Origin of the sequence: Bacillus salacetis, from assembly GCF_003581585.1 — a bacterium.
Lineage (GTDB): Bacteria > Bacillota > Bacilli > Bacillales > Bacillaceae_B > Rossellomorea > Rossellomorea salacetis.
Map to the genome: position 1 here is coordinate 1 of NZ_QXIR01000019.1, position 55,136 is coordinate 55,136.

The window sequence follows — 55,136 nt, forward strand, 5'->3', positions numbered from 1 at the left end:
CGATTTCGTGTTTTCCAGAATCGACCGCCCCACAGCGCTCCTATGACCACATCGATCTCCCTTTTCAGAAGTCGACCACGCTTCCCCAAAACCAACAATCTAAATGACTACCTGAATCTCCAGCCGGCTCCCACAAACCTACTACTTTCAGTAAAATAACAAGAAAAAGAGACAGTCACCTGTCCCTGATTCTCATAAATTAAAATTCCTGTTGCATTGTTCAATAATAAATTTCGATAACCTCAATGATTCTTCGATTTTCTGCTTATTGGATTCATAAGCACTTGTTCCCTTCCTGGTCCGTATATTGATGTCTTCCCTGATGATCCTATGATACTCAGTCGGGAGAACTGATACACCGTACTCACCAGATGCTGATTTAGAAATGACCCCTGATTCATTTAATGTATAATATTGCCGCAGCAAACCAAGTACAGTCCATTCTATTTCTTCATCGATTTCTCTGGCAGGCATTTGCACAAGCTCCTCGATTGAAGAAGCTGCATTATTGACCCTTACACCCCAGTACGAATTCATATTTTCCATGACATAGGACCGAAGATTATCTGCATCCGCGATAAACTGCTTTTCTTTAATATCCGGCCCGAGGATGGTGATCCCTTTCTCTTTCAAAAGCCACCAGGTTACCGGGTTGTAATGGGTCCCGAATCGTATTTCCCCTTCATTATAGTAAGGAAGGGGTTTTTCGCTGCTATCAGTGGATATTCCCAAATCGTCCCATACCAAATAAGGTCCATCCAACTTAGGTGTATATCTGCTTTCAATAATGGTATGTATCTCAGATAAAACATTGAGCTCATCCAAAGATAACCGTCTAGTCGTTAATGCGGCAAAATCGATATCACTGATGTTTGGATTATAAGCATCAAGCACAATCGAACCGTGTAGGTATAAACCTTCAAGACGATTGGGGAGCCTTTCCTTCCAGAGATGGATGTATGCTTGCAAAACCTCCTGTATGGAGCTGTGCAAATGGGTATCCTTCACTCCCGCCTTCATCTAATTCCTTCTTTCAAATTGACGGTATCCTCAATAGCTTCGTTTCTCACTTCAATAAAATATTTCTTGAAAACGGCTTCCTTTCCGCCATGTTTTTCATACCAGTTGTGGATCCGTTGGAGATGGGCTTCATCGCTTCGCACGTTCTTTTCAATTTTCTCGTAATCCTCATAGCTGTCATATTCCCATATCGCAAAAATTTCCGCCGTCCCGTCTTCCCTGTCCTTCATCCATCTGCCGACAAGGCGTGAGCCGTATTTTAATTGATTTGGAAGGTTGATCGTATTGAATAAATCATTAAATACCTCTATGAATTCACTTTTCACTATGTAAAACTTTCGTCTGTAAAACATCTGTTTCCCCCTTTGTACTATTCAAGCAGGTCAATTGCCTGCTAAACCTCTTTTTGTTTTACCACCAGGTGAGCGGGATGTCCGGGAATTTCTTGTAACGCCTTCCTCAGAAATTCAGGATACAGGGTGATTGCTTCAAGGTCATGAACAGGAGTCCATTTATAAATCAGCCTCTCTCCTTCCTTCCCGAAGAATGGCTCTTTATTCAATTCCATTGATTCATCCTCAGTCTTTACCAGGTAATATAAGCCAACCTCATGAATATCAATTCCGTTATATTGAAAGAAGTTTTCCACAAACCACACGAGTCGTTCTATCTCTACGCTGACATCCAGTTCCTCGATGAATTCCCTTTGAATGCTCAGGGCAGACTCTTCACCTATGGCGACCCTTCCTCCAGGAAGCGACCAGCTTTCATCGGATACAGCCCGGTGTAAAAGTACATGCCCGTCTTTTACCCAGATGCCTGCTACACGATAGTTAAAGGTAGCTTTTTCAGTCTTGTATACAACATCCATTTCGTTTCCCTCCCCTTATCGAACCACATACTTCCAATTATTCCAAAAAACGGACCTGGACTCAAGGGGGAATTTAATATTCAAAGTACTCAACTGTCTCTTTTCCTGTTGCCATATCCTTTACTTTGTATTGATTATTCCTGACCTCTTCTTCGCCAATGATTATAACGGTGGGAATGTTTTCCCTGTTGGCTTTATCCAGCAGCTTTCCAAGTTTTTTATTGCTCATTTCCACCTCAACTTTAAAGCCTTTATTCCTTAAGTCACTGGCAGCCAGGAGTGATTCCTTAAAAGTCCCGAGCGGTATAACGAAGTAATCTGCAAATGGCTCTCTACGGGCATCATTCTTCACGGAAGAACTGATTGCTGTATAAATGACATCAAGCCCGAAAGAAATCCCTGCTGTTGAGAAACTTTCGTTAGTTCCTAACAATCCCCCGATAGCATTATCATATCTCCCGCCGCTGCCGATGCTGGATTTGATAGACTGGTCTTCCAGGAAAATTTCATATATGGTCCCTGTATAAATCTCCAAGCCTCTCGCCAAAAATGGATTGAATGCACATTGCTTGCTGATTCCCAGGTAATCCAGATAGGAGCTCAACTCCTTCCATTCAGCCAGCCCTTCTTTGACCTGTTCATTTTTCTCAGAGTACGTTTCAAAATAATCGAAGCTCCTATTGTGTTCATTGCTGAGAAAGTCCTGGATCAACTTAATGGTGAAGCCGGAAATCCCCACATCGGCGAGTTCGGCGAGTACAGCGTTGAGTCCGGCTTTTTCAAGTTTATCCAATATCAGGACAGTCCTGTTCATCAGGCTTCTTTCAACTCCGAAGAATTCCAGCATCCCAGTCAAAAGTTTTCGGTTGTTATATTGTATGGTCACTTTCAAATTAAGCTTTTTGAAGGCATCTATGGCCATCATCATCAATTCTGCCTCAGCAATTTGGGATTCCACACCAACTATGTCGACATCACATTGTGTGAACTCCCTGAACCTTCCTTTCTTGATAGGACCGTCCCTGAACACCTTCCCGATTTCGTATCTTTTGAAAGGCATTCGGATTGAAGGGTTCATTGCAATCACTTTTGCAAAAGGAATCGTCAGGTCATACCGTAAAGCCAAGTCCCTTTCTCCCCTGTCGGTTAACGAGTACATCTCTTCCAGTATTTCGGCTCCTCCTCCATATTTAGAAGCCAGAAGTTCGGTATAGTTCAATATAGGCGTTTCCAGCGGCTTGCATCCATATTGAATGAATACATCCTCCAAAGTCCGTCTGATGTCCCGTCTGACAACTTCCGCATCAGGTAAATAATCCTGTGTCCCTTTAACATTTTGATAATCCATTTTTTTCATCTTTTCTCCTCCATATTCTTTTTAAAGTCCCTTTTCATTAACTTTGTTGCCATTCACTAAAATATCAAATGAAATCCTGGTATATCGCCGTAATACCCCGGTGAGCAGGAAAGAAAAGAGCTGCTCGTTCTTTTTCGAGAGTAAACCTAAGAATACAGGGGAAAAATCCGGCACCTGGGATTTTTCCGAAAGCAACAATATATGCGAAAACAGCCTCTTTAAAATACAAAAAACCGCACTTGATTTAAGTGGAATAACTTAATCAAATGCGGTTCATTAGAAATAACCTTCCTATTTACGATTTCTTTAAAATCGGATAGCAAGGTTACTCGATATGATGATGAAATTGTAAGAACGATGAAGGAACAATGCCTGTAACCATTTTTACTCACCTCAAATTTTCACTTAATTTACCACATGAAAGAGGATTTTGCAATATATTTACATTATTCCAGCTTATCCTTTTTAAGCTTCTCCAAACGCTTTCTGTGATTTAAGTCAATGACCACATCGCCAACACCCATCGCCATCATGCCGTTCAGCAATGCGAAGAAGGGTAACGTTGACCCTCCTCCACCCGTAAATAAACCAAAGATGATAGAGATAGCGCTGATCATCACAAAAGCCATCCCTACTAAATACAATGCTCTGCCAATAAACAATGGTATCTTCTCCCTTTACCTTCATGACTATATTTTTGTTTATGCAAAAAAATCAAATCCCGGATTTAAGCGTTATCGATGGAATTACTCAAACATTATTCACCAAGAACTTTCTAAAAAAATAGTGGACCATATATCTATTTGACACGGCAAAAATTTGAAGCATTCCTGCAAGTAAAACACCACATTTCCCAACGGAGTGACTCTTTTTGGTCCGTATTTGTAAAGAATGAGCCAATTTCTTTATCATCACGGCTCTTTTTGGTCCATTTTTGCAAGTAATAGACCAAGATTCCGAACTACCCTTCACAAATTGGTGTATTTCTGCAGATAATAGACCGATTTTTCAAGCTTTACTTCTGAATTTTGTGCATTTTTGCGAAAAACAGACCAATTTTTCCACCGCCACGACTCTTTTTGGTCTTTTCCCATAACCTGACTACTTTCTTAGGTTCTTCACGTAACAGATACAGTCATGAACCCTATCGAACCTGTTTCGCACTTTTTCTTTTTCAGGACCGGTATAATGGGCAAAGGTTTGGATAGGCTTGAACCCAGCCGTTTGTATCTCTAGAATGTCTTTATGTTCTTTGGATCCATCCATATATACATGCAGATAAGAATCCATGGAGTCAAATTGATTCTGTTCATACCAGTCCCTCACCCATTCGTCATCACGTGTCCATGCTTCTAAATAATCCAGGTCAGCCTCAGAAGCCAGCTTTTCCGCTTCACGCCGTAAGTTGGTCCCTATCCCCAGCCTCCGATAGTCTGGATGGACTGCAACATGCCAAATCATTCCTCCACGGCCGACACCTCTTGAGCAGACCTGTCTCTCCATTAGCTCATATTCGATATCCAACAGTCCTATGACTCTATTATCATGAACGGCAACTAATTCGATAGAGGGTTTTCATATGTATCTTTTTCTCGAATAACATCATCAAAATAAGCCGTATCAAGAAAAGATAACACCCTGCACCTTAGCCAGCCTTCCTCATCCGTTTGCTCGTATCTTCTGATTTCCATCCCCGCACCTCTTTTGCCTTTCTCTTAGAAATCGACTTCAATGAATAAAATACCTTTTACTACCAACAATATCATAAAAAATGAAGGAAGGTGCGATCTGTTTGAGTGAAGAAACGAAAGTGGCGAATAAGCTGCAGGAAATGATGACTTGGAATCTGGTTCCAGTATCCGCCCAGGAAGATATTAAAGAGATATGCAATGCTTTAAATCAAGGAAAGGTAAACCTTGCTGAATTGGAAGATCAAGATCCATTTGTGGTGGAAATCCTCCATCAGGCCAAGAACGAAGCATGAGAAAAGGGACAGGTTTGCGAGCCTGTCCCTTTCTTATATCAACTTACACCTTACCTTCTCATCAAGTATGTTCTTCGCCTTCTTTCAATTCATGGCCGACAAGCTTCTTCACGAGGAAATATCCCGCAAAGATTACAGCCATGATCCCGATGCTGATGAACAAGCCGATCCGTTCACCATCTTCAAAACCTGCCCCAGTGATAGCCACACCGATCAAGACGATTCCCAGGTAGGATGTGTAAGGAGAACCCGGCATTTTAAAAAAGGTTGTCTTACTTGGATTTTCCTCATAACTATCTCTGTTTTTGATTTGGGAAGCCAATATGATCACCCAGTTCATAATCAGGATGATCCCCGCCGCTGTAGTTAAATACTCGTACACCTTGCTTGGCAGCAGGAAGGATATCACGATGGTTGCTGCAAGAGCAGCCGCATTCAAACCCAAAGCCCGTGTCGCGACTCCCCTTTTATTGAAATGAGAAAACTGTTTCGGTGCGTCCCCGTCCCTTCCGAGAGATACAACAATTTTTGTGATGGAAAACAGGGCGCCAACCATTGTGGAAAAAGCAGCAGTGATCAATATCAAATTGAAAAGGGTCCCGATATACGGGATTTGAAAAGCCGTTAGTGCTGTGACAAATGGACTTTCATCCTCGCTGATAGCTGTCCACGATACCATGGAAACCACAAAGAACAGGGATAGGATATAAATCGCCATAAGCACGACCACGAGAGATAGACCAGCTTTAGGAGTATCCGCCTTTCTTTCCAGCTCAGTGGACATCAACCCAACGACTGCAATTCCGCCAAAAGAAAACAAGACAAATATCATGGCCGTCCATGTGCCCATGAACCCATTTGGAAACCAAGTCATCCCTTCCTCCATTGATTTGGCTGTGTCCACAGGCGAAACAGCCCCAAATAAAAAAAGAGCTCCGAAGACGATAAACCCGATCAATGTGGCAATTTTAACAACGGCAAACAAGGATTCAAGTGTACCGAAATTTTTCACTCCCAAGAGGATGATGCTGAAGCCTGCCGCTGCATATATAATCATCAATAACCATAGCGGTGCGCTTGGAAACCAGAATTGTGTGAACAAGGAAAGCGCAGTAATCTCACTTGCCATGATCAATATCCCCGAAACCCAATACATCCACCCGCTCATGAATCCCATTGAACGGCCAAAAGCTTCCTGGGCGTATTTCTTGAACGAGCCTGCCCCTTTGTCATGGACAGACATTTCAGCTAAAGCACTGAAGACCAAAAACGCAATGATACCGGCAATAAGATAATCCAGTAGAATGGATGGGCCCGCCCTTTCAATCGACAATCCGGTACCCAGGAAGAATCCCGCACCAATCACCGAGCCGATCCCGATCAATGAAAGCTGCCACCAATGAAGCTTATGGCCTTTCCCTTTCTTCGCTTTTTGCTTCTGCTGCTCCTGAACCGTTTGTTTAACAATATGTTCATTCCGCATGTGTTAACGCCTTCTTTCCATGAGATTCATGTTACATGGATTCTTTTCCCTATTTAATTGGAGTTATCCGAAATTTTGTTATCTGTGTTAGTATATCCCGCATAAAACCCTGTCACTCGGGATTTTTAAAAAGTCAAAAGAAGGATGCCTGGTCGATCAGGCATCCTTCTGAAGTGATTTTTACCAAGACGATATTCAATCGGCGGTCACTTTGATTCCAAATTCCGCCTTCGACAGAGCATCCTCTTAAATTTTTCGACCGGGGAAGAGTTTTACAAATACCAAAGGTTCATGCCTTGATGATGTTCTTGTAATAGTTCCCCCAATGAGGCTGTGTACCATCAATATCCTTGTAGCCGTAGACTTCTGAAAGCTCCCAGGTGCTGAAGATACTTCCGGTCTTATCTAAAATTTCCGGGTCTTCAGCCAAACAGCGCACAGCTTCTCCAATATAGTAAGGAGATTCGGAAGCAATAAAATGCGGATCTATTTCTGCAGCTTCTTTCCAGTTTTCCTCCGTGACTCCAAACAGCTCCAACATCGCCTCGGACCTCAAAAATCCTGGTGTGACAGCAATAGAAGCGACATCGTAGTCCTTTAAATCAGCAGCCAGCGATTGAGCTATATGAATGGCTGAAATCTTGGCAAGGCTGTAGTAAAAACTTCCTCTAGGCTCATAATCGATACCATCGGTTATTTTAATTACCAGGCCTCCCCTACTTTCTCTTAGTAGAGGTATGGCATAATGGGCGGTCATGATATGCAATCCGACCGCCTGCTTCTGCATTTGCATCCCTTTCCCTAAGTCATGCTCCCCAAAAGGCCTTCCCCATTCTGTCAAAGGATCTCCGCCCCATATATCATTGACAAGGATGTCAAGCCTGCCGGTTTCTTCTTTTATCCTTTCAAACAGTCCTTTAACTTCGGATTCCACCGTATGGTCCACTTTTACAGGGATTCCAATCCCGCCTGCTTCAGTAACCATTTCTGCCGTCTCTTCTATCGTTTCGCTGCGCCCCATCGGGGACTGCTGATTCCTGGTAGTCCGGCCAGTTACGTAAACCTTTGCACCAGCTTCCCCTAACTTTACCGAAATATCGCGTCCGGCTCCCCGCGTTCCACCTGCTACGAGAGCTATTTTTCCTTTTAATGACTGCATACTATGCCTCCCTTCGATTCTATATTTCTAATGAGATCTCGTTCCTTACATCCTTCTTTTTAAAGTCAAAGATCAATATCCCGATTCCAAACAGCAGCAAACCAATCCCCAGCCAGGACGTCCAAGCGAGCCGCTCGCCGATAAAGAACACACCAAGAAGTGCTGCAGTGAGCGGCTCTGCCAGGGCAAGTGTTACTCCCGTTGACGAAGGTACATTCAACAGCCCTTTGGCAAAGAGATAATATGAAACCCCAGTTGTGACCAGGCCGAGATGCAGGCTGACTGCCAATCCCCTGAAACCGCCAATCCAGGATAGATCATACAGGAACAATAATGGAGACAACATCACGGCTCTGAGCGTAAATACAACAGCTACTATGGAAATGGATGAATGTCTTTCCACCAGCTTCCCGCTCACAAAGGAATAGGCTGCAAAGGATAGTCCTGCCCCCAAAGCAAGGAGTATTCCAAAAGGATCAACCGTTACTGACTCTTTATTCATGAATAGAAGGATACATCCGATGATTGATAACACGGTAGAGGTCCACCATACCCTTGCAGGGCTTTTTTTCAAAAAGATCCACTCAAGTGCACCGGATAATACCGGAGCACTTCCTATGGCAATCACTGTCCCGACTGCCACTCCGGTCATGCTTACTGCCGAGAAGAATAATGGCTGATAACAGGCCATGCTGATGGATGCGGCAAACGTTTCCCTTATCGGCCAATTGCGGAAAGTGACTTTCCCCATAACAAGGATAAGGATCAAAAGAGGGATCCCGCCAAACGCCAGGCGGACAGCGCCGATGACGAGGGGATCCGCCCCGCGGGGAGCCAGGGCCTGTGCCCCTGTTGTCCCCCATAAAACAGCCGCTAGTAATATCAATAAAGGAGCATGCTTTCTTTGCATGGATTTCACCTCAATAAAAAGAACTTACACTCATTATAAAAGATCACAGCGTTCGTATCTTTACAGAGTTTAAGTTCTTTTTTACCCATTATTAAGCCTTCTGAACTGCTGCGGCGTGATGCCTGACTCCTTTACAAACCACCTTGTGAAAGAGGATGAGTTTTCAAATCCTGCTTCCCCGCTGATGGAAGAAATCGTCCTGGAGGTATTCATCAATAAGCATTCCGCTTTCTTCATTCGGAGATGGGATATATATTGTTTCGGACTTTTCCCGGTTTTCCGTTTAAACCAGTTTGAATAATAGTTGGGATGGTAATTCTCGATCCGAGCTAAATCTTGGAGGTTCAGAGGCTTAGTGAAATGTTGTTGGATGTATTGAATGGAAGCCGGCGAGGCCGTCTTTAGCTTATGCGTAACGAATCTGGTAAGATCCATAAGTGCAGATGATTGACCATCGTCTTCTTGTGCTTCCTCCAATAGCAAAAACCGGATCGAATTCCACTGCTGATCAAGCGGCATATACATGCTCTCCGTGTAATCAGGCAGGTAGTGCATCGGAATATCCAATACCATGAATTCATTGCGGTCCTTTGAATGGTATTGGTGATTCATTTGTGGGGGCAGATAGTAAAAATGATCCGGAGTAAGGGTTATAGCTTCGCTGTCAGTATGTATGTTCAGGGAACCCTGCAACGGAAAAAGTAATTGTCCGAAGCCATGGCTATGTGACTGGATTTCGTATGAATAAGATCTTTTATCACAAACAATATTATATGTCATATCCAAAGTACCCCGTCTTTCTCTGTGCCTCATTATTTACTGTAATTTTTTTCAGCTCTTCTTACACTTAAAAATGAAAATAGAAATGCCATGACGATAAATGCTATCCAGAAGCCATTATCATGGACTGCCAGCAGGATCCCAGCGGCTGAACACAAGAGGGAAGTTAAGAATCCGAATATAAGTTTTACATCTTTTAATGCAGATGAATTCATAGTGACACCCTTTCCGGATAGTTACCCCAATTTCTGACGCTATGTTCAGAAATTGGGATACCAATTCTTTATCTATAAGAATCATGGGTAGGTTGGAATAGTTCCTCCGCTGCGTTACGGACTACAGAAAAATGCTCAACATTGTAGTGGCCGTGCAGGGTCTTGTTGTGGTGCTTGATGATTTGCTCTGCACTCAGTACATCATTGTCTGTAGTGGAATGCCCGTCAGCAACCAGCGTGACGTCAAAGCCGCTGACTGTAGCCGTTCGAACAGCACTGTCAATGCAGTGCTCCGTTGCACATCCCATCATGACCAGGTGCCTTGCGTCCATTGCTTTTAAATACGGTAAGAGCTCTGTACCGTGGAATGAATTGGTCGCAGATTTATCAAACATCATGGAATCCTCTGGAACATGAATCGTTTCGTGGACTTGGAATCCGGCTCCCCGGCCTTCGGCAACATCCAGGTCCCTTACAAACAGAATGGGTATGCCTGACACTTGAGCTTTCTCAATGACCAGATTAATAGTTGATAGTAATTGTGTTTTATTAAAAACTGAACTTGTTTCCTGATTTCCTTCAATCAATTCTTGTTGTGCATCGATAATGATTAACGCTTGATTCAAATGATTTTCCCCTTTCAATTGGAGGGGATCCGAACCTCAATAAATTATTCAGTCGAACCACCCGCAGTATAATTGCAAACCGTTTTACCATTCTTCATTTTGATCGACCTCCTGAATAATTTATTGCCTGTTCATTCATAATTGAATTTTTCAGACAATTAAATCTTATCATATTTTTCCATCCAAGGACAGCATTGTATCCGTCCACTACAGTTTAGTAAGTAAAAGCAATATAAAATGAAATTCCCCAGCTTATGATGAAAAAGGTTAATGTAGCTGCAAAAAAAGGAGTGAATACCTTTACCTGTTCGACACTGTAATCATGTTGGTAGGAACCATTTGTTAAAAATCGCAAACTTGCCCCTGCCTGATTGATACTCGCCCTCCTCGTGAAAGAAGTGATCCAGCCTATCCCGAAAAAGATTGGTGCGCAGATAAAGCTTGTATCAAGTAAACTCCATGTACCGTTGCTGCTGATCAACAGGACAATACCCCACTGAATCATCAAGAATACTGAAACCACCAGCAAATAAGCAAACGTTCTCGAAAACTTTGTTTCTATGTATGTAAGAACTTTGTCCTGAACTATCGCAATAGTGATAACAGCTATAACGAAAAGCGAGGTTGATGCCATTTTCAAAATAAACAACCACTTCATCCCCTTTTCCTTTTTTAATAATCACCGGATTCCTGCTTGATCACTCTCCTTTAACTGGTATGGTTATATACGGATGATAACTTTCGAAAGTTTCAATTAATTGTAAAAAAGTTAAAAAAAATCCAATAGAAAAGCTGCAAACTCTTTGGCTTATTTGCAGCTTCAATCTTTGTATGACCTTTTAAAGACTCTTTACATATACTTTGCTCCCATTCAATATAAAATTCACATAATCTCCTGGAAAATTCCCGAAAAAACACACCGGCAAGCAGGTAAGAATAGAACTGTTCTTTCTTCTGCGAGTATAGAGCCTTGCCAAAAAGCAACTATACATGCGAAGATAGCCTTTTTATAAAATGACGGAGTTCCTCATAAATGCTTCTTACCTTTTCGTCCATAGTAAGGACAACTTGATCAGGAAGGGATTGAACAAAGGTTTTCACAAGATGTATTAAGTTACACCTGCCTTCAAACACTGAATTTTGTCCATTTGAATATATGAGAATGCCGACAGTCTCATTATCCAGCATCTTGAAATACCAGCTATATTCTAAAGGTTCATCGTACAGGGTAAAATGGATTTCCTTTCTAGGGACAGGTGCGAGATTCGGTATTAACTGATAAATCGAATAGAGTAACACCTCTAAGGGGTTATTGAATAGGCAGGAACATAAAAATTCAAACCTTCTGTCATCAAGCTCTATAGCTCCTGATGCCCAAGTATCTCCCTTGTTGTATTGATAGCTGAATTGTATTCTTTGAGCAGCATTCATCCATTTGATCCCCTTCCTCCAAGAGACTTCACTTAAAATATTTTCGTAAATACAAAACCAAATCATCATCATTTACGCAGCTTCCGTATTGTTCTAATTGCCTGCCCCTATACCAAACTCCGGAACCGTCGGGAATATAACCACGCTTCACATACATTCTCTGAGCAGTTCCATACCCGAAGTGAAGCCCCGCTGCTAAAGAGACGGAATCACTCATTTCTTCTGCCTTTCTTTCAGCAGCGTCCATCAGTTTACTCCCAACACCATGATTTTGAAATGATTTCAGCACATTCAAATCGACTATTTCAGGGATTTTTGCAGCAGCAAAAGGACCGGCCGGCGTTTCCGGGATCAAAACAACATAGCCGGCAACTATTTGACCGCATTCCGCTACAAAGAAATCGATTTCTGCCCTCGATTGCTGTAAGTGATAAGTCCTGAATAACTCCAAAGGCTTTTCCCAGCCCTGTTCTTTAAATCCTTCCACAAGTTTTTCACCATCACTTTCGACGGCCGGACGGATTCGTAAATCTCCTTCTTTGTAATAAATGATGTTAATCATCTCCCTTCTGAATGATTCTATTCTAAGAAGCAATGTGCCCTGCGCTTCTGTCTGGAAAAACCTTACCTGCTTAAAACGGGCCATCCCTTAAGAGATGGCCAGTAAATCTTATATTGCCCTTGCTTTAATGACAAACCGATGCTGTTTCACATCAAAAAACCCTGTAGATTGAATGGTTTGATGGATTTCATAAAGCATTTGTTTATGCTCATGAATACTGAAATCAGGAGCCTGCCAAGGTATCGCCTTTAAATAGTAGACCAATGCCCCGATATCAAAGAATCGCTGCACCGGAAATTCTTCTTTCCTGAACAATACTTCAAAGCCGCTGACAGACAGTTCTTGAACAGACGTGTCCAGGTTCCACTCCTGATACTCGGTGTTCCCTGAAAGTCCTAATGCTGCATTGATTCCCAAACAATACAACCCGCCAACCTGCTGGGTAAGGAAAATTCCGTCTTTTCGAAGGATCCTTCTTACCTCCATAGGAGAATAAGACTCATGCTGATTCAAGATCAAATCGAACTGATTATCATCAAAAGGAAGATCAGAATCTTCCTCAAAAGTAAAAACTTCAACACCTAACGGTTCAAGCTTCTCTTTTGCAATCGGGAGATTAGGTTCATAGCCTTCCGTCGCAAAAACCGTTTCGGGAAACGGTGAAAGCTTCGAGAGAAATTCTCCCCCTCCGGTCCCCATATCAAGCAGTGCCTCCGCATTTCTCTTCAATGAAGTAGCCATGCTCCCATAAGACCAGGAAGTCAGCCCGCTCCTCATGCGCCCTGTATCGGAAATGAAAGAAAAATCCCAGCCGGAAAATTTCGTTTCTGCTTCTTCTAAATCACTCAAAAAATCTTTGTCAAATTCATTCATTACTATTCCTCCTTAAAATGGTATATCCGCAAATAACCAAGTAACAAGGAGGTCCTCTTATATCAATGAAAGGTTGTTATATATGATGTTCAAAATTCATTTAATTGCCCTCCATTCCATTCTATAATCGAATTAATTCTATTTTGTTCATAAAAGTAAGTATTTCAATTCTCATTTCCAAAAGCCTGCAGGCAGTATTACCTTTTATGAGATGAATGCTTTTTCAGCAATTTCTGCACGGCATTTACAACTAATTCTGGTTCATCGTCCTGAATATAGTGTGCACTGTTTTTAGCAATCACAAATTCAGCTTCCGTAGAAATATCGGTTAATTCCCTTTGCATTTCGATCCAAAAATCCTGGGAATCAGTTGAATAGTGTGCCTTTTTGCCTGCAGCAAGTACAATCAACGGGATATCCAACTTCTTTTTTGCCTTTTTTACCTGCTCTAAGCTATCCAGTTTCCTTCGTGGACGAATTGCTTGTTGTACCGATCTTGGAATTCCGCAGACATAGTTGGAAGGAAACGTTCTTTATAATCCTCAGGAGTTGAATCGACTAGAATCAATCCGCAAACCTCATTCTCAAATTCCGTTGCAAATAACCTGGCATTGACTCCCCCAAAGGAATGTCCAACTATTATGTATGGCGGTTGTAAATCTCCTGCTCGAAGGAGTTCGTGTAATTCCAAAACCATTTGCAAGCTTGTTCTAGGATGCATACTTGGTTCGCTTCTACCCAGACCGGCCCGGTCGTAAATAAGAACATTATTGTTCTTCGAGATATCATCTATTACTCTATCCCAGGCCTTGGAATAATCTCCATATCCAGCGTCCATTACAATTGCCGGTTTATCGGAATGTGCTCTAAAAACTTTTACAAATAATTTGGAGCCATTTACATCAAGCATCATTTCTGTTTTCATCATATGTTCCCTTCCCTGCCGGAACTTCATCCTATTTTCCTTATCAATTCGGGGTCAGGATTCATTTCCTTTAAATATTTTTGACCGAATGCCTCTATCAATTCATGTTTATCTTTCATAAAACTGTAACCAATTTTTACGTGTCCAGGCAGTTCAGTATGATTACCTTCTGTTAGGAATAAATAAATGCTGGTCGAACCTCCGCTGGACCGATATATCATATAAGACTCTATATCTTCCCAGTCGGTGGCAATTTCCTGCTTTTTATTCAGGGTGATCACTGCAGAGTCAGTCAATTTCACAAGTAATGACGGCCGGATCATTTCTTTAAAGGTATTAAAAGTTGACCATAGAAACAGCATGAACAATAAAGAGCCAATAACCAACCTTGGCCAGTAAATCACAGGCTTCATCCCCAAAAACACTATCCATCCTGATAAGATGACTAAACCAATGGAGAATAGAAATAAAACCGCCATTTGGAATCTTGAATTATAAAACTTTTTTTCTCTCATTTCACTCACTTCCTGCCGCCTGAATAAAGCTAGATTCTTAAAGCACTCTATCAAAACTCTCTATTGTCAAAATATTCTTTTGCTTTTACTAACGGCATATGGCCAGCATCCTCTTGAAAATGGAGTCTCATTGGCCCATTCAGCTGGTTAATGACCCAATATTTCTGCGGTGTCCAATCCTCGATGGACCATTTAACCCTTTTATAGTCCAATATCATTTCAAACTCGCTATCTCATTGGTCCATTTAACCTTTAAATAGCCTATCATCCTATCAAATTCGCTATCTCTTTGGCCCATTTACCCTTTAAATAGCCCATCATCCTATCAAACTCGCTATCTCTTTGGCCCATTTACCCTTTAAATAGTCCATCATCCTATCAAACTCGCTATCTCTTTGGCCTATTTACCCTTTGAATAGTCCATCATCCTATCAAACTCGCTATCTCATTGGTCCATTTACCCTTAAATAGCCCATCATCCTATCAAACTCACTATCTCATTGGTCCATTTAGATGGTTTTCAGCCCTGCATCCGGTGAATACCAGAATTCCACCTGCCGCTGTCCCCACCAATGCGTCCCAAGTAAACATCCATCACATAATATTAAGAATCTGTGCGAAGATGGCAACAGATAAACTAATGAACACGGTAATCAGCCAATTGATTTTAGAGGTCATCCTCAGCAAAATATTGAGTACGGAACCAATACACATACATAATAAGAAAACAAATCCAACCATGATCAGGAATTCCATATCCATTCCTCCCTCTTAAACCCCCTGCTCTTCCACGACCTCAAAGATCCTGGAGTACAAGGACCTGAGGTATTCATCTTTCTTTTAATCATTATACAAACTGAAGCCCCAAGTCTTTAAGGAATCATCTTTTTCAGAAGGAAGAATCCCAACTGCATAACTGGTTCCTTTGCTCCATTTCCACGAATCAGAGTAAGATTCTGTTTCTATTGTGAACGGAATATGATTGTTTGCTGAAAGGAAGAAAAATGGAATATCAGAGGCTAGATAAACTTCCGCAAATTGACTCTCTGATGCCTTTGAGAGATTACGTTCTGTTATAAAAACTGCGTCATATGAGCCTGCAATGTCTTCGTTCAGTTCATCAAAGGCAATCTCTTTGAACCTGACTTGCTCTTCTTCAATGACCGGTGGTTCACCAATGACGGCAATGTTCAATGCTTTACCTTCATACACATCAAACTCGGGATCCTGGCTGCAAGCTGATAGTACACCGATACATACAAAAACAATGAAATAAAGAATGTGTTTCATTTTCATATAAGAACTCCTAACGAAAAAATGATGCCGCTATTTTTCTTCTAAAAACTGATTAATCTCTCCAAACAGCCCTTCCTTATCTAACAGGCTGCGAAACCCATCCTTGACTACATTTTTGGTTCCACTGTCCAATGGTTCCTTGACCCAATCGACTGTCGTTACCCCAAACTCGACCTCCAACCCATTGTCATAGACAATCCGCAGGGAGGACAAGTATGGTCCCCATTCCTCAATTTGAAACCGGATTATGGTTTCATAAACGAAGTCTGAAAAAACAGCTCTCATCACCGCTTTTTTGTCTGTTGTAATGATCACTAAATCGACATCAGAACCTTCGTGATAGTCACCCCTGGCGAAAGAACCGACAACCGCAGCAGCCAGAATGCTATCTTGAGTTTCAGTCCAGTTTGTGAAACGATATAAAAGAGTATTGGCTTTTTCTTTTAACAGCAACGTTCGTTTCCTCCGTTTGCTTGTACTTCTACTTCCTTTATTTGTGGGACAGTTAAAGCAAGTTCCCGTTATTTTCGCTTTTTTTTCATCCCGCCTAATGCGATTCCCAGCGCAAGCCCTATGGCAACTCCCATCGGAATATTATCCATTGCCGCGCCGATTCCCGCACCAAGTGCAAGTCCCATACCTATTCCCAATCCCATGTTGTCGTTGCTTTTCTTATTATTACCCATATTGCATCATCCTTGTTTGAAATTTCTGTTTATAAAAGTATTACGGATTCCGGGATAAAAAGGTTTCATAATTCTTTAAGAATACTTTACAAGAACCTTAATGGGATTGATGGCTTTTTTACTTAGTCTCTCAAAACAATCTATCAATTCATCAGAGGTAATCTGATAGTCGAAGATGCGGGATAAATATGGAGCTTTCCGGCATTCCGCAAAGAACCACTCAGCGTGTTTGCGATAATCCAAGCCATCACTCGAGCCGGTGATTCTCAGTTCTTTTTCGTAAAAATTTTCATTTAGATAAAATAAATCCCTATTGCCGTCAGACAGAATGCAGATTTCAGCATTAGGTTTCATCGCTCTTAAATGGGCTTGGAAAGCTTCGCTGCTCGCTGAACATTCCAGACCATATTCGTAGAAGGAAGAGGGAACTTGTTCTGAGGCAGAATATGTCTTGGATGCACCAAAAACAGAAGCCATTCTTCTTCTCTCCCCATTGGGCTCCAGCACATCTACCTGCTCCACCTTCATATGGTTCTTTAAAAAGTGAACGGTCAGCAGCCCTATTGTTCCCGCACCTGTTACCAGTACTTTTTCATTATGTTCAGGATGAAGTTTCAGCACTCCTTTACCAGCATCACAGGATAGAGTATTCAGCAATGCATACTGGTAGTCTAAGGAGATTGGAACCTTCACCGCTTTGGCTGCTTTCACGATACCGGCGGTTTTATGGCCGTAGAAAGCGAGCACACGGTCTCCTGTTTTAATATCTGTAACATCGCTTCCTGTTCCGATGACTTCACCATAGCTTTCATAACCCGTTTCCCGTGGATAAACCGGATCAGCGTCTGTCACGTCACTTTCACAGTATTGCGGCAACTCAGCACCGATACTGATAGCACCGGCAATTGTCCTGATTGATATTTCATCAGGCTTGAGTTCCTCAAGGTCAACTTTTTTCCATTCCAGCAGCTGTTTCCCTGTTAAGACAAGCGATTGTTGGATCATAGGCTCCCTCCTTCTCTTTATAAAGTAGTTTAAGTGCTTCGATGATTTTTTGATCAGCATGGTTATCGCTCGACCTGTCTGGCAAATCAACCGCAGCCAAGACAAAAAGCAGAGGGCTTTCCCTGAAAGCACCAATTATTCCAACGTCAACTAGTGCAGTCTCCAAGCCGCCGGTCATGTGATTGAGATGGTGGAATGGTATTCCTTCCACCCGGTCATTCTGCCTTACCAATCCATTGATGATCGGAAGCCAGCACACCGGATTCTTTTTATAAGAATAATAAATACGAATCATCAGCTCCAGCATTTCATCCAGTCGGCCTTTATTCTTGTCATCTCTCGGGTTTTCTGTAACATGGATGGCGGGTAAATCTTTCTGAATCCGGTCATTGATTATCTCCCAGCCGCCTGCATGAGTCGCAACACTGTTGGCAACATAACTGTCATGACAGGCAATCATAACTTCCACTGCTTCCCTCAAAGATAATGAACTTCTGCCCTGAAGGTGCGGATAAAGCTCTTCACTATCCTCAGCCGGGTTAAAGGAAATATTCTCAATCGTATCTTCCCAGCAGAGTCTCCCTTCCTCAACCAAACCCGCCACTGCAAATCCAGTCGCTGCTTTGGCGGCAGAAGCAAGAGAAATCATCATGTCGCCATTCATCGATCCGGCCATTTTAGTCTTTTCAGTAGAGTAAACGGCGAGACCCGCTTTTCCTTGTTCTATTTCTTTCAATACCTTATACACGTTTTCCAATTTGGCTTAGTGCTCCTCTCTGAAATTCCTTCTATGTACTATCCATCCCAGGACTTTGCTTAGTGAAAGGAATCAATTCCATTCCCTCCTGAACGCATCTGACAAAGCCTATACACCCTCCAATTATTTCAAATATCTGATTATTAAACAATCACATTCGCAATCTTTTAGTATACTTAAGATAAATGGTAATTTTTAAAAATTTTATTGAACCAAAGTATTGGTTTTATACTCTAATGTTAATGGAAGGGTGCTGGGAGGTGGGATTTTGCAAGAGGCCAAGCTAATCAAGAAAGCGAAGAAAGGCCATCATGCTTCTTTCATTCAATTGATGAAGGACCATGAGTCTTCGATGTACCGTGTGGCCAAAGGGATTCTGAAAAAGGATCATGATTGTGCAGACGCGATTCAAGAAACGATTTTGATCTGTTTCAGAAAGATTTCTTCCCTCAAGGAGGAAAAGCATTTCAAAACCTGGTTAATACGGATTCTGATCCATGAGTGTTACAGACTTCTGGAGAAAAGGAAAACGGTCATTCCGTTTGAGGCTCCCTGGATTGAAAGTGAAAAAGAAGAGATAGAATTAAAAATGGCCGTTCAAGAAGCAGTTTCTTCCTTGAATGATGAATTAAGGATCGTGACAATGCTCTATTATTTTGAAGACCTGGCCATTAAAGAAATTTCTGATATTCTTCAGATCCCTGAAGGCACTGTTAAGTCTCGGCTTTCAACCGCGAGGCGGCATCTGATGACATTGTTAAAAGAAGAGAACCCCCTTTTCAAAAGGAGTGGACGAAAATGAAAGATGAGGAATTTGATACAAGAATGAAAGATTTGTTTACAGATGACAGAGTCCCTTCCCCTGTTAAAAAGAAAATCGATAGTACATATGAATTGATCAGGGAAGAAGGAAAGAGAAAGACCTCTTTTTCGTTTTCCCGGGGAGTCCGCGCAGTCCTTATTGGCGTTGGTTTAATCACCCTTTCCGTCGTGGGTGCCTATGCGTCACAGGGTTTCACCTTATTTAATTCAGACGGAGACGTTTTAATGGAGTTGACGGAACCCAAAGAAGAAATGAAAAAATGGGATCTTACGAATGTAGAAAACTACAAAGAACAAGTGGAGGACGGCCAAGCACTTGTGTATTATCAGGTGAGTGATTATCCTGAAAAGAATTTCACAATTTACCGCAAGCCTCACGTGTACAAGGATCTTGACGCTTTCAAGGAAGCGATCCTTCATTCATATACTCCAGAGAAAACCCTTCCTTTTGGCTACATATTCAATAATGGAAAAATCACTGTAGATGCTCGCCAAAGCCAATTCGAGGCGGTGCAGCAGCAACTTTATTCAGAAGCCAAAACAAGCGATCAGGAAGTGGTTGCCAGGGTTGTACCTGTTGAGGAAAGCCAAGATCAGATAGTGGCAATCGCACAGTATGATAATGGAGAAGATCAAGTATTTGTCAGAAGCTCTTCCAAGATAGAACTATATGAGAATATGCCGCTGAAAGACGGGGAGCTTGCGATCTCCAAAGTGGCGGTCAATGGTCATGAAGCTTTTTATCTTAAAGACGAAGAAGGAGACTTCCCATATCACTCGGTTATTTGGATCGAGGGACATGCTGATGACAAAATCATGTATGAAGTATTGAGTCATGCTGTGGAAAATGTAAAAAAAGAGCAGCTCATGCAGATTGCAGAGAGTATCAATAATCACTAGAAACCTGTATCAATAAGGAGTTACTTTATGAGAAAAATCAAGTCGTCCGTACTGCAAATTTTCTTCATTCTGACCGGCATATTAGCCATCAGCATTCTGCCTTCAATCGTGAACGAATTATGGCAGATCCTTGCGGGATTCTTTTCACTGTCCAGTCTGGTCTATGTGAATCCCATTTCAGAAGTCGAACGGGAGCTGTTCCCTTTCTTTTGGAATGCTTATGAATATTCCCTTGGCGTGTTTTTTTCCGCCCTGTTCTTATCTTTATCGGTTGCAGTCATCATATTGTTCTTTTACTTTCTGCTGGGCAAGCCTTTTCAGATTGTCATCGATGCTGTTTCGTTCATTTTCAGTTCGCTTCCGGATATTTTCATCATTGTCGGCAGCCAGCTTCTCGTTGTCATGCTGTTTAAAAGAACTGGTGTCTTCTTATTCGACTTTGTTGCATTGGGAGAAGACAGGGCGTATGTACTTCCCATCCTTTGCCTTTCCATCCTCCCTACCATGTACTTCATCAAGACAATGACCGTCCTGATGAAAGAAGAATTTGAAAAGCAGTATGTGGAATTGGCCAAAAGCAAAGGAATGTCCTATTTCCGGATTTTGTTTGTCCATGTGTTCCGAAACATGATTGTAAGCATTGCCTATCACGGTAAAAATGTGATGTGGCTGATGCTGTCCAATCTCCTGATCCTGGAGTACTTATTTAATATGCTTGGAGTCACCACTTTCTTGTTTTCGTATAATACGCCAACCCTCTTTGCGGTTACATCCATCCTGCTGTTTGTTCCGATTTTTATTTTTATTAAGATCGTACAAAGAGCAGCAAATTCTATGACAGGGAATGAGGTGGAATTATAATGTTGAGGGTATTCAGACAGCCACTTTTCATTCTTGGATTTACAACGATCTTCCTCATTTTAGCAGCAAGCATCATCCATGATGTCTACTACGATTCAGTCATTCCACAGACAGAATGGTTAAGGGACAGTGAAGGAAATATGATAGCGGGACCGCCATTGAAGCCAGCGGAGGATTTTCCGTTGGGGACAGATGAATTCGGGTACCATATGCTGCAGAAACTGCTGCAAGGAGCAAAATACACATTCGGTGCTGCATTTCTGACGTCGCTCCTCGGCTTTTTATTGGCTTTTCTCTTTGGAGTCCTGCTTGCGTTTTGGAAGAAAACAGGCTCAAAAACCATGGTGAAGGGAATGACATCGTCCTTTTATTTCATCCCCCAATCGATCATTGCCTATAATATTCTTCACTCTGTTTTGTGGGAGCCGCCAGAAGGATTTGCTTACACATTAACGGAAAGGATAATTTACCAAATCGTGATGATGGCCCTCATCCTGGCGCCGACCACTGCTTTGTTGATAGCGGAAGAGACAAGGGAAATATTGAAGAAGGAATTTATCGAAAGCTCGATCACGCTGGGTGCATCCCGTTTCCATATTTTCCGTAAGCATGTTTTCCCGCACCTGCGGCCGAGGCTGTCGATCATTTACCCAAGGATTGTTGTTCAGGTCCTGCTCATCATCGCACACTTAGGTATCTTTCAAATTTATTTCGGAGGAACTTCGGTTTGTTATGATATTTACTGCGACCCGCCGATGCCGATTGCCAATGAGTGGTCCGGACTGCTGGGGATGTACATCAAACAAATAAACTACCAATGGTGGCTGGCTGTCGGGCCTTTAGCCTGCTTCACCATCACCATCCTGGCAATCAACAGCATGGCAGCCGGAATAGAGAAAGGCCTGACACCAAGAAAACCGTACAGCGGCAGATGGAAAATTTGGAGAAAAAGAAGGTCTGATCATACTTCGGATGCATCCTATACAGTTGGACCCGGAGATTTTGATAGGGTGTCCAATCTATAATGACAAAAGGTCAGCCAGTCCAGCTGGTTGACCTTCAGTTAATTAAAGAACTAATTTTCTACAGCCCTGGAAGAATCAATACGCAGTTCCCCATCTTTCCACAGATAACCGTTCAAATAGGTGGTGTCTTTCGCTCCCAGCCTGTAACTGACAAGGACCTTATTTCCCTCATTAAGCTTTTCTATAAAGCCTATTTCATAGTTTTCGGTACCCAGCCTTTCATTCAGATCCTGTTCGACAGCTTTTTCCAACTTCATTTCATCTATATAGGAGGGCAATAATAAAATCACTGCGAAAAGACAAAGGGCTAATCCAAAGTATGATGCTTTTTTGTTTCTCTTTTCAAGGGTTCTAATAGTACCACATCCCTTCAAAAAATTCTTACCAAAGGTAAATGGTGTACGCAATGATCATGATAACACCGATCAACACAGCTGCCGCCAGCCCCATGACACCCACCAGTCCCACCCATCCGGTCGTAAAGGTCATAAAAAACAATAAATAATAAAAGCCAAGCAGAATCAAAGCAACGGGGACATTAAAAGGAAAGATCCTCTTCCATAGCAGCAAAAGCAATGAAGTAAAGGATAGAAGGACAACCAGGAGTACAGTAGAAGAAGAATCCCAGCGAAAATCCCTTCGAGACTGAGCATCCGCTCCTCCGGGTGAATCAGCCAGATCTCTCAATTCCTGAAAAGCCTCAGAAAGCATCATAAGTCCCAGGATAATAACAATCGCAAAAATGAACCAATTGATCTTTCTAAGCGTTTCCTTATTTCTCATTATTCATCGCCCCCTTATTAAGCTGACGAGTGCCGGTTAAATAAAGTTTCGTTTGGCTGGGGATTGACTTGGTGCATTCTTTGCTTATTCGACCAAATTCCATGGAAGCTTCATATGAATTGGTGCATTCCTCAGATAATAGACCAAATTCCAGGAAAGCTGTACAGAAGTTGGTTCATTCCTTGGATTTAGCGACCAATTCATCGGGCAAGGCAACAAAAACTGGTGCATTCCTCACGATAATAGACCACATTCCAGGAAACTGTACAGAAGTTGGTTCATTCCTTGAATTTAAAGACCAATTCATCGGACTAGGCAACAAAAACTGGTGCATTCTGAAACGAACTGCTTTTAATCAAGCAATCATCCAAGCAAGAAGCAAAAGATCTTGTTCAACTATACTTCTCAAGATTTAATTCTGCCTTTAACCGCATACAATGCTTCAGGTCAATATCATGGATATTTGCAATGGCTGTTATGTAGTAAAGAACATCATATAATTCTTCCTCAATGGTCCCTTTAATTGAACCTTCTTCTTCCAGCCTCTTATTTTTTCTGATGGCTTCAGATAATTCCCCTACCTCTTCAATCAGCTTCTGGAAATAGGCATTCTTCAATTCGGGTTTATGGTCTTTCTTTTTAATGTATTGTTGTAACTGGTTTAAGTTTATATTCCGATCATCGAACATTGGCTTACCTCCTTCTTGATTAGAATGAATTAATGTGCTGGCAGTTTTCAAACCGCCAATTACAGCAGCTTCGCCATATAATATTCATCATAGTACCTTCCGTGGATGATAAGCGAGTTCCTTTTTGTCCCTTCGATATCGAATCCGCTCTTCTTATAGAGTGCTACCCCAGCTTTATTTTCTGTGACGGCCGTTAGTTCAAGGCGTGTGATGCCATGTTTTGCTGCCCATTCCATCACCTTTTCAAACAGCTGGCTGCCGATGCCTTGTCCGCGCCTGTCCTGAAGGATACCGATCACCAAATAGGCAGAGTGTTTATTTTTCTGGACCGTGCCTCCCATAGCAATTAAATAGCCCAGCAATTGCCCTTTCTCTTCAGCTACGAAAATAGTGGAGTTCCGCTGCATTTTGATTCGTTCCAATTGCTTTAGCTGTTGTTCTGGAGTGGTTTTCCTTTCCCCTGCCCCCATCAGCATGAAATCTGAATGATTTTCGACTTCTTTTATGAGATTAATAAACCCTTCCGCATCAGTGGTTTCGATTTCTCTAATAACCAAATCTTTTTCCTCCTTATTTGTAAAGACTATATTCCAATTATTTCAAATTAATAGTGAAGACGCAACCGGGTTTTCTATTATGAACGACTTTAAAGCGTCCAGGCACCCCTATGACAAATCACCATCAGCCAGCAGTTGTTCTCCACACTCTCACTCCTCTTTCTACCATTTACTAAAAGGTTAATCTTATAAAAGCTTGGACTATAATGGATTTCATATAAGATTTGCCAAAACTGGTCCGATTACATGTATTGTGATGTCTGCAGTAAAGTGGGCAATCATAGCAAATTCAATGCCGGCATACAGATATAACGCGCCAAATACGATGCCGCCTATTCCATTGATGATGAGCATGCTGACAAAAAGCCCTATGGTCATTTCAAAATTTGAAGCTGCCATGCTGTAGTGCATGATGCCGAAGATCAAGGCAGATGCACATATTGCGAACCATTTTTTAAAAGGAGTTATAATTCCTTTTTTCACTTTTAAAAGAAGCCAGATAATAAATGTAACGAGAAACAAACGGAAAACAGACTCTTCATTGACTGCAGCTCCGAAGGAACCCAATATCCCAAGCCACCAAGCAGGCTCATTAATGGAAGAGTCATCTACCCCCAGTGGCTCCGAGACCAGCAAACTGAATAGGATGATCACAATTCCAGCCAGTGATCCATAAAGGGAAGATTGAAGTATCCTCTTTTTCACTGGTATCGCGGGTTTGCTTTTATCTATGAAACTTTCAATAACAGGAATCTTTACGCCGGTCTTTTTGCCGATCCATAGAGCAAGGAACAGCAGGATTCCGGCTTCAAGCAAAACCTGAAGTGCATAAAATAGTGTGAAGGACCATTTGGACAGCCCCATCACTTCATTCAGCTGCTCCCTGGCAATGGCATACGGCGATATCGCTAATGCTCCCAGGACATTGAGGATGAGCAGGGTGAAATACGCCTTCCAATCAATCAAGGATTCTCTTTTCTTTATGTACGCAGTTGAATCAACTTCTGAACTCAACTCAACTTCATTATGATATTCTTCTATTTTTGTGCGCAAGGCGTCAATGAAAGGCTGGGGGTCGTCCATGTAGATCAGGGCTTTATTCACAACTTTCTTTTGGCCGAAGTACCCTCTGGCCATAAGCGGCTTTTTAAAGATGATTTCATATTTCAATTCATCCGTGACACCAAATATCCGTGTCAGGACCCTTGGAAGGGCTGCGACATGAAAAACATTTTTTTCATGCACCATTCCCCCGCTTTTATGGTAGTGAGTTTTGGCAGGCTGTATCGTTTCAACTTCGCCTGCATGAAAGGTTAATGATCTTCTGACTCCGATGTTCAGAATGAAATTATTCTTTATGATTTTAATCGGATTATTTCTGACAAGATTATAATCGCCGAGCATATAGAGAATGCTGTACACATGGAGTACAAGGAGGATATTCGCTCTGAGAGGATCGACTTCTTTCAAATAGATATGAAACACAATGCCCTCAATGACCTGCTCGTGGAGAAGAGCAAGGAATAACCAGAAATAAAGTGAACCTTTATGATAGTGGAACATTTGAACATGAGGTTCTTTTTTCTTTGGTTTCCATTTGAAAAAAGAATAGAAAAGGATCATCCACTCTTTTCTCACAACCGTAATAAAAGGATTTTCTTCGATGTTACCCCTTCTGTATTTTACAAACAGTATCACAGCAAAAACTTCAAAAATCGTGACTAATAGAATGATTGAAATGATGAACTGTGTGTCCAATCCGACCAGCCCTCTCTATTTGTATTTCTTCAGTTGAAACCAATAAATGAGGTACTGTGAAATACCCATAAAAACCAGCAGAATAATCGGAAAATAGGGGATCTTGTTCATAGAAGCAGTTAATGCAATGGCAAATGGAATAGCGAATGCATAAAAGATGTAGACTTTACGTGTCGCTTTGAACGTAATCCACTGCATCCCTTCATCTTCCTCCCGCAGTTCCATGGGAACGACACTGGGTTTGACAGGATGATCAGGATTTCTCCTATTGTAAAAAGGGATAACAGCGATGATGATCAGGATTGGAATCCCCAACACCATTGGATCAATAACCAGCCAGGAGGGGATATGCACAGCATAATACTCTCCAATCATGATCAGGCCGAAGCAAAAAATAAGAAACGAATTAAACCAAGGTGATTGATACATTTTCTTCAACAAATCAACTCTCTCCTTCCAGACGAAATACTTCCTCTACAGAAACGCCAAATACGTGGGAAATTTTTAGTGCAAGCGTTATAGATGGAGCATAGTCACCTTTTTCAATAAGACCGATAGTCTGTCGGGTGACATTCACTTTATCTGCGAGATCTTGCTGGGTAAGACGAAACCGCGCCCTTAATTCCCGTACAGAATTATACAGCATTACCATTTATCCCCTTTCCGACTATTGTTTTAAATGTAATATATCCTTTGCATTTTGTATAGGATTCTTTACTTCGCTCATTGGACTTTCACTAAAATTTGTATTTTTTGTTAATTTTGCTCTCATTTATTGACAATCTTACTTGATTCTGAAGGTTTCGGCAGTAATCATTGCTAGTATTGATCGGATTCTGCAGTGGGATGTAAATTGCTGCGTAGCATGGTGGAATCAACCAAATTCATCATAGCATCGTGCTGATATAATGGTGCATTCCTGAGAAGAATTGACCAAATTCTTAGTCTTGAGCTGATATTATGGTGCAATTCTGAGAGAAATAGGCCAAATTCCTGGTATCGAGCTGATATTTTGGTGCATTCTGGGGTGGAATCGGCCAAATTCTTGGTATCGTGCTGATATTATGGTTCATTCCGGGATAGAATCGACCAAATTCATAGCCTCGTGCTGAAATTATGGTACAATTCGAAGAGGAATCGGCCAAACTCAAAAACGGCAAATGAATAAGAGGCTGTGACACAAGTTGAAAACAAATTGATTTAAGTCGAAGTTCACAAAAATAAAACCGTAAGAGGTCAAGATTATATACTTGACTTCATACGGTTCATTCATGTTATTAGGCTCTAATTAAAAGATTTTGCTTTCAAGACTATTTACCGATTTTTCCTGAACGCAGACGGATTGAAGCGGAAGGTGTGCGGCCGCCTGGGGGATTAGCGGGACAAGTGATATCAAAGATACGTACCCGCTGGAACGTAACCCCACAGGCAAAGCTGAGGAGGCTCACCGCCCGCCCCGCTGATTCGTGTCCTGGAGTGGAAATCCATTCTTTTTACTCAGCCATAACCTTTGCGAAGAGAGCTTTTTATTAAGGTTTTGTCCCAGCCTCTTTTGAGCACATTTAGTTTGACCCGCCGCCGCCCCACCAGAAGTTGTTTTTCGCTCTTTCTTCTTCTTGAGTGATTTTATCGCTGCGTTGTTTTTTACCAGAGAGGATATTCATCAAAAAGCCCAAGATACCAAACACGACAATCATGAAAATCAAGGTCCAGATCATTGCTGATTCCTCCTTTTCTTTCTATTTTTGCCATATAACTTCCAATGCTTATATCTATTATACGCTAAAAAAAGAGTGAATGATTGGTTTTATCCCATTTTAATGGAAAATGGACACTATTCTAAACTTTTTTAACAATCCTCGCATGTTTCTGTTTTTTCTTTTTTGAGCAAATACCAAAAGAAAAAAGCAAATAATACAGGTGTGATGACAGCAGACATCGTTAGTTTTGTTCCTTCGTCAAAACTCGTACTATTGATGATGAACTCCGGTACAAATAGAATGACCGGTAAAATGATGGATATCCAGGTTTTGGTCCAAATGGAAATGGCAATGAATATCAGTATGGTGGCTACTATAGCAGCAATTTGTCCTGCCGTACCAAAGACAACCATTTCCGTCTCCATTCTCCGGTTAAGGATGAGTAAACCTAAGAACATTCCCATCGGAAATACACCCAAAAACCCAAAAACGATCCAGTGCTTATAATCGGGCGGTGTCGCAGCCAAGTACTTGAATGACAATGAGATTAGCATAATAAACAAAACTAAAATCAATGGATATCCAACCAACTCCAGAAGAGTATATTGAAGTTCATCTCTCAGTGCATCACCCAGGACGATATAGGATAGCGATCCTATCATAATGACCGGCAGATACTTCATCCACCCTAAAGCATCAAATGACATCTCTTGAGCAATTTGCTCCATATAGTGCTTTGGCGATTGCCCAATGATGTCTTCAACGCTTTTCCCTTGCGATTCGGCCTCGAGCAAGTGATCCTCAAGTTCACTGATGATGTCTTCGATTTCCTTTTCATTCTTTCCGCTTGAAAACAAGTACAGCCTGAGGTTTTTCAAAAATTCCTCACTTTGTTTGGATACCATCAACCCTTCTCCTCCTTTAATAAATGATGGACACTTTTCGAAATAGAATCCCATCGCTCCGTAAATTCAGTTAATTCTTCCTTCCCTTTGTCCGTAAGCGCATAATATTTCCGTTTCGGCCCCCCAGAAGGCAGCTGTTTCTGGCTAGTTACGACAAGCCCCTCTTTCTTCATGCGCAATAATAAGGGATAAATACTGCCCTCCTTCACCATAGTGAATCCATAAGCATACAATTTTTCAATCATTTCATAGCCATAGGTCTCTCCCTTAGAAATAATTGAAAGAAGACAGCCCTCCAATATGCCTTTTAGTATCTGACTTGATGACAAATACGCTACCTCCCTCTGCAGGAATACTACCTTGTTATGCAATATAGTGAAGCAAAAAAATAAACAACAAACTGTCTTGCTTTGCAATATAGTTTAAAATTACCATAACCTGGAGCTTTTATCAAGGGCATTTTGTTTATATTTTGAAGGATAAATAAAAATTTAGTGTGATTAAATCAGCCGGTGACCTGTTTTGAAGATCACCGGCTATATTAGAAGTTATTGTTGAACAGTGATATAAATGATAATTGTTAAAAAGAAACAAATGGTTTCAATATTAAAAACATAAGGATTGGAAACAACTTTTTCAAATAATTTTAATGGTTTATTCAAACTGTTATTGACCAATAGAATTAGAAAATAAAAAATAAACATGACAAAAATAAGCATTACGCCAGCAAACATTTTCATGTCATTATCCCAAAACGCGAGAACTAAAAAGAAAGCCCAAATACATTTAAAGATATTAGCAAGCAGCTCAAAAGGTCCGCACAAAGTTGCCATAATATGATTGCTGCGCTCTTCGTGTGCAGATGCAGTCTTCTCTTCCCTTGCAATATGAACAATATGCCCCGTTTGCATGGCCATTGTTACAACCATCATGATCAAATAGAGCAGCCCGAAAATCATTCCTATTCGTAAAGCTTCATAGGTAAGTATTTCAGTTAAAAAGAAAGGTAAAGGCAGCCACATCGAATACATCACAGCCATAAGCATGTGAAGAAATCCATACTCATTGTTTTTTAGTAAACTTCTCAAACTAAAAACGATCAAAAGGAAAATCCCAATTCCAATCCAGCCGAAAGTTAGTGTAGCTATTAACATAAATATCCCCTAACACAATATACACTTCTTGAATTCGTACTACTTGGCCGAAAAATTAACTCTTCGGCAAAACTTCTTCTATCCATTGATCGATATCCTGGCGGTTCATTTCTCCTTGGACCATTCTCTTAACCGTCCCGTCCTGAGTTATAAAAAAGGAAGCAGGGAGATTGTGGATCCCATATCGATCATAAACTTCACCATCTTTATCCATCACAACAGGTATTGATAGGCCGTTATTTTCAAAGAATTTATTCACCGTAAATTCAGATTCCCGTATATTGATGGTTACCACTTCAAAATTTTCATCTTTATAGTGCTCATAAGCATCCTGGATTGCCGGCATCTCCTTCTTACACGGTCCACACCAGCTTCCCCAGAAATTGACGAGTACTGCCTTCCCTTCGTGATCGCTTAGCTGAAAATCATCTCCATTTAAGGTGGAGAGGGCAAAATCAGGGGCTGCATCGCCTACCACCACTCTTTGATTCTGCTCTTTTTGAAATAGATTTGCATACAAGGTATAGCCAACTGCACATAAAAGAACGAATAGTATCATCGTTCTCATAATCAATCGTTTCTTTTTCTTCATAAGCATCTCCTTCGGCATCAACACCACCAGCCTGGCTGAGCCTGGCTCAGATCCACCCTTTTGAGCCTGGCTCAGATTCACCTTTTTGAGCCTGGCTCAGATTCACCTTTTTGAGCCTGGCTCAGATTCACCTTTGTGAGCCTGGCTCAGATTCACCTTTTTGAGCCTGGCTCAGATTCACTCTTTTGAGCCAGGCTCAGATCCACCTTTTTGAGCCTGGCTCAGATTCACCCTTTTGAGCCTGGCTCAGATTCACTCTTTTGAGCCTGGCTCAGATCCACCTTTTTGAGCCTGGCTCAGATTCACCATTTTGAGCCTGGCTCAGATCCACCTTATTGAGCCTGGCTCAGATCCACTCTTTTGAGCCTGGCTCAGATTCACCTTTTTGAGCCAGGCTCAGAATCACTCTTTTGAGCCTGGCTCAGATTCACCATTTTGAGCCTGGCTCAGATCCACCTTTTTGAGCCTGGCTCAGATTCACCTTTTTGAGCCTAGCTCAATTCCACCTTTTTGAGCCTGGCTCAGATTCACTCTTTTTAGCCTGGCTCAGATTCACCCTTTTGAGCCTGGCTCCATTATCCTGACCACTTATCACCCTGTACAAATCATTATTACATTTCCGTCCGGATCCCTGACTGTGAAAAATGAGAAATCATCGTATCTTGTCACTTCAGAAACAATTTCTGCCTGCATTTTTTCAACAAAAGTGAAGGCTGCTTCAATATCATTGGTGTGAAAGTTGAATAGAGGATACCCGTTTCTCTTTGCCTGCTTTGACATCCCCTCTGGTCCTGCATCCAAGGTCAGTCCCGTATAGTGGTTAATCTCGATATTGTAAACGGGATCAGCAACATTTCCTAAATCGTACTTTAGGCCGAGGAGATTCGAATACCACTCTACTGACCTCTTTAAATCACTTACATGAACAAAAATCGTATTGATTTGGTTAATGATGGGGCTTCTCATAGCTAACCGCGCTCCTTTAGTTTTTTGGCTTACATAGGTACTAACGAAGGAAACGGGGAAAACCTTACAAACAAATTTAATAAATATGATAAAAGTATTGGGCATTCATTTCGACACCGAGTTCTTCAGCGGCAAGTTTCATAAGATCCCAGGAGAAGCAATAAAACCTCCAATAAATGATTTCACCTTCAAAAGTCTCAACGAAATGAATATTGTTCAAATAGGATCGGCCATCCTGTTTTTCCTCCATTTCAATAACAACAGGACACCCCCATAACTTTTTATATTTAGCTTCAATGACGTTCTGAGTATCGGCAATTTCTTTCCAGTCTCGAAGGGAATTTTTCCTGGTTTCCTCCAGCCCCATTTCCAGGCCGGCATGCGTGATTTCAACTGAGACGTCCCTGCTTAACACAGAGGCAATCATCTCTGGATCCTTCTTTCGGAACCCTTCCAGTAGGACATTAAGTGGTTCATGCGGTACCAGGTCCTCAGGCTTTCCCTTGTCCTTGGATCTTACCGGCTTGTTATCTCGCAAAATGGACCTCGCCCTGCTGAGATTAGCATAAACTGCATTCTCCGAGGTGCCCGCTATAAGTGCCGTTTCTTTCGCTTTAAACTGAAATGCTTCCGACAGGATCAAGGTGACATATTGAAGCGGAGTCAGACGATCAATGAGAAAATCAAGGTCGTCTATCAACTGAAAATCCATACCTGCTGAGTTATCCTGGAGGTAATTTTCATCCATTTGCTCAATCGTAAATCTTTGCCGCCGCTTTTGATCTATCCATAGATTCGCTGCCACTTTAAATATGTATGCTTTCGTGTTAACCGGCTGATGAATTTTTGCCAGAACACCAAGCGATCTTAACAGGGTATCCTGGACCAGGTCTTCTGCCTCCCAGGGAGAACGGGTAAGTTTCAAACAAAAATGCCAGAGGTCCGATCGTACAGGCTCGATTTCCTGTTTAAACCGCTGTTCAATCTCTCTTATCTCATTTCCCAGTGAGTTTAAGTTGTTTGAAGTCATCGGCTGCTCCTTGCAATATTAATAATCAAATATTACTCATACTCTACCATCCTATAAAAAAAACGTGTTACTTCTCTTCCGGAAACCAATAAGTAATCATCACAAACAAAAGTCCAATAGAGAGTCCCGACCATTTAATAATCGTTAATGTAGTTTGAGAGAGATCCCTAGAGATGCCTGTTAAGCTAATAAAAATCATGAATAACAATGTTGCCATCACCATTATGAATCCGATCCACTGCAGTATCCTTCGCTTGTCATTGATAGTTACCCCTCCAGTAATGATTGTCATATGTCACTTGGCTGTGTCGCTTCCTGTTCAATCATAACATCCCAGGAAATGAGCGTTGTACTGTCTCGAACATTAAAATCTCTGATTTTTTCCATTAATACCCTGATCCCACCCTCAACGGGATTACTCATCAAGGTTTCATAGATGTCCGAGGGGCTGGAATATGGGTCACCGGGACATTCAACAAGTCCATCCGTTGTCAGGAGGATGCGGTTCAGTCCTTTTCGGAGTTCCCTTACGCCGCTGCTGTAACAAGGGATGGGTTGGGTGAATGTATTGACTTCTCCTACCCATTCGAAAAATTGTCTCTGGTTGAGTTGATATTGACCAAGATTTGCAAGCTCGGGGTTAAACAAATGGGCGATACAGTCACCAACAGAAAACCACCATAAATACTTACCTTTTCGTAAAACAATAAGACAAGCCGTTTCGCCTTGCACTTCCCTGCATGCTGAAAGAAATTCCTCTTCCTGAAACAAATTGAGGATGGTTTTCTCGATCTTTTTCATCGTTACTTCTACAGAGAGTGACAGCAAGTCGAGGATTTCTTCCTTCTTTCTATTGAACTGCAGGATTACCAATTCCGCACTGTCCGCAGATTTGTGGGCGTCTAATATCACTGCAAACTCAAATGTTTCTTTTTCATCTGCCCAAATCAAGCAGCCGTCTTCATTTTTGTATTGCCCCGCCCGTGAATTACCGCCAAACCGTCCCAGGGACATATGATGGAAGTTTTCGATATTGATGATGTCCACATAGTCTTTTTGCTTACCGGTCCAGCTGATTTCTTGAATGCTATTTGCCATCTCACAGATTCTCCATATATTCTTTTAGACGTATGCACAGATCGACTACTTCCCGGCTGCCGCCCATCGGAGCATCTTCCCAATCATATACTTCCATCGGTCCCCAGTATTCTTCCGGTGTACCCGGGTATCTGGCAACAATGTGCATATGAAGATGCGGCACGGAATTTCCCGACACAAGGGAATAGATATGCTCGGCATTTTCGGATTCCTTCAGAGCCTTACTCACTCTCGACATGGTCACCCCAAATGCTTCAGCTTCCCCTTCTGTCATATCGGCCAGGGATGGAGCATGCCTTTTCAAGTCAATCATGATATGCCCCAAATAATTTGGCTTTCCATTTCTATCGATGTGTCCGACATAAACATATTCGTCCTCAAAAATCTTCACACCTGAAGTGTTGATTTTACCGGCGTGCTTATCACAAATAAAACAGCTGTCGATCATTTTAATATCCCCTTTTGCAAGAACGGACTCACCGTTCTTTTATTGTTCTGCTTTCTTTTCCTCGACTTTGATTTTTAGTAAAAGGACGGTGTCTTCATGCTCAATGACGTAGTCGATGGTCTCTTCATCTTGAAAATCAATGGTTCTCATCGAGTTACCGGAAGTCCCGCGGTAAACAGCGAGAATCTTTGTTTCCCCCAGGTTCAGTTCCACCTCGTCTTCTCCAAGCGCATATTCCCCTGATGTCATCATATCTTGCTTGAAAATTGTTTTCACTTGTTCCGGCATTGATTTCACGCCGGGTCCATAAAGAAAGACCTGCGGGTCCTCTGAATTCGGGTTGATGATGCCAAAGCCCAGGTTTCCTTTTTCCACTTGTTCAGGACTGTTCCCATAGGAGAGCTGTGTCAAAGGCTCAGTCTCCTTCGCTCCATTCCTGTACTCTTCGACCCAAAGCGTAACCCACCTGTCATCTGCATGAGGTAAGTGGAACTCAAAATCGAAAAGCACACCTAACGACAAATCAGCAAACGTTTTTTCATAATCGGAATTTTCATTTATAGAGATAACTGGAAGTCCCTGTTTCGCCGAGCAGCCAATAAGGAATAGAACTGCCATCAAAATAAGGAACGAAAGGTGTTTCTTCAGCACATGGCTCTCCCCTTTCTGTATATCAGCCAATATGAATATTTTACCATTAAATATGGAAGTTTCCTTCATTTTTTTGAATATTTTGAAGAGGGATTCTGTTAGAATAATGAAAACGGATTATAAAGGACTGAAGTGTAATGGAAGTGGAGTATTTTATTGGAGTTGTACCTCCAAAAGATTATTTAAACACAATAGAGACTTTTCAGTGTAAGTGGATTGAGCAGTCAGGTGTAGAACCGCATATCACATTAAAGGCGCAGGGAGGATTGACGGCTGATAAGGGCTGGATACCTAAAGTGGAGAAGGTGTGCGGGTCGTTCGCCCCATTTCATGTTTCCCTGGAAAAGCCAACTTATTTTGGAGATAACATTTTATTTCTACAAGTGAAATCAACTGGACTGCAGAAATTGCATCAGCAACTAGTGCAGGAAATTTCACCATCAGAAGACCTGATTAAGAAGTATTATGAACTTGAAGCCTTTATCCCTCACCTTACTCTCGGGAAGGAACAATATGGCGGAAACATTTCCAGCGGCCTGGCAAAAAAGGAACTAAAAGAGATGGAACGTTTGGCAGATAAAGAGTTGGCACCCTATCCTGAGTTTGAAGTGAATTTTGTAAGAATCTATGAGCTGAACACTGAGAAGCAAAGGTACGAGAGGTATTCGGATATACCTTTAGACAGCTGATGTGTGGTAATTCATGATTTTTTCAAAGGTGCCATCCTGTAACTACTTTAAAAAGGTCAGAGGCGCCTGCCTTTGACCTAAAGACCAACTATGTCTGTTCATCAATTCTGTGCCACTTGAAATCCTCGCTCTTAAATTCATTTGTACCTTTTGGGTATCCATAATAATAAAGCTTTTTTCCTTCTTTGTCATAGGCTGCCGGGTAAAGGAAATCTACTTGTTCACTGAATGGAAATAAGAAAGAAACTCTTTCTCCTTTATTTACTTCTTTTCTAATAATATCCGGTTCAACACCCGCTTCAATATAGGCTATTTCTTCGTCATAAGAGATTACACTCAATAGGGTTGCTGCATCCTTTTCTGTGGAAACACTCATCCCGCCAACAGTTTGAACTTTGTCTTTACTAAACGGTATGTAGGTTGAGAAGCTGCTGAGAAATAATAGTCCCGACTTTTCAGTATGTATCGTTTGGTACATCTCTTCCTGGTCACTTTTAAATAAAAATATCACAGATGAGTCTGCATCATAGCGTTCCACTAACTCTGCATCTTTAGAAAGAAAAGAATTGCTTTTCGCAGCACTGAACGCCGTAAACCTATACCCGCTTATAAAAAATACAAAGACGGCTATAATCATCAGTGGTAATACAAATGGCCATTTCTTCATTAGAAACACCTCCTGAAAAAGTGTATGCTAAACTTACCCAAACAAATCTTACATGCAGGTTGTGGCTTTATGAATTTGTTCGAAAAACTTTATACGCTTATCATTTTCTTAGCTGTCGTCACTGGGCTGGTCATAGGACAGTCCGGCGTTATCAGTGCACATGCAGATCGTTTCGTAGCCCCGCTGCTGGTGGCCATGCTTTACATAACCTTTTTGCAGATACCGCTTGAGGAAATAAAGAAAGCCTTCAAGAATAGAAAATTCACCTTTGCATCAGTTATCATCAATTTTGCCTGGACGCCGGTCCTGGCTTGGGTTTTAGCGCTGATATTCCTTGGTGACAAGCCATCACTCTATATAGGGTTCATCATGCTGATGGTCACTCCGTGTACGGATTGGTACTTGATCTTCACCGGTATTGCGAAAGGGAATATCGCTCTTTCAACAGCAATACTGCCAATGAATTTAATTTTGCAAGTCCTGCTGCTGCCTGTCTACCTTCTGATTTTTGGAGATACAGCAGGTGTTATCGAGTATGACTTCCTTCTGAATAGTATATTGCTCGTGTTGATCGTCCCGCTTATCTTATCTGCCTTAACGAAATTCATATTAAGAAGCAAGCAGGAACTCAGAGAAAACCTTGTCTCAAAACTCGCGGTATTCCCGATCCTGTTTCTGAGCCTGGCCATCGTCGCCATGTTTGCCTCAAAGGGACAGATGCTGTTTGAAAACGTGCATCTCCTATGGCAAATCACGCTGCCAATCCTTTTGTTTTTTATAGTGAATTTCTTTATCGGACAATCAATAGGCAAGCTTATGAAGTTCCCAAAACCAGACAGAACGAGCTTGAGCTTGACCACCCTTGCCAGGAATTCACCTATTGCCCTGGCCATTGCCATGACGGCCTTTCCCGATCAGCCGCTCATCGCTCTGACTCTAGTAATCGGTCCGCTGCTCGAGCTGCCTATCCTGGCTGTTATTTCCCACGTATTACTTTTGAGTTCCAAAGATTGAAATGTTCCTATCTAATGGTTTTTTCGTAAAATATGCTGCTATACTCTCCCTCTCGAACCCCGGTCGAGAAGGAAAAAATATATATACGGAATCACCCTCAGCTTAAGAAAGAAATGGCTTGCCAAAGGATCAGCCCAATACCGGCAGTAGCAATCAGCAGATTGAAGATTGCTGTTTTCATGTCGCCCTTCTTTCGATACTCAAAGAAATCCTTCGCTCCTTTTAATGTCCAAATGAGTATCAATACAAGCCAACCTGAGATATCATTGCCGGGATGTTCATCAAATAATGATTTTGCAGCGATTAACAAAAGAGCAACCATCACAATGTAAAAAGCAATGATTCCAGGCGATATCTTTGTTCGTGCTTCTTGTGTCATTCAACTCCATCCTTTCAATTGATTTAAAAAGCAGGAAATAAAAACAAAACAGAGCCTGCGAGAAGAGAAGAACCTATCCACGTGAAAAATAACTTTCTTTCTGTTTTAATGGTGGGTTCGGTCAGGATATGAATCAGGGACAGGACAAAAAGATTGATCCAAAATAAGAAATAATAAACAACCAAAAACATGATCCATGTATGTGCGTTGATAAGAGCTTGTAATGAAGTACCAAAGAATAGGATAATAAACAACACAAAGGAAATCATCAAGATCAATAGAATGATAATGTACATCTTGTACCATATCCTGTGTACCATAAACCCCTTTTCTTTCTTGGCAAAATGGTAGATCATCCGGTTAAAAATACAAAACAAAACTGAAATCCCTATAAATATAACCAATTGTTTTATGGCTGTTTGTTCAATCGTGCTGCTAACATTTGTAAAATAATAGTTCCCTGTATAGGCCAAAAGAAATAACGCCAGAATACATACCATTTGTCTCAAGCCGTAAAACCTCATAACTTTTTCCCGTCTCCGTCTGGTTTCATATCAAACATCCCCCAAATCTATTACAGTTCACGATCCTTTACCTTTCCAACCTTCTCTATTCCTTACGAATGGATGGAGTGAAAGTTTCGCTGTTTGTCCATTGAAGGTTGACTCAATCATTGGTTCTTAGTGTAACGAAGGAAGACCAAATCATGCTCATGCTTAAAGCCTGTCTTACGATATAAATGGAGCGCTTTCTTATTTTCTGTATTCACGCATAATGAAATCGTCCTCATCTCATCGAACGTAAACAGCCATAATAGCGCCCCGGTAATCAAGCTCATACCGACTCCCTTCCCTCTATCCTGTTCATCCACTGCAACAAATTCAATGGCAGCTTCCCCGAATTCCGGCTCGGCTTCAACATAAATATAGCCCGATAAATGACTGCCTTCTTTAACCATGAAAACTTTTCTATATTGATTCCTTCGTTTGATGATTTTTCTGCCGCTGTAGTGTGTATCGGGGAAGGTCCTGTCGTGTAAATCGATCATTTCCTGCACAAGGTCATCCGAAAGTTCCTGAATCCCGCCATCACCAAGCCTGCTGGCAGCCTCCCTGTCAAAGGTCAGGATGGTTTGCCCGCTTTCGGGCACAAACCCCAGAATTTCTGCAAACCCTATTACTTCGATGTTTTTTCGATTAGGAAACATATAGATGAAAGTGACATAGGCAGGAAGCAGCTTAACTGCCTCACCCCATATCTTGTTCAGCGCTTCCCTGTTTGTGCTTTTTACGAATGGCCCCCATACCTCTGCTGATTGGTTTTCACTATCTATATCAAAGCCGGCAACTCCAATCAGTTCCTGGTCAGTTAAAGCCACGATAAAACAGTCCGATAGATCGGAATCCGCAAATTCTTCCCTGAAAGAATCTGCAATTTCTTCTTCCCCTTTTCCTAAATAGCCTATGTGTGATTCTTCAACCCTATTAACCTTTGAAATGAATTGAGAAACCAGGCAAATATCGTTATCATCCATTCTTCTAATGAGGTCCATTTTGCTTTCCTCCTGTTTTAATCTTATAAAGAAAGAATAAAAAGCAAAGGACTATCCCCGCAGCAGCTGTGATAACACCATAAGGAATGGCAGTTTGCCTTTCTTCTTCATCCCACTGATGCTTTACCGTATCAACACCCAATGTTTTCCCGGGATGAGATTGGAGAAAGCTTTCAAAGGTTTGTTTTCTTTCTCTATCAGGATCTTTCACTTCTCCATCCAGCATCAAAACCATCCCGTTGGCTCCCCTGATTGGAATCAGAAAATCTGCTTCTTTACTTCTCTCAAGGAATAAGAGGAACTCTCCACCCTCTTCCTGGAACTCTTTTGCCCACCCGACATCATTGTAGTCGATCCCAGCGGTTTCTTCCTCGGAAGCAGTTCCTCTGTAAACAGTTTTCACATGAAAGGCGAGTCCTTGAAATACAAATTCCCCTGCTGATGGTTCACTTGTAAAATCATATTCGCCAACAAGAATGACGTCTGCCCTGTCAACCAATTCTTGTGGATCGATTTCAACCCAGCTTGTTGCATGAACAGAAGTAGTCATGCTCAAAAGGATAATAGAGAAAGCGACATTGAAAGCAAAACAACCAGATTTTTTCATATCATCTCCGCCTTTTATGAATTAGACGTAAAATATAGAAATAAGTTCCTTTGACCAAAACTAGTATTTAGATATACTTAAGAAGGATTTCTATAATGATATCCGGCCGGTCCTTGTGGATTTCATGATCGCTTCCCTCAGCAATCACAAGTCCAGCAGTCTTATTTAGCATTGCCAATTCCTCTTGCAGCTCACGCCATACCTTCTCATGAAGATGTGCCTCAGTCTGAGGAATGCCATGGTCAATAAAAGGCTGTGCAGAGACAGCCTGGTCACGGGCGATGACTGTCAGTGGGATAGCAGGAAAATCCCCGGAAGCGTTTATTATCTCACTGTCTCTTGGCCAGTTCTGAAATTCCCTTGCAATCGTGTGAAATAAATCCGGACTTGTGATGAAAGTTTTATAGTCATTGAATGCATGTTTGGGTAAGGTTTTTTCTGCATCATGAATCGCAGCTTCCATTTCTGTTTCTAACTCAATACTGCTCTTCTTGGAGGACTGGATATTGCTTTGGATCATTTTTTCTTCACTTATATAGGACCACATGACAGGTAAGTCGAGATCATATATCCGGTAATAATCCGGTGAGGTGGAATCAATCAAGACCAGCCCCTTCACTTTTTCAGGAAACATTCGTGTGTATTGCTGCACACAGAGGCCGCCAAATGAATGTCCAGCGAGAACAAATGGCTTCTGGATATCCAATTGCCGGACAAGCAGATCCAGCTCCTCCGCTATTGCTCTCACATGGCGCGGTTCATTTGAAACCTTGCTCTTTCCATAGCCGGCTCTATGATAAAGGACGATAGTGAAATCACTCTTCAACTCTTCTGCAATATCCAGCCAGCTGTAAAAAGAGTTGCCTATACCTGTCTCAATAATAAGTGTGGTATCCCCTTCCCCGATTACTACAAATTCTAAATCCATTTTCAGCGTTCAACCCCTAATTGGTTTTGTTCCAATTATTTCAAACATTCAACTTACTTACAATACATTCCACAAAATCAACCCAAAACAAAAAGGACAGTGCTCCTGTCCCTTGTTTTAGTCATTTCCTTCTTCGATTCTATATTCTAAAATATCTCCCGGCTGGCAATCCAGCGCTTTGCAAATCGCTTCAAGAGTGGAGAAGCGGACTGCTTTGGCTTTACCGGTCTTCAAGATGGACAAGTTGGCCATTGTGATCCCCACCCGCTCAGATAGTTCCGTTACACTCATCTTTCGCTTTGCCAGCATCACATCAAGATTGATAATTATTGGCACTGCATTCACCTCAGATCGTTAAGTCATTTTCCGATTTTATATCAATTGCGTTTCTCAAAAGTTTCTGAAGAACAGCTGCAAAGACTCCGATGACTACGGAGGCAAAGATAATGACCATCCCTATCAGGATAACGCCCGGCGCATCGTCAATTTCCGCCATCATATAGAAGAATGGCAGACCCGCTGCATAAAGGATACTGATCATTGCGGCATACAGCTTGATCTTTTTCAAAGCGCTCACAGACAAGTCAGAAAAAGCATTGTTTTTGTCGATGTAAGTCAAGAGCCTGTATGATTGATACAAAGCAGCAAAATAAGGAATTGCCGATATATACATTACAACAAAGATGGCATACAGCCACGTCAATGCCTCATAATCGTGTTCAGCTGCTTCCATGGCCACCATAGGCAGACCCAGAACACAGGCAGCAAGTATGGGCAGCCCGAGTAAAACCAGTGCAGCTTTCAAAAATAGTGTTTCCCGCTTCATGCAAAGCACCTCACTTAAACGAATGTTACATTGATTTTAATATAATATTTATTGATAATCAATAAATATTTATTGCAATTTATTATTTTTCGAGTGATTTACCAAAGAATCAGTTTGCTGGCAAGGTCTCCGATAGTCCATTCATACGACTTGACTGGAAGTTCATTATCAGACTCCTTACATACAAAAAGCTGAAGATCCAATTCCCTGACCTCCAGCTTGCCAATAAACAGCAACAGGTTATTCTGCTGTCTGAATGGCTTTAATCAATTCCTCCGTACCTCCATCACGGGCAAATCTGATGGTATTGATTTTGCCTTCTTCATAAATATTGATTCTCCCTGTTACCTTCGTTTCACTGGATTCCGTTCCGCCACTCATTAAATCGACATGGACAGTGAATACGTATGCATCTTCACTTTCTTCATCCTTGGTTATTTCTATATCAGCGGCCTCCAACTGATATCCCTTGGCATAAGCCAATTCGGTGAAGGTCAGTTTATTGGTCATCACATAATCCTCAACCCTGTTTTCTTCGAAGTAAAGTCCATATTCCTTCAGATAATAAGACATTAGTTCACTTTGAAACTCCTGGACGTTGTCATTCTTGATATAGGTTTCTTTATTGTCCAGAATCGCTTTCAACTCTTCATCGGGTCCGGAAAAGATTTTCTTCAGAACCGTTTCAATGGTTTTTATGTTTTCACTCTGGGGAGCGGTTTGTTCCCAAGCAATATTATTCATAAATAGATAGCCTCCGCCAATCAGGAAAATGGCAGCGAATGCGGCTGTTAAAAGGTGGTTTGACCAATGAAAAACCTTATTTTTGCCTTTCTGCTTTTCCATACTAGTCTTAAGGCTTGAAAACACTTCCTCTTTATCCGTTTTATCCAGTTGGATGGAATCCAGTGATTTAAGCGTTTTGTCAAATTCAGTTTCATCCTCATGTCGTTTCATGGTCATATCCCTCCTTTTGCATTTGAATTTTCAATGCCTTCATCCCTCTAAGCAAGGTTGTTTTCACTTTACCTTCGCTCCATGCCAGTACTTCAGCTGTTTCCCGAATGGACAACTCCTTGATTTTCCTTAATATAATGACTTCCCGGTAAGATCTTTTCAGTCTGCTCAATGAAAGGTACAACTGCCTTTCCGCTTCACCCAACTGCGTGATTTTTTCAGGTGTATCATGATTTGCCGGGAAAGCCTTGAAGGAATCCGACAGGTAGCGTAGAGGCTTCCTCTTACGCAAATAATCAATGGTGATATTCCTCGCTATTCGATACAGCCAATTCTTGTCACTTGTTTCTCCTTTAAAATGGTCCAAATATTGATAGGCTTTGAGGAATGTATCGTGAGTTAAATCTTTTGCCTGTTCATGGTCACCTAACAGAATGAGTATGAATCGGTAAATTTCGTCACTATATACCTGATACCATTCCTGGATCTGCTGCTTTTTCAGTTCTTCATCCAAACTTGCCACCTCGCTTTACCAAAATGATTAATTTCTGCCTCTAAAGACGGGTGATATTGAAAAAAGTTTCACCTTTCCCTTCAAAAAAGAATCCTGTTTTCGCATATGGTGTTACTTCGGAAAAATGCCAATTGCCGGTTTTACGGTTATTTACCAGGATATAAATTGTAATTTATATCAAACAGCAACAAAGTTTACGAAAACAGCCATAAAAAAAGCACAAAATCACGATGATTTCATGCTCGTTCTTTCGTTCTTATATCCTGCCTTTCACAAACGTCCTTTGGATTGCGTCTTCGAGGGCCATCTGCTCCATCCGTGATTTGGCATACTTTTTGGTGACATTGATATCCTTATGGCCGGCAAGCTTAGAGACCACTTCGATGCTGATCCCCTTGTCGACAAGCTGCTGGCAGAATGTATGGCGGAGCTTATGTGGATTGACATCAAATTTTTTCAATATATATTGTATCGATCGTTCAGTTAACCGTTCTTGTGACTTCGAAACAAAAAGTGCGTCGTTAACCGCCCATTCTTCTATGTATTTTTGCAAAAAATGTGCTGCTTCTTCAGACAAGGGAATCACCCGCTGATCGCCAGTCGGTGCCTTGACCGATATACGTTTGGCACCCAGGTCCACATGTGATTTGTCCAGTCCGCATAATTCCGAGACACGGATACCCGTATGGAGAAGAGTATAAACTATCGCTGTATTCCGGCTGTTTCCATCATCTTTAACCTCTTTTAATAAATCCCCGCATTGAAGGGCATTCAGGCAGTCAATTTCCTGATTCTTTTCTGCTGTCCTGATGTCGATTTCAGTGGTTAGTTCCGGTTTCTTCAAGAATTTAGAATACGTCCTGATCACACCGAGAATTTTATCGGTTGTAACAGGGCTCCGACCCTGTGCCTCGAGAAAGTGAATGTAGTTCTGCACTTCCCCGCGGGAAAATTCATTCAGGTTCTTTTCGTTCATTTGAAGCCAGTCCTGGTATTTCTTCAGTTCTCTTTCATAAGTTATTACCGTGTTAGCTGACTTTCCTTCCTGCTTAAGCCATGCTGTAAACTGTTCGATAAGATCATTAGGAGACTGTTCCAAGATTCCAACACCCCTGTAAAAAGACTTGGTAGCTAACATGTTAATGGCAAGCAAACAGGAAGTCAACTTCTGCGAATCAAATTGCCTGTATTTTCAAAATCATTTAATCGCTGCTCCCATGTCATGGTAAAATAGTTACCATATTCATTTCGTGATCCCAGAGTTTATCAGGTAAATGTCAGGCTGGAAACCGCGAAGGGAAGCCGTGCTCATTGTATGGTTGACAGCGGCGGTCACCGGCTGGGAGCAAGTCCTTTTGAATCCGGGGAAAAAACGCACTGGAAGCCCAATGCGTCCCATTCCTTTTCCCCCGCTCTATCTGTATGGGTATCCCCAGCCGGGTCCACAGCATGGATACACGGGCGGCGGTGGCGGCGGTGGTGGCGGGTACCCATAAAACGGCCTCGGGTAAAGTAAGGCAGATCCCAACAATCCTCCTGCCAAGCCTCCCAGGAACGGCCAGCCGAATCCAAAGACCCGCTGGTCCTGCGGTTGATAAGGGCTTCTATAATACATATATACTTACCTCCATTTCTCTAGGTATCTATACTATATATATGCGGAGAGCCTTTGTCGGCTTGGGCATTTTGCCCGGGACGGCCCGATATTAAGTGGAAGCAAGGAAATTTTGATCGATCTGCACTGCCAGTTTTATCTCGAGTGATGGATGGCTTCGCTTGCCCTGCGAACCGACTCTTTAGGTACAAAGAGCTGATATGTCGAAGCAAAGCCGTAGCCTCCACCCTGTCCTCCTCCTGAGCTGATGGATTTGGTTTTATAAGGGATCCCTTGGTTTTCAAGTTTTCCTTTGACTGTTGAATACTCGCCGACATCCTGTGTTGAATAGACCATTTCCCATTTAGCAAATACCTTTTTGAAAAGTTTTTTCAACATACGATCTCCTCCTGTAAATATCTTCAAGCGAAAGGATTATTTATCATGTTAAAAGTAGCAGCAGCCAGTTTTGAAGAAGTATTGAATAGACTTGATGGCCGGAAAAAGAGGATGCCAGCTTTTGTGCATTCTGTACTTAGTCGGACAATCAAAGGGCAGGTGTTTGTGGATTCTGGCTCAGGCCAGTCATTCCTTATCGGAACAGATGCCGGTATTTATTTTGTTGCAGGAAATACTCGTAATCATCCATTCAATCATTTTATTTTTGAATTTGGCCGGCAAAGAAAACATAATGATGGACGATTCACTTTATTTTCTTCCTCATCATCCTGGGATCTCGTGATCAAGGAGCAGCAGTCTATAAGTTTAAAGCAGATGAGGCGGTGTTCTTTTATTTTCAAAGACAAGGATGTGATAGCCGAAAAGAATCTGCCAAACCAGTATTATATGAAAAAAATTGATGAAGACCTCGTTAAAAATAGCAGCGAATTCAATGAAGGGTACTATCAGGAGTACTGGGGTTCGGTCTTTAATTTTATCGAAAATGGCGTTGGTTATGCCATTTTGCACAAGGAAAAAATAGTTTGTGAGTGCACATCCATCTTCTCTTCTGATCGTTTTGCTGAAATTGATATCGCCACCCACAAGGATTATAGAGGAAAAGGATTGGCATCCCATACAGCCAAAGCATTCCTAAAGGATTGCCTGATGAATGGCATTATGCCTCGATGGGATTGTGATGTGGCGAACGATACGTCTGTCCACCTGGCGAAAAAACTGGGATTTTCCGATCGTGTAGAACATTCAATCTTTTATTAAGGAATTGACAGGAGCGGCCCACACCATCAGATCAGATTCATAGTCGAGGTCGCTGACTTTTTCAAAACGGCATTTCTTGTAACTGGAAATAGCTCGTTCATTGACTTTCTTTACTTCTAATACAACCTTAGAGGCCCCTCTTTCCAGAAGATATTGCAGCATCATTTGGATCATCCTCGTGCCTATCCCCTTCCCCCACAGCCGGGTATCACCGATGAACTGGTCAATTCCGAAATAATGGTCTTCGTCCAGTCCGTATCTCTTCAGTTCGGATTGAGGAACCTTATAGTATTGAATATACCCAATCGGCTGCCGGCTGTATTCGACTATACACGGCACTACGTAATGATGCCCGTCGATTCGGGGGCCGTATTTTTTTATGACCCTTTGCTTCGTTGAAGGCGGCTCTTCATAAAACTCCAGAACATTGCTGTCATTCAGCCATTTAACCATCAGGTCTATATCATCCCAGTTCATGAGCCGTATGTGCAGCTCGTCTTTTAAAATCACAGATTTCACCAACGCTTTCCAAAATAATCAATGCTTCACGAAATACTTTTCAAAAAATATAAACCAACATAAATAGCAGCACCGCTAGCCATAATGATAAGGAACATCAAGCTCGTTTATGGCTTGGTATACCTCGCCACTCACAGTCATGGCGAACGAATTATCAGCCATCATACTCCTGTGTAGGAAGATAATCAATGCAAGAGCATACCGCCAGCAATTTCAATCCATCCTTTTTTCACGGCTCCACCTCATTATGTTGATGATTATTTTTAGTACTTTCGTGCCCTTTCACTAAGGTAAATCTGTATTTAGAGGTATGTTCTTTCTTTAATCTTGCCGCTTCAACATACGGTTCGGGCTGGAGGGATATGTTTCTCTTTTTATCGTTACCCTTCCAATCGCGAATCGTCGTGGAGAGGTATGTTTCTCCTCTAATCGTACCCTTTCAGATCGCGAATCGTCGTGGGGAGGCACGTTTCCCCTCTAATCGTTACCCTCCGGATGGCGAGACGGACGGGAGGGGTATGTTTCTCCTCTAAACGTTACCCTCCAGATGGCGAATCGCTATGGAGAGGTATGTTTCTCCTCTAATCGTTACTCTCCAGATGGCGAATCGCTATGAAGAGGTATGTTTCTCCTTTAATCGTTACTCTCCAGATGGCGAGACGGACTGGAGGGGTATGTTTCTCCTCTAAACGTTACCCTCCAGATGGCGAGACGGACGGGAAGGGTATGTTTCTCCTCTAATCGTCTCCTCTCAGACGGTGAATCGTCGTGGAGGGGTATGTTTCTCCTCTAATCGTTACCCTCCAGATGGCGAATCGCTATGGAGAGGTATGTTTCTCCTCTAATCGTTACCCTCCAGATGGCGAATCGCTATGGAGAGGTATGTTTCTCCTCTAATCGTTACCCTCCAGATGGCGAATCGGCGTGGAGAGGTACGTTTCCCCTCTAATCGTTACTCTCCGGATGGCGAGACGGACGGGAGGGGTATGTTTCTCCTCTAATTGTTACCCTTCCGATGGTGAATCGGCGTGGGGAGGTATGTTTCTCCTCTAATCGTTACTCTCCAGATGGCGAATTGCCCTGGAAAGGCACGTATTCCCTCTAATTGTTACCCTTCCGATGGTGAATCGGCGTGGAAAGGCACGTATCTCCTCTAATTGTTACCCTCCAGATGGCGAATCGCTATGGAGAGGTATGTTTCTCCTCTAATCGTTACCCTCCAGATGGCGAGACGGACGGGAGAGGTATGTTTCTCCTCTAAACGTTACCCTTCAGATGGCGAATCGCTATGGAGAGGTATGTTTCTCCTCTAATCGTACCCTTTCAGATCGCGAATCGTCGTGGGGAGGCACGTTTCCCCTCTAATCGTTACTCTCCGGATGGCGAGACGGACTGGAGGGGTATGTTTACCCTCTAATCGTACCCTCTCAGATCGCGAATCGGCGTGGAGAGGTATGTTTCTCCTCTAATTGTTACCCTTCCGATGGCGAATCGCTATGGAGAGGTATGTTTCTCCTCTAAACGTTACCCCTCAGACGGCGAATCGGCGTGGAAAGGTATGTTTACCCTCTAATTGTTACCCTTCAGATGGTGAATCCGCGTGGGGAGGTATGTTTCCCCTCTAATCGTACCCTTTCAGATCGTGAATCGTCGTGGGGAGGCACGTTTCTCCTCTAATCGTTCCTCTCCGGATGGCGAGACGGACTGGAGGGGTATGTTTCTCCTCTAATCGTCTCCTTCCAGACGGCGAATCGGCGTGGAGGGGTATGTTTCTCCTCTAAACGTTACCCTCCAGATGGCGAATCGCTATGGAGAGGTATGTTTCTCCTCTTAACGTTACCCCTCAGACGGCGAATCGTAGTAGAAAGGTATGTTTACCCTCTAATTGTTACCCTTCCGACGGCGAATCGTCGTGGAGAGATATGTTTCTCCTCTAAACTTTACCCTCCAGATGGCGAATCGCTGTGGAGAGGTATGTTTCTCCTCTAATCGTTACTCTCCGGATGGCGAGACGGACGGGAGGGGTATGTTTCTCCTCTAAACGTTACCCTCCAGATGGCGAGACGGACTGGAAGGGTATGTTTCTCCTCTAATCGTACCCCTTCAGCTCAAAAAACGGACTGGAGAGGCAAATTTCCCCTCTAACCGAGCCCTCCAAACAACAAACTACCATTCAATTGGCATCTCACCCACTAACGTTAACCTTAATTCGTTGCCCTCAACTTCACTTTTTAACTGTAACCCAGAGTATAGAAACATTAATAAAGCTTATTGGTAAGCAGACCCCAGATAAGGACAATTACTGCATTAATAAAGTAGACAATCGCATAACCAACAGCAATCATTCCCGCACCAAATCCCGCTTCGTCAAAGGGACTGATTGAAATGGCTGTCAAAAAGAAAATCACGGGAGTAAGCAGTAATAGAACAATCCCGGAAATTACCCGTCGTTTCAAACTGCGGCCAGAGAGTTTAAAGACCAAGGCATCTGTCCCTGCAATCAAAATAGCCAGAATCATAATAAATAATAAGAGCATTGTTTATCAGCACCCGCCGTTCGCAGTGTATTAAGGAGTAGTCCACAAAAAAGTGGTGACTACAAAAGGGACAACAACAGAGATGAATATTATCAATGCATTTCCCAAGATGGATACCTGTTTGAATCGGCCCTTCCCTGCAAAGAGAGCAGCCACCAAACCAATGCCCGAAAGGATTACTGCTGGCATCAGGAGCCTATCATGGCCCATCAGTACAGCAAAGTATGAGGCAGCAGCCATTATAAAGAGCGAAAATGAAATAGGGCTTAGTTTTTTCTTCAGTTCTCTCACCCCCATACTTGAATGGACGATATGCGGCATGTATTAGTTTCAAATCCGTTAGTATCCTGAATTAATTGTTTCTTTTATTTAGTGAAGAAGCTCTGGATCCGCTTTTAAAGTCATGATGGGATTTTGCCTGACCATGCAGAATGCATACGAATCGGCTCAACAGGACCTTGATTCTCCTTCATGAAAGAAAACGTATAGGAATTCTGGAAGAAAGGGTAAATGCAGCACAGCTCCTCTATTCAGATATCCTTCCTTCTTTTGCTGATTTGATTTTTTCAATGATAGCACTTGCAATGCCGGGTATTGATTGGGTACCGTCCACAATAAAATCCGAATTCAGTTTCACAGTATCAAGCATGGCAAGGTACCCCTGCCTTCCTCTCTTAATATAGCTCTCCATATCCATCCGTATGTCAGCCGATGAACTGCTGCCATGGTCCCTCATCATCCTGCGGGCCATGGCGAGATCCAGGGGTGTATCAATGAACACTGCAAAGTCTATAAGATTGCGGGTTTCACGATGTAAATAGGCGAAAGGAAAATCTACAATTATGTAATCGAGAGGTTCAGAGAGTAATTTTTTCATCTCCACAACTAAGGGGGACAAGTTCCACTCTTCCGGTTTGCACCCGTTTTCAATCCATTGCATCATGTCATCTGGACCGTCAAAGTCATAATCATCAAAGAACAGCGCTTTACACTCTGGCAAAGTTTCTTGTAAATGATTGGTAATGGTCGTTTTCCCTCCGCCTGATACGGCGGCAACGACTATGACGAGTGGCAGTCCATGTTGTTCCATATTCAATTGGAAGTCTCCTTTCATAAGCACTTTACCAGAGGGTTCGCTCTACTCCAAAGGTATTTTCTCCGACAAAGTCTGTCCGCTTTCAGCTTTCCACTCAACTTCCAATGTGATATTCTCTGCGAACTCTTTGATATTATTAACATTCGAATTAAGGCTCCCTCCGCCTTTTGGTATGCTGATGTTTTTGTCTTTATCCTTGGCTCTTTTCGTAAACTTTGTTGCTATTCAATATAAATTTCAAATAATATCCTGGTATATCGTCGTAAAAACCCCCGGTGAGAAGGCAAGAAAAGAGCTGCTCGTCCCTTTTCGAGAGTAAAACCTTTGTATACAGGGGAAAAATCCGGCACCTGGGATTTTTCCGAAAGCATCAATATATGCGAAAACAGCCTTATCCTTAGAGAAGCCGGAACTGTTTCCATGAGGATGAGACATTGAATAATTCACCTCTTTTGGTGCTGTCTCACCTTTGTACCTCAAATTGCCTCCTACGTAGTACTTTTCCTGATCGGCTGTAAAGACAACTTGGATAGTCCCTTTCCACGAAGATGACTCTCCTCGGATTACTTGTGTCTCATCTCTTTCGACGCCCATACTGCCCGAAAGAATGGCAAACAGCAGAATAATCGGCGCTATGGTTTTAATGAAACCCCTCCTTCAAGGTTTCTTATAAAAAAATCCGATTAAAGTTGTTATACAGCCTGCGGCAAAGACAACCTGGACATAATTTGTTGGTGGACTTTGACCCGGGATGGAGAGGTTTTGAATGAATATGCTCACAAGGATAAGGGCTATCCCTACTAACATGATTTTGACAGGCTCTTTGATTTGAACTCCTCCTCACCCTGATTTGGACTTGATTCCAAAAGCGATCCATCTGCCATCAATATCTTCTGCAACAAATTCTCTGTTATTATAATCCGTTCTTTTCAACTTCCGTATAATTGTCACCCCGGCTTGGATGAACTCTTCCTGTAGCTGATCCTGATTCTCCGTTATGAAATAACCATCGTATCCGTACCCATATAGATGACGGTTGGGAATGGCCGTCTGTCCATTTGTACGGGTCAGGATAATTTCTGTATGATCTCTATATAAACAAATATGAGGTTCCGCTGCGTCCATATAGGAGACAATTTCAAAACCCATTTTTTCCTTATAAAACATGGTGGTCTGTTCTGGAGACTCTGTAGGAAAAATACAATGCGATTTCATTAAAAATCTGCTCATATGGAGAAATTCTCTTTTGAAAATCCGCAAAGACAGACCTCCGTCTTATAACGAAGGGTGATCATTCCCTCTTGCTCGTGCTTCTTATACAATTGACGGAGGGCTTCAATGAATTCTCCATACCTCTCATCAGTTTTTGATGGCGTGTAAGAGAGCGACAGTGCTCCTCCTACAAATGCTTCTTCGGTCAATGTATGCTCGTAATCATATAAACTTTTAGTGTAAGCTTTACCAAAGAACTTCATTTTTTCTTCATCAGGATCTAAATCAGAAATTCCGGCATTCTCCTTTACTTTGAACCGATGCAGCAAACCAGTATATTCCTCAGGCAGCCTGCCGTCCATCCTCATTTCATTGAACACTATCATGACGCAGCCATCTTCTTTAAGGATCCTTTGGAATTCCACTTTACACTTTTTCTTATCAAACCAATGAAAAGCCTGCGCAATGGTAATGAGATCCACACTGTTATCCTTCAGACCCGTCTCTTCTGCCGCGGCATGCACGAACTCTATATTATTGTCATAGAAGCAATAATCCCTTCCCTCTTTAAGCATTTCACCATTAGGCTCGATTGCAAGTACCTGACTTCCCGTCTCTGCCAGGATTTTGGTCAGAAGGCCAGTGCCAGCACCTATATCTGCAATGGTACAACGTTCATTTATTCCTTTTTCCTTAAGTAGCTGTAGAATTTCTCTTGGATAAGAAGGCCGGCCAATTGCATAGTCCCTGGACCTGCCATGGAATTCAGTTATCATATGTTCTCCTCCTGTCCGGATTGACAGCCAATCCGCTACTCCCTATACCAGTCCACGTCAAAGTCCAAGCCCAACGCTTCTCCAAAGCAAGCCCCAAATCTAATGAATCCACAGCCCCTTGCCGTGATGATGTTTCCATCACTTACGACAAGGTCATCAGAAAAATTCTCCTCCTCAAAGCAACCAGCCGACTTTCTCCCATCTTTGGTCATTCCAATCGTATATTTCTTCCCTTTCAGCAAGCCTGCTTTCGCCAGAAGATAAGGGGAGCTTGAAATGCTGCCGATGATATCAGCGTGATTCTTTACTTTATCAATAAAATCGATATACGCTTGTTCATTTTCAAGAGCAAAAATATCCATGCAGCCTGTCATTAAAAGACTGTCGATTACATCAGGATCCAGTTCATCCATCGTTGCATCCGGCATGCAGTTCAATCCGGACTCTCCCTTGATCGGATTTGAATCCACTCCCACTGTCACCACTGTTTTTCCTCCCTGCATCAAAACAGACAAGGCAACACTTAATTCATACTCACTGAATTGTGGATATAAAAGAACCGCTGTCTTTTTCATTGTTTCCACTCCCGCTTTCATTCCGTTAATCGATCTGTAAGCTCGTTGATTTCCTTTTCATGCTGCTCGCTAAACTCACTGGTGATTTCATCTTTAAAGCCATTCCACATTTTCCTTTGTTTTTCAGGAGAAAGATCTGCCTGGACAATTTGATCATATAATTTATTTTCCAATAATTTGCCCTCAATGGACTCGTAAGCATAATCCCGGTAATACTCCTCGATCGTCAGGTCCAAGTCTTCAAGCATCTTACTGAAATGATCGTCCTGACTTTGGCTGGCCATTTCAATATTGAAGTCAATAGCATCCTCGATTTCCTCTTCGGACACAGACAAGTCTCTGCTTTCAGCTTCATATTTCAATATGTATTCCTCCACTAATTGCTCAATAGCGACACTCCGGGACTGTTCTTTCGATTGAACTGGGTCAATTTTATTTAAAGTCTCCATTCTTCTTTCCAGCCGATCTTCTGTTACATACTCATTAAGACCATCTACACCGGATAATCCTGTTTGCTTTTCAACTGCTCCACAACCTGCTGATAAGGCACTTGTCAGCAGGATAATACTAAATATCCTCCGCAATAAAAAACAACTCTCCTATTGTTAACAAAATTTTCAGAATGCACGTCTGACCCTTATTTTACCAGAGCTGGGTAAATACTTAAAATGATTAAAAGCTTGAAGGCATAAAAAAAGACTTAGATAACTGGTGCTCTAAGCCGTCTTAAAAGGGATTTATTTTTTCTTTTTCAAGCGTAATCGTCTTTTATCAGCAGCACTAAGAATCATTAAGAAAGCCATAAACCAAACAATTGCTTTGATAATAATCGTTATCGAAGAAGGAAATGGCAACAGAAGGGTAATCACAAATAATAATATCTCACTCAATAAAATAACAACCAAGCCTAGAAAAAATGCGGCTTTCTCTGGTAACGCCATAACTGCTTGCAACATGGTTCACCTCATTTTCGCTTTTCGAGATTTTAAATACAATTTCACTTCATGAGGATGTCCTGGTACGTCTTCTGTCTGCTGTCCTTGTCATCAAACCAGCGGCAAGTGAAATCAGTGAATAAATAATGATCGGAAGATACCCTGCTTGGAATATATTTGTTACTTGTAAAATTAACAGTAATACTAATACAGTCAGAGAAACAGAAAAGGCGCTGCGGCTGGTCTTCGTACCAGCGATAGAAATGATTATCACAAGAATTGGCATGAAAACGTATAGCAGCAGAAACACTGTACCAATCATCATAAATCCCCCTGCCCAAGATATTCTGAAAAGGACCTACATATATTACGATTAAAATTGCTAATTGGTTTCACACAACTCTGATAATTAGGGGTGCAACAGACTTAACGAGATCACTTGAGGTGCTACTTAAAAAAAGAAGAAGAAAAGTAAGATATTAACCACTGTTATGACCGAGCCAATAATCGTTGATGGATGCAATGCCAATTTAGATAAACAGCTCCAAATCCCCATTATGATAGAGGCAATTCCTGCTATATAAATCAGGGAAAGCAAAGTCCATAATAAGGTTTGACTCCCTCCGCCAAACCCAACAACGAAGATCCCGATAAATGTCAGTGTCACAAGGATGCTTAAGAATAAGAAAGTGTAGCTTTTCCATAATTTCTTTGTCATTCAATATCCTCCTCATTAAGTCGTTTACAATGAAGGACAACATATAGAGAAATCCAATTCTGAATCTGCCACGCTGACAAGCGGAATCAAAATGGCTATGACAGCAAGATGATTTTCGGCTGAAGTTCAGGCAGATCATGTATTAGGCGGGTTAAACGTTTGTCCCATCATAGCGATAAAGACCAAGGTCCCCGCGCTGAATAGAGCAATATATATCGCCACTCCAGCAAGTATGTTTTTTTCCGTTTTTTTAGTGATAGCCATAACCGCGAAAACCAAAGATAGAATGATGGACAACACTACAAGAGCCAAACCGGAATAGAACCCAATCCTTATGAATCTATAAAGTATTGCAATGAAGAATGGCAAGGGGAAAATGCTGAGTATCAAAGACCAGCAGCTTAACCACGAGAATGTTTTCAATTAACCACCACTCCTATACGTGACTATGCCCCTAACTAAGAGACTTGGTTTATTATTGGTGGAACTACTCAATTTCACTTACTTATTAGTTAGACGATAAGCTGTTGGAATAAGTTTCGGATGTGCCATTGGGGACTGAATGAGTCAGGATACAAAAGGGGTCACTTTCATTGTTTAGTTATTGTCTTTCAACCAAAGATGCAGGGAAACTGGTAGTTACAATCCTTTTCAGCTGCCGTTCACCTGCAGCTTTTGAGAGGATGATTGCGTAATACTCTCATGATTAAGCATCACTCTTACTAATAAAATGTTAAATAAAGTACAGTAGCTAAAAGAAAAACACCCATAATAATATAGGCTGTAAATTCTCCTTGGCTTTTGTTCTTATAACTCAAAACGGCTAATGAAACTAAGAAAAGACACAATAGTGTTTGACCTATTATGGTTATATACAAAATTCCAGGTGATGAATATCCTGTTTGGTTGAAATAAATAAGCGACCCGAAACTCCATAGAATCAGTAAAACTCCGACAAAGTTAATCCAGAAGCTTTTAGACTTTGCCATCTTTATCCCCCCTTCAAGAATTAGACGAATAACCAATTGGTTCAGTTTCGGTTTACAGAAGGATGACCATGCCGCGGCCAATAACTACTTTTTGTCTTGTAAAAAAGTTTGCTTCATTTTCGTCTTTCTATATAGAACAACAGTATAAATAACACAAAGACTAACTCCGCAGGTTCAAAAGAAATAAGCTAAAGCCACCTTCTCTTCCCAGTTGCTGAACGCCTGAAAGATATTAATGGCAGCCAAAAAGAAAGCTATGTATATTTGAACCCCAGGGACGTCTTTCGTAAATAGCCCTCTCCACAATCTTCATAAATAGAACCAGGGCCGCAACCGGATGAATTTTCAATCTTCAGTTATTGCCCGGTTTGTTTATATTCATTAGCAACCCACAGTTAACCAAAGAAATGGTGAAAACAATTAACAACAAGAAGCATGCT

General features: G+C 41.9%; 75 protein-coding genes and 2 pseudogenes. 8 read left to right on the forward strand and 69 right to left on the reverse strand.

Annotation, left to right across the window (positions count from 1 at the left end):
- Positions 1–192: 192 nt before the first annotated feature.
- The 6 genes and pseudogenes from D3H55_RS13870 to D3H55_RS13895 form a co-directional block, all read right to left on the reverse strand.
- Positions 193–1,020 carry an aminoglycoside adenylyltransferase domain-containing protein gene (locus D3H55_RS13870; protein ID WP_119547628.1) on the reverse strand — a complete coding sequence of 276 codons (828 nt, stop codon included), beginning with the start codon at positions 1,018–1,020 and terminating at the stop codon, positions 193–195.
- Positions 1,017–1,373 carry an NIPSNAP family protein gene (locus D3H55_RS13875; RefSeq protein ID WP_119547630.1) on the reverse strand — a complete coding sequence of 119 codons (357 nt, stop codon included), beginning with the start codon at positions 1,371–1,373 and terminating at the stop codon, positions 1,017–1,019. The genes D3H55_RS13870 and D3H55_RS13875 overlap by 4 nt, the downstream gene beginning before the upstream one ends.
- Before the next feature lie 41 nt (positions 1,374–1,414).
- Positions 1,415–1,891, reverse strand: coding sequence for an NUDIX hydrolase (locus D3H55_RS13880; protein ID WP_119547632.1), 477 nt, complete (start codon positions 1,889–1,891; stop codon positions 1,415–1,417).
- Between the two features lie 73 nt (positions 1,892–1,964).
- Complete coding sequence (locus D3H55_RS13885; RefSeq protein ID WP_119547634.1) at positions 1,965–3,248, reverse strand: histidine--tRNA ligase; 1,284 nt, start codon at positions 3,246–3,248, stop codon at positions 1,965–1,967.
- 446 nt (positions 3,249–3,694) lie between these two features.
- Positions 3,695–3,910, reverse strand: coding sequence for a hypothetical protein (locus D3H55_RS13890; RefSeq protein WP_119547636.1), 216 nt, complete (start codon positions 3,908–3,910; stop codon positions 3,695–3,697).
- A gap of 439 nt (positions 3,911–4,349) precedes the next feature.
- A pseudogene (locus D3H55_RS13895) lies at positions 4,350–4,939 on the reverse strand (GNAT family N-acetyltransferase).
- A 101-nt stretch (positions 4,940–5,040) separates the two neighbouring features.
- On the opposite strand from D3H55_RS13895, the gene D3H55_RS13900 reads away from it, so the two are divergent.
- Complete coding sequence (locus D3H55_RS13900) at positions 5,041–5,232, forward strand: hypothetical protein (protein ID WP_119547638.1); 192 nt, start codon at positions 5,041–5,043, stop codon at positions 5,230–5,232.
- Between the two features lie 61 nt (positions 5,233–5,293).
- On the opposite strand, the gene D3H55_RS13905 is transcribed toward D3H55_RS13900, so the two are convergent.
- The 19 genes and pseudogenes from D3H55_RS13905 to D3H55_RS13985 form a co-directional block, all read right to left on the reverse strand.
- The gene (locus D3H55_RS13905; protein WP_119547640.1) at positions 5,294–6,715 is read right to left on the reverse strand and encodes an amino acid permease; all 1,422 of its coding nucleotides are present in this window, start codon (positions 6,713–6,715) and stop codon (positions 5,294–5,296) included.
- Positions 6,716–7,004: 289 nt separating this feature from the next.
- On the reverse strand, positions 7,005–7,874 hold the full coding sequence (locus D3H55_RS13910; protein ID WP_119547642.1) for an SDR family oxidoreductase: 870 nt from the start codon (positions 7,872–7,874) through the stop codon (positions 7,005–7,007).
- Between the two features lie 19 nt (positions 7,875–7,893).
- Positions 7,894–8,784 carry an EamA family transporter gene (locus D3H55_RS13915; RefSeq protein ID WP_119547644.1) on the reverse strand — a complete coding sequence of 297 codons (891 nt, stop codon included), beginning with the start codon at positions 8,782–8,784 and terminating at the stop codon, positions 7,894–7,896.
- An 81-nt stretch (positions 8,785–8,865) separates the two neighbouring features.
- A complete protein-coding gene (locus tag D3H55_RS13920; RefSeq protein ID WP_205685486.1) occupies positions 8,866–9,597 on the reverse strand; it encodes a helix-turn-helix domain-containing protein in 732 nt (243 codons plus the stop codon).
- Entirely contained in the window at positions 9,597–9,779 is a 183-nt protein-coding gene (locus D3H55_RS13925; protein WP_119547648.1) for a hypothetical protein, read from the reverse strand. Before D3H55_RS13925 ends, D3H55_RS13920 begins: the two co-directional genes overlap by 1 nt.
- A gap of 68 nt (positions 9,780–9,847) precedes the next feature.
- Positions 9,848–10,405: a cysteine hydrolase family protein gene (locus D3H55_RS13930; RefSeq protein ID WP_119547650.1), complete on the reverse strand. Its 558-nt coding sequence runs from the start codon at positions 10,403–10,405 to the stop codon at positions 9,848–9,850.
- Positions 10,406–10,619: 214 nt separating this feature from the next.
- Complete coding sequence (locus D3H55_RS13935) at positions 10,620–11,054, reverse strand: hypothetical protein (RefSeq protein ID WP_119547652.1); 435 nt, start codon at positions 11,052–11,054, stop codon at positions 10,620–10,622.
- A 335-nt stretch (positions 11,055–11,389) separates the two neighbouring features.
- Entirely contained in the window at positions 11,390–11,836 is a 447-nt protein-coding gene (locus D3H55_RS13945; protein WP_119547656.1) for a hypothetical protein, read from the reverse strand.
- A 28-nt stretch (positions 11,837–11,864) separates the two neighbouring features.
- Positions 11,865–12,482 carry a GNAT family N-acetyltransferase gene (locus D3H55_RS13950; RefSeq protein WP_240628583.1) on the reverse strand — a complete coding sequence of 206 codons (618 nt, stop codon included), beginning with the start codon at positions 12,480–12,482 and terminating at the stop codon, positions 11,865–11,867.
- Positions 12,483–12,506: 24 nt separating this feature from the next.
- On the reverse strand, positions 12,507–13,271 hold the full coding sequence (locus D3H55_RS13955; RefSeq protein WP_119547658.1) for a class I SAM-dependent methyltransferase: 765 nt from the start codon (positions 13,269–13,271) through the stop codon (positions 12,507–12,509).
- A 197-nt stretch (positions 13,272–13,468) separates the two neighbouring features.
- Positions 13,469–14,196 (reverse strand): annotated as a pseudogene (locus D3H55_RS13960) (alpha/beta fold hydrolase).
- 26 nt (positions 14,197–14,222) lie between these two features.
- Positions 14,223–14,711 (reverse strand): hypothetical protein, encoded by a 489-nt coding sequence (locus D3H55_RS13965; protein WP_119547660.1) that lies wholly within the window; start codon positions 14,709–14,711, stop codon positions 14,223–14,225.
- A 50-nt stretch (positions 14,712–14,761) separates the two neighbouring features.
- Positions 14,762–14,929 (reverse strand): hypothetical protein, encoded by a 168-nt coding sequence (locus D3H55_RS24325; RefSeq protein WP_168413091.1) that lies wholly within the window; start codon positions 14,927–14,929, stop codon positions 14,762–14,764.
- A 376-nt stretch (positions 14,930–15,305) separates the two neighbouring features.
- On the reverse strand, positions 15,306–15,467 hold the full coding sequence (locus tag D3H55_RS24330; RefSeq protein ID WP_168413092.1) for a hypothetical protein: 162 nt from the start codon (positions 15,465–15,467) through the stop codon (positions 15,306–15,308).
- An 84-nt stretch (positions 15,468–15,551) separates the two neighbouring features.
- A complete protein-coding gene (locus tag D3H55_RS13970) occupies positions 15,552–16,007 on the reverse strand; it encodes a hypothetical protein (protein ID WP_119547663.1) in 456 nt (151 codons plus the stop codon).
- Positions 16,008–16,037: 30 nt separating this feature from the next.
- The gene (locus D3H55_RS13975; protein ID WP_168413093.1) at positions 16,038–16,460 is read right to left on the reverse strand and encodes a nucleotidyltransferase domain-containing protein; all 423 of its coding nucleotides are present in this window, start codon (positions 16,458–16,460) and stop codon (positions 16,038–16,040) included.
- 68 nt (positions 16,461–16,528) lie between these two features.
- On the reverse strand, positions 16,529–16,693 hold the full coding sequence (locus tag D3H55_RS24335; RefSeq protein ID WP_168413094.1) for a glycine zipper domain-containing protein: 165 nt from the start codon (positions 16,691–16,693) through the stop codon (positions 16,529–16,531).
- Positions 16,694–16,768: 75 nt separating this feature from the next.
- Positions 16,769–17,698, reverse strand: a complete 930-nt coding sequence (locus D3H55_RS13980; protein WP_119547667.1) for an MDR/zinc-dependent alcohol dehydrogenase-like family protein — start codon at positions 17,696–17,698, stop codon at positions 16,769–16,771.
- Positions 17,640–18,455 carry a serine hydrolase gene (locus D3H55_RS13985; protein ID WP_119547669.1) on the reverse strand — a complete coding sequence of 272 codons (816 nt, stop codon included), beginning with the start codon at positions 18,453–18,455 and terminating at the stop codon, positions 17,640–17,642. The genes D3H55_RS13980 and D3H55_RS13985 overlap by 59 nt, the downstream gene beginning before the upstream one ends.
- A 268-nt stretch (positions 18,456–18,723) precedes the next feature.
- Here D3H55_RS13985 and D3H55_RS13990 point away from each other — a divergent pair, with 268 nt between their 5' ends.
- From D3H55_RS13990 to D3H55_RS14005, 4 genes are read left to right on the forward strand one after another with little or no spacing between them, the layout of a single operon-like run.
- Complete coding sequence (locus D3H55_RS13990; RefSeq protein ID WP_119547671.1) at positions 18,724–19,257, forward strand: RNA polymerase sigma factor; 534 nt, start codon at positions 18,724–18,726, stop codon at positions 19,255–19,257.
- On the forward strand, positions 19,254–20,177 hold the full coding sequence (locus D3H55_RS13995; protein WP_119547673.1) for a DUF4367 domain-containing protein: 924 nt from the start codon (positions 19,254–19,256) through the stop codon (positions 20,175–20,177). The genes D3H55_RS13990 and D3H55_RS13995 overlap by 4 nt, the downstream gene beginning before the upstream one ends.
- Before the next feature lie 27 nt (positions 20,178–20,204).
- Entirely contained in the window at positions 20,205–21,038 is an 834-nt protein-coding gene (locus D3H55_RS14000) for an ABC transporter permease subunit (protein WP_119547675.1), read from the forward strand.
- Positions 21,038–22,063 carry an ABC transporter permease subunit gene (locus D3H55_RS14005; RefSeq protein WP_119547677.1) on the forward strand — a complete coding sequence of 342 codons (1,026 nt, stop codon included), beginning with the start codon at positions 21,038–21,040 and terminating at the stop codon, positions 22,061–22,063. Before D3H55_RS14000 ends, D3H55_RS14005 begins: the two co-directional genes overlap by 1 nt.
- 50 nt (positions 22,064–22,113) lie before the next feature.
- Here D3H55_RS14005 and D3H55_RS23845 read toward each other — a convergent pair whose 3' ends face one another.
- The 18 genes from D3H55_RS23845 to D3H55_RS14095 form a co-directional block, all read right to left on the reverse strand.
- Entirely contained in the window at positions 22,114–22,353 is a 240-nt protein-coding gene (locus D3H55_RS23845) for a hypothetical protein (RefSeq protein ID WP_168413095.1), read from the reverse strand.
- 91 nt (positions 22,354–22,444) lie between these two features.
- The gene (locus D3H55_RS14015; protein WP_119547681.1) at positions 22,445–22,846 is read right to left on the reverse strand and encodes an RND transporter; all 402 of its coding nucleotides are present in this window, start codon (positions 22,844–22,846) and stop codon (positions 22,445–22,447) included.
- A gap of 175 nt (positions 22,847–23,021) precedes the next feature.
- Positions 23,022–23,153 carry a hypothetical protein gene (locus D3H55_RS25265; RefSeq protein ID WP_276310243.1) on the reverse strand — a complete coding sequence of 44 codons (132 nt, stop codon included), beginning with the start codon at positions 23,151–23,153 and terminating at the stop codon, positions 23,022–23,024.
- An 85-nt stretch (positions 23,154–23,238) separates the two neighbouring features.
- Positions 23,239–23,535 carry a MazG nucleotide pyrophosphohydrolase domain-containing protein gene (locus D3H55_RS14025; protein WP_205685487.1) on the reverse strand — a complete coding sequence of 99 codons (297 nt, stop codon included), beginning with the start codon at positions 23,533–23,535 and terminating at the stop codon, positions 23,239–23,241.
- Between the two features lie 59 nt (positions 23,536–23,594).
- Complete coding sequence (locus tag D3H55_RS14030) at positions 23,595–24,092, reverse strand: GNAT family N-acetyltransferase (RefSeq protein WP_119547685.1); 498 nt, start codon at positions 24,090–24,092, stop codon at positions 23,595–23,597.
- A 213-nt stretch (positions 24,093–24,305) separates the two neighbouring features.
- Positions 24,306–25,850 carry a CPBP family intramembrane glutamic endopeptidase gene (locus tag D3H55_RS14035; RefSeq protein WP_119547687.1) on the reverse strand — a complete coding sequence of 515 codons (1,545 nt, stop codon included), beginning with the start codon at positions 25,848–25,850 and terminating at the stop codon, positions 24,306–24,308.
- Positions 25,851–25,865: 15 nt separating this feature from the next.
- The gene (locus D3H55_RS14040; protein WP_119547689.1) at positions 25,866–26,291 is read right to left on the reverse strand and encodes a hypothetical protein; all 426 of its coding nucleotides are present in this window, start codon (positions 26,289–26,291) and stop codon (positions 25,866–25,868) included.
- 1 nt (position 26,292) lies between these two features.
- Entirely contained in the window at positions 26,293–26,496 is a 204-nt protein-coding gene (locus D3H55_RS14045) for a helix-turn-helix transcriptional regulator (protein ID WP_119547691.1), read from the reverse strand.
- 916 nt (positions 26,497–27,412) lie between these two features.
- The gene (locus tag D3H55_RS24340; RefSeq protein ID WP_168413096.1) at positions 27,413–27,568 is read right to left on the reverse strand and encodes a hypothetical protein; all 156 of its coding nucleotides are present in this window, start codon (positions 27,566–27,568) and stop codon (positions 27,413–27,415) included.
- 131 nt (positions 27,569–27,699) lie between these two features.
- On the reverse strand, positions 27,700–28,455 hold the full coding sequence (locus tag D3H55_RS14050) for an HAAS domain-containing protein (RefSeq protein ID WP_119547693.1): 756 nt from the start codon (positions 28,453–28,455) through the stop codon (positions 27,700–27,702).
- Positions 28,455–28,784, reverse strand: a complete 330-nt coding sequence (locus D3H55_RS14055) for a PadR family transcriptional regulator (protein ID WP_119547695.1) — start codon at positions 28,782–28,784, stop codon at positions 28,455–28,457. Before D3H55_RS14055 ends, D3H55_RS14050 begins: the two co-directional genes overlap by 1 nt.
- 219 nt (positions 28,785–29,003) lie before the next feature.
- The gene (locus D3H55_RS14060; RefSeq protein WP_119547697.1) at positions 29,004–29,609 is read right to left on the reverse strand and encodes a hypothetical protein; all 606 of its coding nucleotides are present in this window, start codon (positions 29,607–29,609) and stop codon (positions 29,004–29,006) included.
- Between the two features lie 55 nt (positions 29,610–29,664).
- On the reverse strand, positions 29,665–30,201 hold the full coding sequence (gene resA / locus D3H55_RS14065; protein ID WP_119547829.1) for a thiol-disulfide oxidoreductase ResA: 537 nt from the start codon (positions 30,199–30,201) through the stop codon (positions 29,665–29,667).
- A gap of 591 nt (positions 30,202–30,792) precedes the next feature.
- Positions 30,793–31,167, reverse strand: coding sequence for a VOC family protein (locus D3H55_RS14070; RefSeq protein WP_119547699.1), 375 nt, complete (start codon positions 31,165–31,167; stop codon positions 30,793–30,795).
- A gap of 76 nt (positions 31,168–31,243) precedes the next feature.
- Positions 31,244–32,197, reverse strand: a complete 954-nt coding sequence (locus D3H55_RS14075; RefSeq protein WP_119547701.1) for an RNA polymerase sigma factor — start codon at positions 32,195–32,197, stop codon at positions 31,244–31,246.
- Positions 32,198–32,485: 288 nt separating this feature from the next.
- Positions 32,486–33,295 (reverse strand): PP2C family serine/threonine-protein phosphatase, encoded by an 810-nt coding sequence (locus D3H55_RS14085; RefSeq protein ID WP_119547705.1) that lies wholly within the window; start codon positions 33,293–33,295, stop codon positions 32,486–32,488.
- Position 33,296: 1 nt separating this feature from the next.
- Positions 33,297–33,740 (reverse strand): HIT family protein, encoded by a 444-nt coding sequence (locus tag D3H55_RS14090; protein WP_119547831.1) that lies wholly within the window; start codon positions 33,738–33,740, stop codon positions 33,297–33,299.
- A gap of 42 nt (positions 33,741–33,782) precedes the next feature.
- Entirely contained in the window at positions 33,783–34,394 is a 612-nt protein-coding gene (locus D3H55_RS14095; protein ID WP_119547707.1) for a YgaN family protein, read from the reverse strand.
- A gap of 137 nt (positions 34,395–34,531) precedes the next feature.
- Here D3H55_RS14095 and D3H55_RS14100 point away from each other — a divergent pair, with 137 nt between their 5' ends.
- Positions 34,532–35,083 carry a 2'-5' RNA ligase family protein gene (locus tag D3H55_RS14100; RefSeq protein WP_119547709.1) on the forward strand — a complete coding sequence of 184 codons (552 nt, stop codon included), beginning with the start codon at positions 34,532–34,534 and terminating at the stop codon, positions 35,081–35,083.
- 88 nt (positions 35,084–35,171) lie between these two features.
- Here D3H55_RS14100 and D3H55_RS14105 read toward each other — a convergent pair whose 3' ends face one another.
- Positions 35,172–35,750 carry a hypothetical protein gene (locus tag D3H55_RS14105; RefSeq protein ID WP_119547711.1) on the reverse strand — a complete coding sequence of 193 codons (579 nt, stop codon included), beginning with the start codon at positions 35,748–35,750 and terminating at the stop codon, positions 35,172–35,174.
- 69 nt (positions 35,751–35,819) lie between these two features.
- Here D3H55_RS14105 and D3H55_RS14110 point away from each other — a divergent pair, with 69 nt between their 5' ends.
- Positions 35,820–36,764, forward strand: a complete 945-nt coding sequence (locus D3H55_RS14110) for an arsenic resistance protein (protein ID WP_119547713.1) — start codon at positions 35,820–35,822, stop codon at positions 36,762–36,764.
- Positions 36,765–36,861: 97 nt separating this feature from the next.
- Here D3H55_RS14110 and D3H55_RS14115 read toward each other — a convergent pair whose 3' ends face one another.
- From D3H55_RS14115 to D3H55_RS14170, 12 genes are all read right to left on the reverse strand, one after another.
- Positions 36,862–37,143: a hypothetical protein gene (locus tag D3H55_RS14115; RefSeq protein ID WP_119547715.1), complete on the reverse strand. Its 282-nt coding sequence runs from the start codon at positions 37,141–37,143 to the stop codon at positions 36,862–36,864.
- A 23-nt stretch (positions 37,144–37,166) separates the two neighbouring features.
- Positions 37,167–37,652: a hypothetical protein gene (locus D3H55_RS14120; protein WP_119547717.1), complete on the reverse strand. Its 486-nt coding sequence runs from the start codon at positions 37,650–37,652 to the stop codon at positions 37,167–37,169.
- Between the two features lie 161 nt (positions 37,653–37,813).
- On the reverse strand, positions 37,814–38,695 hold the full coding sequence (locus D3H55_RS14125; RefSeq protein ID WP_119547719.1) for a GNAT family N-acetyltransferase: 882 nt from the start codon (positions 38,693–38,695) through the stop codon (positions 37,814–37,816).
- On the reverse strand, positions 38,682–39,302 hold the full coding sequence (locus tag D3H55_RS14130) for a hypothetical protein (RefSeq protein WP_119547721.1): 621 nt from the start codon (positions 39,300–39,302) through the stop codon (positions 38,682–38,684). The genes D3H55_RS14125 and D3H55_RS14130 overlap by 14 nt, the downstream gene beginning before the upstream one ends.
- 67 nt (positions 39,303–39,369) lie before the next feature.
- The gene (locus D3H55_RS14135) at positions 39,370–40,230 is read right to left on the reverse strand and encodes an alpha/beta hydrolase (protein ID WP_119547723.1); all 861 of its coding nucleotides are present in this window, start codon (positions 40,228–40,230) and stop codon (positions 39,370–39,372) included.
- A gap of 117 nt (positions 40,231–40,347) precedes the next feature.
- The gene (locus tag D3H55_RS14140) at positions 40,348–40,566 is read right to left on the reverse strand and encodes a helix-turn-helix domain-containing protein (RefSeq protein ID WP_119547725.1); all 219 of its coding nucleotides are present in this window, start codon (positions 40,564–40,566) and stop codon (positions 40,348–40,350) included.
- Between the two features lie 10 nt (positions 40,567–40,576).
- Positions 40,577–41,056 (reverse strand): DUF2975 domain-containing protein, encoded by a 480-nt coding sequence (locus D3H55_RS14145; protein WP_119547727.1) that lies wholly within the window; start codon positions 41,054–41,056, stop codon positions 40,577–40,579.
- A gap of 240 nt (positions 41,057–41,296) precedes the next feature.
- The gene (locus D3H55_RS14150; protein WP_119547729.1) at positions 41,297–42,013 is read right to left on the reverse strand and encodes a hypothetical protein; all 717 of its coding nucleotides are present in this window, start codon (positions 42,011–42,013) and stop codon (positions 41,297–41,299) included.
- Positions 42,000–42,536, reverse strand: a complete 537-nt coding sequence (locus D3H55_RS14155) for an RNA polymerase sigma factor (RefSeq protein WP_240628584.1) — start codon at positions 42,534–42,536, stop codon at positions 42,000–42,002. Before D3H55_RS14155 ends, D3H55_RS14150 begins: the two co-directional genes overlap by 14 nt.
- 247 nt (positions 42,537–42,783) lie before the next feature.
- Entirely contained in the window at positions 42,784–43,665 is an 882-nt protein-coding gene (locus tag D3H55_RS14160; RefSeq protein ID WP_168413097.1) for a tyrosine-type recombinase/integrase, read from the reverse strand.
- 276 nt (positions 43,666–43,941) lie between these two features.
- Positions 43,942–44,142 carry a hypothetical protein gene (locus D3H55_RS24965; RefSeq protein ID WP_119547733.1) on the reverse strand — a complete coding sequence of 67 codons (201 nt, stop codon included), beginning with the start codon at positions 44,140–44,142 and terminating at the stop codon, positions 43,942–43,944.
- A 135-nt stretch (positions 44,143–44,277) separates the two neighbouring features.
- The gene (locus D3H55_RS14170; protein ID WP_119547735.1) at positions 44,278–44,520 is read right to left on the reverse strand and encodes a hypothetical protein; all 243 of its coding nucleotides are present in this window, start codon (positions 44,518–44,520) and stop codon (positions 44,278–44,280) included.
- 45 nt (positions 44,521–44,565) lie between these two features.
- Between D3H55_RS14170 and D3H55_RS14175 the strand changes: the two genes are divergently transcribed.
- Complete coding sequence (locus D3H55_RS14175) at positions 44,566–45,339, forward strand: GNAT family N-acetyltransferase (protein WP_240628585.1); 774 nt, start codon at positions 44,566–44,568, stop codon at positions 45,337–45,339.
- Here D3H55_RS14175 and D3H55_RS14180 read toward each other — a convergent pair.
- The 13 genes from D3H55_RS14180 to D3H55_RS14245 form a co-directional block, all read right to left on the reverse strand.
- On the reverse strand, positions 45,325–45,858 hold the full coding sequence (locus D3H55_RS14180) for a GNAT family N-acetyltransferase (protein ID WP_240628586.1): 534 nt from the start codon (positions 45,856–45,858) through the stop codon (positions 45,325–45,327). The two genes, D3H55_RS14175 and D3H55_RS14180, sit on opposite strands and share 15 nt — an antisense overlap.
- A 2,258-nt stretch (positions 45,859–48,116) precedes the next feature.
- Entirely contained in the window at positions 48,117–48,377 is a 261-nt protein-coding gene (locus D3H55_RS14185; protein WP_168413098.1) for a hypothetical protein, read from the reverse strand.
- A gap of 48 nt (positions 48,378–48,425) precedes the next feature.
- Complete coding sequence (locus tag D3H55_RS24345) at positions 48,426–48,635, reverse strand: hypothetical protein (protein WP_168413099.1); 210 nt, start codon at positions 48,633–48,635, stop codon at positions 48,426–48,428.
- 286 nt (positions 48,636–48,921) lie between these two features.
- Entirely contained in the window at positions 48,922–49,485 is a 564-nt protein-coding gene (locus tag D3H55_RS14195) for a nucleoside/nucleotide kinase family protein (RefSeq protein WP_119547839.1), read from the reverse strand.
- Positions 49,486–50,331: 846 nt separating this feature from the next.
- Complete coding sequence (locus D3H55_RS14205) at positions 50,332–50,721, reverse strand: VOC family protein (RefSeq protein ID WP_119547743.1); 390 nt, start codon at positions 50,719–50,721, stop codon at positions 50,332–50,334.
- Positions 50,718–51,479, reverse strand: a complete 762-nt coding sequence (locus D3H55_RS14210; RefSeq protein WP_119547745.1) for a class I SAM-dependent methyltransferase — start codon at positions 51,477–51,479, stop codon at positions 50,718–50,720. Before D3H55_RS14210 ends, D3H55_RS14205 begins: the two co-directional genes overlap by 4 nt.
- A 35-nt stretch (positions 51,480–51,514) precedes the next feature.
- Entirely contained in the window at positions 51,515–52,054 is a 540-nt protein-coding gene (locus D3H55_RS14215) for a DJ-1/PfpI family protein (RefSeq protein WP_119547841.1), read from the reverse strand.
- 17 nt (positions 52,055–52,071) lie between these two features.
- Positions 52,072–52,638 (reverse strand): SurA N-terminal domain-containing protein, encoded by a 567-nt coding sequence (locus D3H55_RS14220; protein ID WP_119547747.1) that lies wholly within the window; start codon positions 52,636–52,638, stop codon positions 52,072–52,074.
- Positions 52,639–52,791: 153 nt separating this feature from the next.
- A complete protein-coding gene (locus D3H55_RS14225) occupies positions 52,792–53,010 on the reverse strand; it encodes a hypothetical protein (protein ID WP_119547749.1) in 219 nt (72 codons plus the stop codon).
- Between the two features lie 46 nt (positions 53,011–53,056).
- Positions 53,057–53,311, reverse strand: a complete 255-nt coding sequence (locus D3H55_RS14230; protein ID WP_168413100.1) for a DUF2651 family protein — start codon at positions 53,309–53,311, stop codon at positions 53,057–53,059.
- Positions 53,312–53,440: 129 nt separating this feature from the next.
- Entirely contained in the window at positions 53,441–53,707 is a 267-nt protein-coding gene (locus D3H55_RS14235; RefSeq protein WP_119547753.1) for a hypothetical protein, read from the reverse strand.
- A 135-nt stretch (positions 53,708–53,842) separates the two neighbouring features.
- Entirely contained in the window at positions 53,843–54,130 is a 288-nt protein-coding gene (locus tag D3H55_RS14240; protein ID WP_119547755.1) for a hypothetical protein, read from the reverse strand.
- A gap of 299 nt (positions 54,131–54,429) precedes the next feature.
- A complete protein-coding gene (locus D3H55_RS14245) occupies positions 54,430–54,696 on the reverse strand; it encodes a hypothetical protein (protein WP_119547757.1) in 267 nt (88 codons plus the stop codon).
- Positions 54,697–55,136 lie beyond the last annotated feature (440 nt).

Bases quoted from the DNA above. Each gene is read 5' to 3' on its own strand.
- D3H55_RS14160 (WP_168413097.1), bottom strand. From the start codon at position 43,665: ATGTTAGCTACCAAGTCTTTTTACAGGGGTGTTGGAATCTTGGAACAG.
- D3H55_RS14110 (WP_119547713.1), top strand. From the start codon at position 35,820: ATGAATTTGTTCGAAAAACTTTATACGCTTATCATTTTCTTAGCTGTC.
- D3H55_RS24325 (WP_168413091.1), bottom strand. From the start codon at position 14,929: ATGATATTGGACTATAAAAGGGTTAAATGGTCCATCGAGGATTGGACA.
- D3H55_RS14025 (WP_205685487.1), bottom strand. From the start codon at position 23,535: ATGTTCGATGATCGGAATATAAACTTAAACCAGTTACAACAATACATT.
- D3H55_RS24335 (WP_168413094.1), bottom strand. From the start codon at position 16,693: ATGGGTAATAATAAGAAAAGCAACGACAACATGGGATTGGGAATAGGT.
- D3H55_RS14235 (WP_119547753.1), bottom strand. From the start codon at position 53,707: ATGACAAAGAAATTATGGAAAAGCTACACTTTCTTATTCTTAAGCATC.
- D3H55_RS14170 (WP_119547735.1), bottom strand. From the start codon at position 44,520: ATGTTGAAAAAACTTTTCAAAAAGGTATTTGCTAAATGGGAAATGGTC.
- D3H55_RS14075 (WP_119547701.1), bottom strand. From the start codon at position 32,197: ATGACTTCAAACAACTTAAACTCACTGGGAAATGAGATAAGAGAGATT.
- D3H55_RS14185 (WP_168413098.1), bottom strand. From the start codon at position 48,377: ATGATTCTGGCTATTTTGATTGCAGGGACAGATGCCTTGGTCTTTAAA.
- D3H55_RS14245 (WP_119547757.1), bottom strand. From the start codon at position 54,696: ATGGCAAAGTCTAAAAGCTTCTGGATTAACTTTGTCGGAGTTTTACTG.
- D3H55_RS13945 (WP_119547656.1), bottom strand. From the start codon at position 11,836: ATGAATGCTGCTCAAAGAATACAATTCAGCTATCAATACAACAAGGGA.
- D3H55_RS14105 (WP_119547711.1), bottom strand. From the start codon at position 35,750: ATGAAGAAATGGCCATTTGTATTACCACTGATGATTATAGCCGTCTTT.
- D3H55_RS14205 (WP_119547743.1), bottom strand. From the start codon at position 50,721: ATGAGCAGATTTTTAATGAAATCGCATTGTATTTTTCCTACAGAGTCT.
- D3H55_RS14000 (WP_119547675.1), top strand. From the start codon at position 20,205: ATGAGAAAAATCAAGTCGTCCGTACTGCAAATTTTCTTCATTCTGACC.
- D3H55_RS13950 (WP_240628583.1), bottom strand. From the start codon at position 12,482: ATGGCCCGTTTTAAGCAGGTAAGGTTTTTCCAGACAGAAGCGCAGGGC.
- D3H55_RS13970 (WP_119547663.1), bottom strand. From the start codon at position 16,007: ATGAAAATGAAACACATTCTTTATTTCATTGTTTTTGTATGTATCGGT.
- D3H55_RS14210 (WP_119547745.1), bottom strand. From the start codon at position 51,479: ATGATAACTGAATTCCATGGCAGGTCCAGGGACTATGCAATTGGCCGG.
- D3H55_RS13965 (WP_119547660.1), bottom strand. From the start codon at position 14,711: ATGAGAGAAAAAAAGTTTTATAATTCAAGATTCCAAATGGCGGTTTTA.
- D3H55_RS14070 (WP_119547699.1), bottom strand. From the start codon at position 31,167: ATGAGAAGCCCCATCATTAACCAAATCAATACGATTTTTGTTCATGTA.
- D3H55_RS13995 (WP_119547673.1), top strand. From the start codon at position 19,254: ATGAAAGATGAGGAATTTGATACAAGAATGAAAGATTTGTTTACAGAT.
- D3H55_RS13880 (WP_119547632.1), bottom strand. From the start codon at position 1,891: ATGGATGTTGTATACAAGACTGAAAAAGCTACCTTTAACTATCGTGTA.
- D3H55_RS13920 (WP_205685486.1), bottom strand. From the start codon at position 9,597: ATGAGGCACAGAGAAAGACGGGGTACTTTGGATATGACATATAATATT.
- D3H55_RS14045 (WP_119547691.1), bottom strand. From the start codon at position 26,496: ATGCTGTATAATTCTGTACGGGAATTAAGGGCGCGGTTTCGTCTTACC.
- D3H55_RS14145 (WP_119547727.1), bottom strand. From the start codon at position 41,056: ATGAAGCGGGAAACACTATTTTTGAAAGCTGCACTGGTTTTACTCGGG.
- D3H55_RS25265 (WP_276310243.1), bottom strand. From the start codon at position 23,153: ATGAATTGGTCTTTAAATTCAAGGAATGAACCAACTTCTGTACAGTTT.
- D3H55_RS14230 (WP_168413100.1), bottom strand. From the start codon at position 53,311: ATGATTGGTACAGTGTTTCTGCTGCTATACGTTTTCATGCCAATTCTT.
- D3H55_RS14015 (WP_119547681.1), bottom strand. From the start codon at position 22,846: ATGAGAAATAAGGAAACGCTTAGAAAGATCAATTGGTTCATTTTTGCG.
- D3H55_RS24345 (WP_168413099.1), bottom strand. From the start codon at position 48,635: ATGGCTGCTGCCTCATACTTTGCTGTACTGATGGGCCATGATAGGCTC.
- D3H55_RS14060 (WP_119547697.1), bottom strand. From the start codon at position 29,609: ATGTTAATAGCTACACTAACTTTCGGCTGGATTGGAATTGGGATTTTC.
- D3H55_RS14130 (WP_119547721.1), bottom strand. From the start codon at position 39,302: ATGAAAAAATCTGGTTGTTTTGCTTTCAATGTCGCTTTCTCTATTATC.
- D3H55_RS14150 (WP_119547729.1), bottom strand. From the start codon at position 42,013: ATGAAACGACATGAGGATGAAACTGAATTTGACAAAACGCTTAAATCA.
- D3H55_RS24330 (WP_168413092.1), bottom strand. From the start codon at position 15,467: ATGGAATTCCTGATCATGGTTGGATTTGTTTTCTTATTATGTATGTGT.
- D3H55_RS13915 (WP_119547644.1), bottom strand. From the start codon at position 8,784: ATGCAAAGAAAGCATGCTCCTTTATTGATATTACTAGCGGCTGTTTTA.
- D3H55_RS14215 (WP_119547841.1), bottom strand. From the start codon at position 52,054: ATGAAAAAGACAGCGGTTCTTTTATATCCACAATTCAGTGAGTATGAA.
- D3H55_RS14085 (WP_119547705.1), bottom strand. From the start codon at position 33,295: ATGGCAAATAGCATTCAAGAAATCAGCTGGACCGGTAAGCAAAAAGAC.
- D3H55_RS14050 (WP_119547693.1), bottom strand. From the start codon at position 28,455: ATGGTATCCAAACAAAGTGAGGAATTTTTGAAAAACCTCAGGCTGTAC.
- D3H55_RS14225 (WP_119547749.1), bottom strand. From the start codon at position 53,010: ATGTTGCAAGCAGTTATGGCGTTACCAGAGAAAGCCGCATTTTTTCTA.
- D3H55_RS14125 (WP_119547719.1), bottom strand. From the start codon at position 38,695: ATGGACCTCATTAGAAGAATGGATGATAACGATATTTGCCTGGTTTCT.
- resA (WP_119547829.1), bottom strand. From the start codon at position 30,201: ATGAAGAAAAAGAAACGATTGATTATGAGAACGATGATACTATTCGTT.
- D3H55_RS24340 (WP_168413096.1), bottom strand. From the start codon at position 27,568: ATGATCTGGACCTTGATTTTCATGATTGTCGTGTTTGGTATCTTGGGC.
- D3H55_RS14005 (WP_119547677.1), top strand. From the start codon at position 21,038: ATGTTGAGGGTATTCAGACAGCCACTTTTCATTCTTGGATTTACAACG.
- D3H55_RS14115 (WP_119547715.1), bottom strand. From the start codon at position 37,143: ATGACACAAGAAGCACGAACAAAGATATCGCCTGGAATCATTGCTTTT.
- D3H55_RS13980 (WP_119547667.1), bottom strand. From the start codon at position 17,698: ATGATCCAACAATCGCTTGTCTTAACAGGGAAACAGCTGCTGGAATGG.
- D3H55_RS13885 (WP_119547634.1), bottom strand. From the start codon at position 3,248: ATGAAAAAAATGGATTATCAAAATGTTAAAGGGACACAGGATTATTTA.
- D3H55_RS13925 (WP_119547648.1), bottom strand. From the start codon at position 9,779: ATGAATTCATCTGCATTAAAAGATGTAAAACTTATATTCGGATTCTTA.
- D3H55_RS13910 (WP_119547642.1), bottom strand. From the start codon at position 7,874: ATGCAGTCATTAAAAGGAAAAATAGCTCTCGTAGCAGGTGGAACGCGG.
- D3H55_RS13905 (WP_119547640.1), bottom strand. From the start codon at position 6,715: ATGCGGAATGAACATATTGTTAAACAAACGGTTCAGGAGCAGCAGAAG.
- D3H55_RS13955 (WP_119547658.1), bottom strand. From the start codon at position 13,271: ATGAATGAATTTGACAAAGATTTTTTGAGTGATTTAGAAGAAGCAGAA.
- D3H55_RS24965 (WP_119547733.1), bottom strand. From the start codon at position 44,142: ATGTATTATAGAAGCCCTTATCAACCGCAGGACCAGCGGGTCTTTGGA.
- D3H55_RS14175 (WP_240628585.1), top strand. From the start codon at position 44,566: ATGTTAAAAGTAGCAGCAGCCAGTTTTGAAGAAGTATTGAATAGACTT.
- D3H55_RS14195 (WP_119547839.1), bottom strand. From the start codon at position 49,485: ATGGAACAACATGGACTGCCACTCGTCATAGTCGTTGCCGCCGTATCA.
- D3H55_RS13875 (WP_119547630.1), bottom strand. From the start codon at position 1,373: ATGTTTTACAGACGAAAGTTTTACATAGTGAAAAGTGAATTCATAGAG.
- D3H55_RS14100 (WP_119547709.1), top strand. From the start codon at position 34,532: ATGGAAGTGGAGTATTTTATTGGAGTTGTACCTCCAAAAGATTATTTA.
- D3H55_RS14135 (WP_119547723.1), bottom strand. From the start codon at position 40,230: ATGGATTTAGAATTTGTAGTAATCGGGGAAGGGGATACCACACTTATT.
- D3H55_RS13870 (WP_119547628.1), bottom strand. From the start codon at position 1,020: ATGAAGGCGGGAGTGAAGGATACCCATTTGCACAGCTCCATACAGGAG.